Here is a 41,712-nt window from a genome sequence, read left to right on the forward strand (position 1 = left end):
GCTAGGTTGGGGAAGCTCTTCTTCGGAAGGGCTTCTTCATCTTCACGGCGATCGCCTAGAGTTGGGTATCCAGTTCGATTGATCGTCTGGCTCTGTAGCTCAGTTGGTAGAGCGTTCGACTGAAAATCGAAAGGTCACCGGATCGATGCCGGTCGGAGCCACGTAGCGGTCATTACGCCGCTGCTGAACCCCCATGAGGCTTCTACTCGTGGGGGTTCCTTATTTTTCTCCCACGCACGGTTGTTGTGCGGGCGACAACACAATTTCACATCTGGCCCTGTAGCGCAGTTGGTTAGCGCGCCGCCCTGTCACGGCGGAGGTCGCGGGTTCAAGTCCCGTCAGGGTCGCCACTTTTTGTTCCCATCTGCCCCGAAATCGGGGCCGTGTTCGGGTGCTTCGCGCGTGCTGAGGTCTCCCCGCAAGCTCGGCAGCCTCGCAGATCGGGGCCAAGCGAGCATCGGCGCGTTCAGCGGAAACTTCGCCTCGCTCCGCCTAATGCAAGAACGCGCAGCACATGAGACTAGTCACTGGCGAGGGCCGTTGCGAACAATATGAGCGCGCCAGTGCTTGAGACGGTGCGGGCGAGATTGCGGCTGTTCCACGGCCGCTCGAAGCGCTGTCGCGCGGCTCTCCGCTGAGCGTCGCTGCGTACCTCTGCTCGCGCCAGCGCAGAGTTGAGGGGCACATTGCCAGCTGCTGTGATGCCGAAGGTGAGCACGGAGCACACGGTGCCCGCTGCTACCGCGAGTGTGGCGGCTGAGCTGCCGCGCAACACGTGCAGTACGACGCTCGCGAGCGCAGCGATCGGGGCTGCGAAAAAGACGGCGAGGAATCTGCCGTTGAGGATCGCCGAGTTGATCGCCCTGAATGCCCGAATGTAGGTGCCATCATCCACTCGATGAAAACCGGGGCTGATGGCAGCGGTGAAGACGAAAAACAGCCCGGCGAGTAAACCGTTGGCTACCAGAGCGACGATCAGTACAGGGCTGAGGAGAATTGCGGGCATCGTGAGTGATCCTTCCGTTGGCGTAACTCGGTGTCGCACCGACGTTAGTCTGCTGTCGCGCACGGAGACATGCTCAGTTCACCGAGAATCTTGCTCATTTCTCCGGCGACGCAATCACGCTGTCTGGCCGCCGTGAGAGGCTCGACAGTATGCGGAGCTCAACTGAGAGCGTGCAGGGCCAGCGTCGCCTGTCGCGAGTGCTGCATACGCTTCGGATGCGGGGCACGTTCTACTGCCAAGCTGAGCTGAGGCGGCCGTGGGCTCTCAGCATGCCGGCGGTCGCGGAGTCCGTTAGCTTCCACGTCGTGATGGCAGGGTCTGGTTGCTTGCGCGTTGCTGCGTCGGAACCAGTCGAGCTGCGTGAGGGCGACCTCGCGTTGGTTCCACACGGACGTGGGCACGACCTGCTCAGTGCACCGGGTACCGGGACCGGGCCGCGAGTCGATCTATTGCCGCAGCACTACCTGAGCGAGCACTATTCCAGGCTCGAGTACGGCGGGGGCGGAACTCCGACGCAGCTGGTGTGCGGCGTCGTAGCGTGTGACAGCGCGGCGGCGCGGGAGCTGATGCCATCGCTTCCAGAGGTGATGGTGATCCGACGAAACGAGGGGTCATCGGTATCCGCGGTGAGAGATGCGCTGCGGCTCATGGCGAGCGAACTCTCCCACCCGCAACTCGGAGGAGAGGCCGTTGCTACGCGCCTGGCTGACATTCTCGTCGTCCTTGCCCTCCGGGACTGGCTCGCCGCGAACCCGAGCCTCGCCTCAGGGTGGCTGCGTGCGATCCAAGACGAACACATCGGTAGAGCGCTCGATGCGATCCACGACGACCCGGGACACTCATGGAGTGTTGACGATCTCGCCAAGCTCGCCACAATGTCTCGATCCTCCTTCAGCGCGCGATTTACTGAGCTGGTTGGAGTATCGCCGATTTCCTATCTCACCAGGTGGCGGATGAACATCGCACGCTCTCGCCTGGCCGAAGATGACGTTCAGGTCAGCGTGATTGCTGCCGAATTGGGGTATCGATCCGAGGCAGCCTTTCATCGCGCATTCGTTCGACTGACGGGCCTGACCCCTGGCGCGCTCCGCAGAGCCGGACGGGTGTAGCGTTCGCCATCGCAGTGCGGCCCTGGGCGAGGGCCGACGTCGAAACGGGCCGGGAACTCCAAATCGCGGGGACACCGCCGACCGCACCTGGCTCAGACTCCGTTGGGGGAAACCATGCAATAATTTCCGGGCCACGGGATTCGCGACGATAATGGCGCTGTGTCGGCCCGGCCCCGGGCAGGCGGAAATCTCAAGGAATGGCAGGGTTTGGGTTTTACTGATTCAGGGTTTACTGGTGCTTCCGCGGGTCCGTTCTCAGCTGCGTCCTTCTCCGAGCTTGAGGGCGCAGACGATGTAGCGCTTTGCGACCTCGTGCGTGCCGACGCTGAATCCCCCCTCGGACGCGCCGCGTTTTCCGCCCTCTACGACAAGCACCGTGAGGCTGTGACCGCACAGGCCTACACGATGACTCGTGACTGGTCACGGGCGGAGGATCTCGTATCGGAGACGTTCACGCGAGTGCTGCGTGCGCTGTCTGGTGGGAACGGGCCGCGGGAGTCGGTGCTCGGATACCTCCTCATCGCGCTGCGCAGCGAAGCTTGCCGGGTCGCGGAGATTGCGGCGGAGTCTGTGGCTGTGGCCCCTGAGACCATCGCCGACTTTTTCGACGCCGCCCCAGATTTCGTGGAAGGCCTCTCAGAGCGGGACCAAATCAGACGCGCCTTCGCCTCACTGCCAGCGGACACGAGGCAGCTCCTCTGGCTCGTCGACGTTGAAGGACTCACGGCGGAGCAAGCGGCGACGCACTTCGACACGACTGCCGGTGCGCTGCGGGTCGCGTTGCACCGGGCACGGAAACGGCTCGGGACCTCCTACCTGCAGCAGTACGTCGAGGTGTCAGACCTGGAATGTCTCCCGTTTGCGCAGCAGCTCGCGAGCCTCACACGTCAGGCGCTCGGCAAGCGCGATGCGGCCGAGGTCGAGGCACACCTGAGGACCTGCGCCGCGTGCGCTTCGCAGGCGGCACGCTTGCGGTCGCTGAGCGAGCAGCTGCGGGTGTGGGTAGGTCCGCTCGTCATCGGCGGGGTCGCGGGCACAGCCGCTTCAGCTGGCATCGTTGGGACCTCGGATGCGTGGGCGCACTCGGGGCCGGGGAACCCCGCTTCTGAAGGAGCGCGTGCTCAGGCGGTGCCTGCCGCCACGGTGAAGAAGGTAGCGGCCTGGGGGAGTTTGGTCGTGGGGGTCGTGCTGGTGATCTGGGGGGCTTCCCTGGTCGGTACACGACCCCCAGTCACGCACCCGACAGACCCCGTAACGCAGGGCCCGGCGCAGCCAGACGACGGGACCGAGGCCGTTCCGCCTGTTGACTCCGCCGAGCAGGATCCGGCCGGGCAGGGCTCGCCGAGCCCTGAACCGCAACAGCCGCTGTCTGGTGGGGCAGTGCTCGAGGGAGACGACGATACGCCGCACTGGTTCTTGCAGGAGTAGGGGCTCGCAGCGCACCTGGCTGCGCACCGTGCGGCGCGGGGGAGCGCACGACGAAGAGTTTGCGGAAGTGGTGTAACGCTCGGGGCCTCTGGCGGTCTTTATTTGTCATGCGGGTGCGACGGCGGGAGGCCGCCGGTTTTGACCTCGCACGAGTCGCGGACGATATCGCGGCTGTCACCGTTTGACCAAAGGGAAGTGCGCACAGCAATCATGGAAACACAACGAACACGGGGTTCGAGGGCGTGGCGCGGGCTCGCCGCCGCACTCGTCGCGCTCCTGACGCTCGGCAGCGCCACCGCAGCAATGGCAGCGCCGCCGCACGAGACCGAGGCCACACTCACTTCGGTTGAGTTCGAGAACGAGACCGTCACAAGCGGTTGGAACGCAGAGCTCAAGGGAAGCTGGTCGCTCCCGGACAACCCCACCTCGCCGGCGGGGTTTGTTGTGGATCTTCCTGCTGACCTGCGGGGCCTCACCGATTCGTTCCCGCTGCTTGATCCGAGTGGCGTGGCAATGGGGCAGTGCGAGGTGACGACCACGCAGATTGTCTGCGACTTCGACGCCGCCTACCTCGAGGCGCACCCATACAACCTGTCCGGTGATTTCAACTTCTGGGCGCAGGTGCGCACCACGGTCACCGAGGGCACCGAAACCACGTATGTCATCGATGGGAAAGAGGTCACGGTGGTCGTGACGCCCCCAGGCGGCACGTGCACTGCGAACTGTGATTTCAAGGGCCGCGAGAGCAACAAGAGCGGCGAATACGATCGGGCAACCGACACGATCATGTGGGTCGTGCGCATCGGAAGCGGGATCGATGGCGCAGTCGGCGGTGAATCGATGAAGGTCGAGGATACCCTCGGTGCGAACCAGGAGATGCTCACTGAGTTCAAGGGAAACACCTACCCGATGCTGCGCTACACCAACGAGCTCGTGGTGACGGAATCGGGGTATCAGCAGCCGGGCAACTGGAAGCCCGTTCCGCTTGATCAGTACACCGTGAACGGCACCACGGTCGAGTGGACCGCCGAAGCCGGGCACTACTACAGCATCCGCTACGTGGCCAAGGTCACGGACGCTGGCGCCGCTGGAACATACACGAACTCTGCGACCGTCACCATCGGTGGCACCGAACAGGTCGTCGGCAGCGAAGTGATTCGCCAGGGCGGCGGCGGCACCGGCAGCGGTGAACAGGTCGGGCGCTTCTCCATCACCAAAGCAGTGAACTGGGAGGGCCCGGCGATCGAGGGAATCGATTTCGGGGGAACCTTCACGGTGACCACGCCCGCCGGCGTGGAGAGCTCCGGAGAGTTTGCGGTGTCGGAGGGCAGCACCTGGACGAGCGGGGCCTACCCGACGGGTTCAACCGTGCACATCGACGAGATTCTGCCAGCGGATCCCGCCAACATCGACTGGGCGACGCCCGTCCTTACCGACAACGATTTCGCGATTGCGGGTGCCGCAACGACCGAAGTGGTGCTGACGAACGCGGCGACCGTGGCGCAGGGCAACTTCTCCGCGTCGAAGGTCATCGACGGTGACGGCGCCTCGGCCGTTGACCCTGAAGCGGAATTCCTGCTCGACTACGAGTATCCGGCAGGCCCGGGCTTTGCAGCAGGGTCGGGCACGTTGGCGCTTCCCGCTTCGGGGGATGCCGTGCAGTCCTCCAAGCTGCCGGTTGGGGCCGTATTGACGCTCAGCGAGCGCACTCCCGACCCGGTGAATGGGGCCACGTGGACGGGCGCAAAGCTCTCCGCCGACACGATCACGATCGGTCGGGATGACGCGGTGGAAGTGACCGTCACCAACACGCTCACTCCGGTCTCGGGTGGACTGATCATCAATAAGCAGCTGACAGGTGCGGGAGCTGGAGAGTTTGGCGCGAACGATGAGTTGACGTTCGCGGTGGTGTGTACGCTGGACCGACAGACCGTCTTCGAACAGGACGTAACCCTTCAGGTGAACGGTCAATCAGCAGTGACCTCAGACGTCCTTGGCCCGATCCCCGCAGGTGCTGCGTGCACGGTCACCGAGACCGCGGCGGGCAACTCGGACGACGACCAGCGGCCAACACCAGTGACCGTGACGATCCCCTGGGATCCGACGGAGCAGGCAAGCGGCACCGTGACCGCTTCGCTCACGAACTTCTACAGCGCCGGCTCGGTTGAGGTGGAGAAGACCCTCGGTGGCGACGACCTCGCAATCGCCGCAGCAAAGGATCGGGTGTTTGCGCTCCTGGTCACCTGCCAGATCGAAGAGGAGACGAGCGCAGGAGAAATTGTGCGTGCTGACGTTTACTCCGGGACCGTGCGTATCAAGGGCGGCCAAAGCAAGTTCCTCGGTGACGACGGAAAACCGCGGCTGCTGCCGCTGGGCACGAAGTGCTTCGCTCAGGAGACTGAGACGGGTGGCGCGGCGAAAGTCACGATCGATCATGACTCGTTTGAGAACGGTGCAGAGGTGAAGAAGGGCTCTCCCGAGAACCTACAGCGGCTGAGCATCAGCGCGTTGAACACCTTCGAGAACGCAGCACTGACGGTATCGAAGAAAGTTGTTGGGGCAGGCACTGGCGGGAAATACAACTTCGCTCTTTCCTGCACCATCCCAGACGCTGGCAGCGGCGAGGCGCTCTCCGACGCGGCCTACGCTCTGCCGCAGGGGGACGCGAGGTTCACCCTCGCCGATGGTGAATCGCGCACCATCACCGTCCCAGCGGGAGTCACCTGTCAGGTGGTGGAGACCGACGTGCCGCAGGGCGCGACCGTATCCATGGTCGATAGCGACGTATCGAACAACGGTAGCGATCAGGACGGAATAGTCGCCGCGATCACCGGAACCGCGAACACGGTGAAGGTGACGAACACGTTCTCGCCGACCTCCGGAGGCAAGCCGTCGCTGGCCGCGACGGGCGGACACGGCGCGGCGGGGCTCGGTGTGCTCGGCGCCGGTGTGCTGCTGATCGGTGCAGCTCTCGTGCTGCTGCGCAAGCGAACCTCAGATCAGGGGCAGGATCTACCCGTGACCGGAAAGTAGCCCTCCCCGAAAGACCGTCGGCCCTCGAACTCTCTCGCCCCCATCCCCCCCAGGGCGTTTGAGAGAGTTCGGGGGCGACGCACGCTGAGAACACACGATGCGATGCGCAGCGTCGTCGGTTGCGCGTGCCGACTACCTGGACTCGGAGCTGCCGCGAACTGCGGTGATCTTGAGCCCCCTGCGCTTGAGCAGTGCAGCGACGACGCCGTCGCCCTCGGCGAGTTCTCCGGTGTGGCTGCCGTCGTAGATCACGCCGCAGCCGCACGACGGGCTGCGGGCCTGGAGCACCGCACTCGATACGCCGTGTTCCGCGGCGAGGTCGGCAACGATCTGAGCTCCCTCCACGAACGGCGCGGTGACATCTTCGCCGTCGACGGTGAGGATCTTTGCGGTGCCGTCGAGCACGTCGTACCCGTCGCCTCCGACGATCTCGGCAGCAGCTCGTGGGGTCGACAGGCCACCGAGCTGTTCGGCGCAGGCCGGAATCGCTCGGCCGGCCGCGACGTCAGCCACGATGGCGGCGTCCGGGCGTGCACGGCCGTCGTAGCGGCAGGGGACCCCCGCGAGACAGGCGCTGACCAAGACGATATCCGTGTCCATGTCTCTAACTATACAAAGCTGGTTGGGCTCTGCGAGACGACACGTTGGCCGCCCGCTCGGAGCGATCCGTATGCCCAGATGTACGGAGCTAGCCGGCACCTCACCTCGCGCACGCGGCGACGAAGGCGGCCGGGTCCTCGACATACAGCGCGGCCTCGGCCGCGCGAAAGCCCGCCGGCAGGTGCCGCTGCGGAACCGGGGGATCGCTGGCGACGGGCTGCTCGAACACGATGCGCACGTTCGTGCTCTGAAACTGTGTGAGGATGAGCCGCGTTCCGTCGGCCGCCGGTTGCGTCGGCGCGTGGTCGACGAGCGGCTCCACTGACCGCACGTTCGTGAGGGGCGTTGAGAGCACCGACCGGTGCCCCCAGCGCAGCTCCAGGGCCTCGCCGGTGACAAGGTGCGGATGGGCGGCGCGCGATGCGAACGGCCCGAGCACGAAGACTATTCCCCAGACCGTGAGCACCAGCAGGAGGATCTGCAGCCAGGCCCACGGCACAAGCACGTGCACGACTCCGAGCTCAACGAGTGAGGCTACAACGATTGCGACGGGGAAGGCCATGGTCCCCTTCGTGTACCCGAACGGCGCCGCGCCGCGCGGGATGTGCTGCTTTCTGGCGAGCACGAGGAACAGGGTTCGGAGCCACCGCGGTTTAGGGGTCATGCCGCCAGTATCAGGTGTGCCGCTACGGCACAGTCAAGAGTGGATCCCGTGCGCTCCGGAGCGTATGCTCGGTGCATGGCCGCACGCTCGATTCTCCGAATTGCCCTTGGCAGCACGCTCGCGCTTGCTGGAATTGCTCACCTCACGGTGGCCCGCAAAGAGTTTCAGGCGCAGGTACCCGAGTGGGTGCCGCTCGACCCTGACACCACGGTGGTCGCATCGGGCGTCGCCGAGATCGGGCTGGGCGCCGCGCTGCTCGTTGCACGGAAGCGCCGCGGCCTCGTTGGCGTGATCGCCGCGCTTTTCTTTGTCGCTGTGTTCCCAGGCAACGTGTCGCAGTGGCTGCACGAACGCGACGGCTTTGGGCTGGATACGGACACGAAGCGGTTCGTGCGGCTGTTCTTCCAGCCGGTGCTCGTGTGGGCTGCGATCTGGTCGACGCGCCCCGGTTCCCGGCGCCGGTGCCGCGCGGAGGCCGCAGCCGCCGCGGCCGCAACGCAGACGACAGCGCCCTAGTCGCGGCAAGCCAGGCCGATCTCCTGCGCGCGGAGTGCCGGGCAGACCGCCTGACCAGCGTATGACGCTCAACCTTACTCGCCCGCCGGACGCCCGAAGCGGGCGATGCTGTGCTGGTAGAAGGCCCAGCCGAAGACGATCGTACCGACAAGCAGGATCGCGCGGGCGAGCGTGATCGCCGCTACGACGAGCGCGTTGGGCAGCCCGCCTGCGACGAGCAGGGCAATCATCACGACCTCGTACGCGCCAACCCCGTTTGGCGTCGTCACGACCATGCTCGTCACTGTTGCGAGCCCGTAGGCGATGAACACGAGCGCGGGGTCGGCGCGCAGGCCGATCGAGGCGAGCGCGATCCAGAACAGCCCAGCGTCGCAGATGTGCAGGGCGAACGACCACGCGAACGGTTGCAGGAGTGTGCGCGGCTGCTCGAGGATCGCGCGCAGCTCGACGTGCAGGCCGTCGAAGAACCGGAGGAGCGAGGCAGGCCGAACGATGCCCGGCCGCCCGACGATCTGCCCGGCGCGATTTGCGAGCCAGGCAACGCGCCAGGCGAAGCGGTGCAGCGCGCGTCGGCGCAGCAGCAGGAAGGCGCCTCCTCCGACGGCCCCAATCGCGAGCGCCCCGACGCCCGCGGCCGACCACAGCACGACCGGCGTGCCCTGGCCGCTCGCCATGAGCCAGACGGCGGCGGCGAGCAGCAGGATGCTGAACGACACAAAGGTGACCGCGAAGCGGGCAAGCTGGGCGAGCGTGCCCTTCGCGGGGGCGACGCCGAGCCCCGCGAGCTTCCAGCTCGTGTAGGTGATGCCTGCCGCCCCGCCAGAGGGCAGCATGTGGTTCGCGAAGTTGAACTCGAGCGACATGCGGATCGCGGTGAGCGGGCGCATGCCGCGCAGCTCGCCCCGCGCCCGCAGGAATGAGAACAGCGCCTCACCGGTGACAGCGAAGCTTGCGAGTTGCACGGGAACGAGGAGGGCGAGCACCCACGGGTTCACGAGTGGCAGGCTTCGAAACGCCTCGACAACCGTCGGCCAGGCAGCCGCGACGATTGCTGCGACGATGAGCGCGGTGAGCGCGCTGATCCACACCCGTGGCGAGCGGTGCCAGGGTCGCCTCACCGCGCCTGCTCCGCCGAAACCCACCGTCTGCGGTTGCCGAACCCGTGCCTCGTCAGCGTCTTGCTGTCTGTCTCGTAGTAGCGCGTGAGCTTCTCGCGATCCACCGATCGAAACAGTCTCGCCCGCACCCGCATGCGCGGTTCATACCGCAGCGTGTGCCCGGTGCGGAGCAGCGCGATCGTCACGTCGACGTCCTCGCTCACCTCCTCGTCACCGAGCATCACGAGCTCGCGCGCGATCAGCCATGCCTGGCGCCGCAGCGCGCTGTTGAACTCGTAGAGCATGGGCCGTACCCCGATGCTGCGCTCGTGCCAGAGCCGAAACCCGCGGTACCACCAGTTGAACCAGAACCGCTCGCCCGGAGACAGCTCGGCGATTGCTGCGCCCCCGCCCTGACCATCGAGTGCGGGGTCGGCGAAGTCGGCGCGGATCTGCGCGATCCAGTCGGCGCGCACCACCGTGTCGGCGTCGATGCGCGCGATCACATCGCACCTGGCCGCGTCGAACCCAGCGGTTCGCGCGTAGGTCACGCCCGGACGCGCCTCAGTGATTACGCGCACGAGCGGGAACTCGCTTGCGACGCGCGCGCTGTCGTCGGTGCAGTTGTTGTCGACGACGATGATCTCGTCGGGCAGGTCGGTTTGCGCGAGCAGGGCGCGCAGACAGCGGGGGAGGAGCCGCTCCTCGTTGTGCGCGGGAATCACGACAGAGATGGTGGGCAGTGGGCGCGCGGCGGAGGTCACTGTGGATCGCCGATGCGTATCGGGCGGCCGGTGCGAGTGCGGTGGAGTGTCACCCCTCTATTCACCCGCGCCGCGGCGCAGGGCGCGATGGGCCGGAGGCGAGCATTGGGGTAGCGCTGGCGCTACCCGGCACCCGTGCCTAGCCCTTGCGAGCCTGCGTACGCGTACGCGCCTCCCAGCCGCGCTACGCTTGGCGCATGCAAACCCCCCAGAACGCAACGCTTGCCGAGGTGCGCGACAACATCGACGCGCTCGACCGCGAGATCGTCCGGCTCATCGCCGAGCGGCAGCAGTGGGTCGTCGCCGCCGGCAAGCTGAAGGGTGACGAGCAGGCCGTACGCGCGCCGGATCGCGTGGAGCAGGTGATCCGCAAGGTCCGCGGCCTCGCCGAGGAACAGCACGCGTCACCCGAGGTCGTCGAGGCCGCCTACCGGGCGCTCATCGGCGCCTTCATCGACCTTGAGCTCACCGTGCAACGCGACGCAGCGACGCCGGTGCTGCGGCGGGCGCGCGGTGCCGAGGAGTATCCCGCCCTCGTCGAGATTTGGCGCAGCGCCGTGCTCGCCACCCACGACTTTCTCGCTGCGTCAGACTTCGAGCGGATCGAGAGCAATCTCGCCGCCAACTATTTCCCCGCCGTGACGCTCGTCGTCGCCGAGGTCGACGGTCAGCCAGTCGGCTTCGCCGGCGCGGTTGACGGCGGCCTTGAGATGCTCTTCGTCCACGACTCAGCCCGCGGCCGCGGCGTGGGGAGCGCCTTGCTCGCCGAGGCGGTCGCGCGCCTCGGCGTCACACGGGTGGACGTCAACGAGCAAAACCCAGCAGCGCACGGGTTCTACCTCAGCCGTGGCTTCCGCGAGGTGGGACGCAGCGAGCTTGACGGCGACGGCCGCCCCTACCCGCTGCTGCACCTGGAGCTCGCCGCGGCGTAGCCCCCGCCCCAGGCCCTGACCGTGGTGAACGCCCCGGCGCCGTTCTAGGAGTTGCGGAGACCCGGAATGAGCGCGGGAGTCTTCGCCCGGTACTCACGGTATTCGGGATCCTCACCCCAGGTGCGCTCCGCCTTCGCTTCAAGCAGCGGGATTCCCGACACCCTCGTCAGCAGCACGATCACGAAGAGCGGCGACAGCAACGCCACCCACTGCCAGCCCTGCAGCACGGGGGCTGCGACGATGAGCACGCCGATCCACAGCAGAATCTCGCCAAGGTAGTTCGGGTGTCGCACGACCGACCACAGCCCCGTGCTGATGAACTTGCCCGAGTTCGCTGGGTTCTTCTTGAAACGACTCTTCTGCAGGTCGGCGGTGACCTCGATCGCAAAACCGATGAGCCAGACGGCGACGCCGACCCACGCGCTCCAGCCCAGCGGGGCTGATTCGGCGGACGAGATCGCGATCCAGGCTGCTGCGGCGGTGAGGCTGACCCAGAGTCCCTGGATAGTCCACACCGAGAGGAAGCGGAGGGGTGCGACCCTGATCGCCGCGAAGCGGTCGTCGCCACCGGTGCGGAGGTTGCGCACGAGCAGGAAGCTGCCGAGCCTCGCCGCCCAGAAGATCACGAGCGCACCGAGGATGAGGCTGCGCGCGTCACGCTCGGGCGAGAGCGCGAGTAGCGCGACCGTCACGCTGATGTAGGTGATGGATCCGGTTGCGTCGAAGAACCTGTCGGTCTGCGCGATGGCGGCGGGAATGTACGCGACCCACTGCACGACGAACGCAATCGCAATGGCGAGCGCGAACGCTGGGATCCCGCCGACGCTCAGGCCGTGCTGGCTGCCGGCGAGCGCGAGCGCGGCACCGAGGAGCGCGGCGCCGGCGATGATGAGGATCGAGGTCGAACGTTTCTGGGTCATGTGGCTTCCTAATCGTGGCGGAGTGCGAGCAGCGCGATGAGCAACCGGCGCTCAGGCGTAGAGCTCGTCGATGACGGGTCGAAGCGCGTCGATGAGCGCCTGCCGCTTGAGCTTCATAGTCGGGGTGACGAAGTCGTCAGCGCGATCCGCCCCGATGCAGACCATGCGCCAGTACTGCACGTGCTCAGAAGGCGGCACAGCCGCGTTCGCGGCGGTGATCGCCGCGTCGAGCTCGGCCTCGAGTCCCGGGTCCGAAACCCGCGGGAGCCCGTGAGCTGTGAGCGCAGCGGGCGGCGTCTCACCGCGGCCGCGCAACCACCCAGCCGCCGCCTCGGCATCGAGCACGAGGATCGCCGTGAGGTATGGCCGGTCGGTGCCAACGAGCACGGCGTGCGCCACGAGGGGGTGCGCCTCAATCGCTGTTTCCCACGGTTCGGGGGAGACGGTCCGGCCCGTTGACGTCACAATAATGCTATTCAGGCGTCCCGTGAGGGTGAGCGCGCCGTCACTGTTCAGCGAACCGAGGTCGCCCGTGCGGAAGTAGCCGTCGACGAATGCGGCTGCGTTGAGGGCCTCGCTCGTGTAGCCAGCGAACACGCCGACGCCGCTCGCGAGCACTTCGCCGTTGTCTGAGATCCGCACCGAGTTGCCTGGGAGGGGTGCGCCGACGCTGCCTGCGGTCAGGGCGCCTGGGCGGCCGCCGGTGAGCGGTGCCGTGGTCTCTGTGAGGCCGTACCCCTCAATGATCGGCACCCCGATGCCCCTGAAGAAGCGGGCGAGGCCGGGCTGCAGGGTCGCGGCACCCGAGAGGAGATACGCGATCTTGCCGCCCATGACCGCGCGCAGTCGCCCGTAGAACAACCGGTCGAAAAGCGCGTGCTGCACCCGCAGTGCGAACTTCGGGCGAGCTGCATGGTCGCGGTCGCGGTCCTCAAGGAAGCTGCCCCAGTCTTCTGCGACGCGCACCGCGGCATTCCACACCGGGGTGAGCTTCTTCTCGGCGGCTGACGCGGCAGCTGCCCCCTGGATCCGCTCGAGCACTCGGGGCACGACCACGAGGAACGTGGGCTGCAGGACGGCGAGCGCCTGCACGACGTCTTTGGGGTTCGCGAGGTGTGCGACGCGCATGCCGTTCGCAATGCAGATGAGCTGCAGTGCGCGCCCGAGCACGTGCGTGAGCGGGAGGAAGAGGATCGTGTTGCCAGCCTCGGTGACGACCTCGCGGTATGCGGCGCCGATGTTGAGCACCTGGCCGACGAGGTTACGGTGGGTGATTCGCGCTCCCTTCGGGGTGCCGGTCGTGCCAGAGGTGTAGACGACGGTTGCAATGTCGTCGAGCGTTGCCTGGCTGCGGCGGGCCTCAAGGCGCTCCGCGCTCACCGTCTCGCCCGCTGCGGCGAGGTCTCGCATGGTGCCGCCGGTGGCGGCCGCGTCGTCGTCAGGCTCGAACACCCAGATACTTGGCGGTGCCTGCCCGGCCGCGGCCGCGGCGCTGACAATGCGATCCGCAATCTCCTGTGTGCCAGCGAACGCTGCGACGGGGCGGGCGTCGGCGATGATCCCCGCGAGCTGCGCCTCGGGTGCGGTGTCATACGCAGGGACGACGACGGCGCCTGCGTACAGCGCAGCGAGGTCGGCGACGGCCCAGCGATACTGCGTGCCGGCGATGATGAGTGCGGTATCGCCTGCCTCAACGCCGCTCGCGATGAGGCCCCTTGCCGTAGTCTCGACCTCGCCAGCGAACTCGCCGGTGCTGATCTGCTGCCAGGGGTCAGTGAGCTCCGCGCCGGGCTGACGCGTTTCGAAAGCGATGTGGTCGGGGGCCTTCGCGGCGCGCGCAGCGAGCAGGTCGGTGACGTTGCGGATCCCCGAGATATCGACAAGCGGCGGGGTCGAGGCTTCCACTCGCGACGTCTCGGCGGACGTTGGCGAGTGCGCTTGGGCTGGGTCCTTCACAGCGGTTCCTTCTCATCTCAATCGGGTGAGCTCGTGGACTCCGCGAAGCGTGTGCGTCATGCGCGCAGTCCGCACCGTGCTCTGGCCATCCTTTAGCCACTTATCTTGCCTGGCTAACTATATGCCATCGCAGGTAATGTGTGCGCATATATTTCTGATGGTGTCAGCGCCTCGCTGGCTGTGGCCCCTAGCTCACCGCGGTTCCCTCCGGCTCCACGTTTAGGGCTGGTGCCGGGAAGCGGTTAATCCCATACTCAAGCGCTGCGATTGTCGCCGTGGCGGGACAGGGCTACCGCCAGAGCATCAATGCGGCAAGTACCGCGAGTGGCGGTGCAAAGTTCAGCGCGACGAGCAGCCAGCTCCTGGCTACCCACCCCAGGATCATGCCAACGACCCCGAGCAGCGGCACCGCAACAATGCCGAGGATGGCTGAGCGGCTGCTCCACTCGGGCGAAACGTTCCGGAGCGCGAAGGCCGCCAAGACGCACGCCGCGCCGATCACGAAGACCACGAGCGCGGCCCGCGCGCACCCCCGCTGAGCCGCACGTTCTTGAGAATCGACCTTGGTCTCGATCGGGGGCATCTGTCGGCTCCTGTCGTTGTGCCTCCCACCCTAACGTTCCGAGTGGGGTCACGAGACTCGGCCCACGAAGTGTGGGAGAGGCACCTGTACACGTCTCCAGGGTTTCCGTAGTCCCGCACGCTCGGAGAATGGACTCCCGTGGGGCGATACCCGCTCTGGTTATGGGACTGGCTGTGTTCCACAGGTAGGCTGCTCTCACACGCAGAATTCTGGCCGGAGGACGCAGTGGTTACCAATGTTCACGAGCGCAAGATTCCGGCATCTGCTGCCGCGGATGCATCGCTGATTACAACGCTCGCAAGCAAGGAGGATCGTCTCTGGCCGCACGAAGCATGGCCGCGGATGAAGCTCAATGCCGGTCTCGCTGCGGGATCCGTGGGCGGGCACGGACCAGTGCGGTACGAGGCCGTGAGGGTGGACCCAGTGGGCAGAGTCGTGTTTCAGTTCACGGGGCCGGTCGGCTTCGTCGGGTGGCATGCCTTCGAAGTGGCTGACGCCCAAAAAGGGAAGTCCGTGCTGCGGCATGAGCTGCAGATGGAGGTCCGTGGGTTGAGCCGCCTGACTTGGCCTCTGTTTTTTCGCCCGATGCACGACGCGCTGATTGAGGAGGCATTCGACAAGGCAGAGCGGGAGTTGGGGCCACCGAAGGAGTGCCGTTTCGGCGTGGGATGTGGGTGAGGATCATCTACTGGCTCACCGCGTTGGCGGGACGAGCTCGCCGGCCGGCGCGCGAGTGAATGTATTGGTATCGCTGCGTTCGACCACCGCCTCCGAGCACCGGGAACACGGCCGTTCTCTTCGCGCGGGCCCCAAGCAGGCTTCGATTAAACTACGGAAATCACTGGTGTGCATCCAGCAAGATGCCGAGAGGGCAACATGGGGATTCTGAACTTCTTCTCACGCAAGCGAGACGCCGGGCCGGCCGGTGGAGACGGATCTACGCCGCCCACCGGCCCGCAGGCCGACGCACCTCCCGTTGACTACTCCGCACTCGTGCCCATGGGCGCGATCATCAGCAATAACGACCCGCAGGTCGCTGCCGACATGGAGTTGCTTGCCGCCGGAGTCGAGCGCTTCCGCGCCGCACACGCTGAGTGGGTCGGGGCCATGTTCCCCGCTGAAATGCCGGCAGGCTCGGAGTTCGCCGTCACCCGCGAGGTGTTCACGTTCTGGCTCGCAGGGTACGAAACCCCGTTCTCGTACGGGGCCTACGTCGATTGGAAGGAAGCGGCCGAAGAGGTTGTCGCGAGGCTGCAGGGTGTGCTCGGCAAGCTCGGGCTCCCGATCGATCTGGGAGAGGTCCTCTTCCAGGGGGATGAGGACACCTTCGACGCGCTCGTGCTCATCGCGCGCTTCCTTGACGAACGCGATCACGCGCTCGTTGTGATCGACACCGAGAGCGACAGCTACCACCTGTACATCGTGCCGGAGGCGGCGGTTGACCGTCTTGTCGGGCTCGGTGCATCGGTCGGGTTCTCGATCACCATTCCGGCTACATAGCCAGGGCCCCGGCCGGTCGGGGGCGACGAAGAGCACCCGCTTTAACTCACACCTGTTGCGTTTGTGCGGTCCATGTAGTTTGATATTCGTATCAACTCGTGGAGGCGTGCAATGAGGATCACGACACCGTACGACGGGTGGTTCACTCACCTGGCATGGAATATCGACCTCGCAACTCGGGGGCCGTTCGTGCGGGGGAGCGCGCTGCGGCGTGACTACCTGTACCGCTTGGCCAGCCTCGCGAAGAAGCTCCGCAGTGAGGGGGCGATCACGGCGCACGCGCTCGCCGTCGAGGTGATCGTGCCCGTCCCAGGCTGGCCAAAGTACGACCTTGCGCTGCTCGCGCACACCCGGGAGCGGTCGCGGGATGCCTTGGTGGATCGGGCGGCAGCGTTGGGCTTCCCCGCCCCCGAGCTCGCCGTCAGTGCACGAAACGCCGGCCGCTTTGGAGACACCGAAGGGGAGCGCGGGGCGGTCCTTCTCAACCATTTCGCTGGCGACGCGAGCGCGGAGAGCGCCGTCGCTGCCTGGAAGGTGCTCTCAGCGTGGTACGAGCGGGCGCTCAAAGTGAACAACTCGACGCTGCTGGAGTTCGAGCAGGGCGCACCGTTCCTCATCATGAACTACGCCGTCTTGCCCGGGCGGGTTATGCCCTTCCTCGCGCAGCAGCTCGCGCGCCCCTCCTTCCACACCCACGTTCGCCGCAGTCTCCGCGCCGCTAGCATCTCCCCGTTCCCACTGTTCGCGCGAAGGTTCGAGCGGTGAGCGCCCCGGCCGAGCCGTACGGCCAGCTGCTGGGTGCGCTGCGCCGCCTCCGTACCGCGATCGCAGTGCGCGATCGCGCGGTAGCGGGGGCACTCCATTTGAGGGAGAGCGACCTGAGCGTACTCGAACTGCTGCACCGCGAGGGGCAGCAGTCCCCGACAGTCCTGGCGGCACGGACGCGGACTCACGCTGCGACGATGACCGGCATACTGGCCCGGTTGGAACGCGGCGGGTGGATCGTGCGCGTGCCGACCGAGGGTGACCGGCGATCCGTTCGGATCATTGGCACGAGCGTCGAGCGGTTCATGATGCTCTACGCCGCCGACACGGAGCGGCTTGAAAGGGTGTTCCGTGGGTGGGCACCGAACCACGCGGAGGCATTCCTGCGGTCGGTAGAGGAGATCGCTGAGGCGCTCGAGACTGCGTAATCTGCACCGGCTCGCGTGACTGACAGGAGCCGGCGCCAGCGTTGGGGCGAGCCCCCGACCGAAACCGCGAAATAGTGTGCTCGGAAAGCGCAGTTCTTCGGGTGTGGAACCCCGGTTTTCGCGGGAAGGGGCGGCTTTCGCAAGCGAATCCGCGTGAGAGACGACTTTGCATGAAAAACATTCCGCGGGTGTGCAGAAGTGCGTTCAGTGCCATTTCATTCGCTGCGTAGCCTGTGTGGATCCGCAGAGAAGCGACGATAGGGCAGGTATGAAGGCGAATTACGATCGACCGGTGTCACCAGCAACTTCGGTGGCCCAGGTAATCCCTCCAGCGGGCACGGGCGGCTCAAAGAAGCTGGCGTCGCGCCACATCACGATGATCACGCTCGGCGGCATCATCGGCGCGAGCTTGTTCGTCGGGTCCGGCAACGTGATCCGCAACGTGGGCCCGGCCGCGCTCGTGTCCTACCTCATCGGCGGAATTCTTGTCTTCCTCGCGATGCGGATGCTCGGCGAGATGGCCGCAGCGCGGCCAACGACAGGCTCCTTCATGGAGTACGCTCGCGTCGGCCTCGGCGACTGGGCTGCGTACTTCGTCGGCTGGCTCTACTGGTACTTCTGGGTGGGCGTCATCGCGTTTGAAGCGGTTGTGAGCGGCTCGATTTTGCACGGCTGGGTGCCAGCCGTGCCCGAATGGGTGTTCTCGATCGCGATGATGCTCATCTTCACGATCACGAACCTCGTATCGGTGCGATCGTTCGGTGAGGTCGAGTTCTGGCTTGCGAGCATCAAGGTCGTCGCGATCGTCGTGTTCCTCGGCGTTGGCGTGCTGTTCGCGCTCGGCTTCTGGCCGGGCGGCTCGTTCTCGCTGCCGAACCTCTGGGAGCACGGGGGCTTCGCGCCCAACGGTGTGTGGCCAGTGATCGCCGGTGTCGCGATCGTGATCTTCTCCTACTTCGGAACGGAGATCGCGGTCATGGCGGCTGCGGAGGCCGAGGATCCCGCGAAGGGTGTGCGGCAGGCGACAACGACGGTGATCTGGCGCATCCTGCTGTTCTTCGTCGGCGCGGTGTTCCTCATTGTGGTGGTCGTTCCGTGGAACGAGCTGCCCGATCCACAGGTCGAAGGGCCATTCGTACACGTATTCACCCTGTACGGTATCCCCGCAGCGGGCGCGATCATGAGCGCCGTCACCCTTACCGCCGTGTGCTCAGTGCTGAACTCTGGCCTGTACTCGGCCGCGCGCATGTTCGCTGCGCTCGCCGACAAGGGGTACGCCCCCGCGATCGTCGCGAAGCGCTCGCGCAATGGGGTGCCGATCGCTGCCGTCATCGCGTCGACGCTCGGCGGCTACGCGGCGGTGATCGTGAACTTCGCGGCTCCCGAGTCTGGCATCTTCGACTTCATCATGAACTCCGCGGGCCTCGTCGCGCTCTTCGTCTACGCGTTCATCGCGCTCACGCAGATCCGCATGCGCCAGCGCATGACTAAGGAGGAAGTCGCGGGCCTCGAACTCAAGATGTGGTTGCACCCGTGGCTCGGCATCCTGGTCATTGCCGCGGTCGTCGCAATCGTGGTGATCATGGTCGTGAGCGGCGAGGGCACACGCACACAGGTGTGGACGAGCCTCGTCTCCGTCGCCGTGCTCGCTGTCTTCTGGCCCGCGGTGCGCAAGCGGCTCGCGCGAGTGCGAGCAGACCGCGCCACCGCAGAGCGGGCAGAATAGCGGCATGGGAAACATCTACACCTACTTTGTTGCTGAGAACGACGCGGCGGCTGCGGCTACCGCAGACGCCGGCCCGGTCGGGCTGCCCTCGCTTGACGCAGTCGACGCGACCGTGCAGGCTGGCTCGCTGATGGCGCTGCTCACCGGGAGGCAGTACGACGAGATCACCGCTGCGAAGTCGTGGGCGCGACTCGTCAGTGACCCTGCGCACGAGCTCGCCTGGGTTGTCTCCATGCCTGACTCTTTTACTGACGCGCTCGCGAACGCAGCAAACGCGAAGCTCGCCGAGGTCGTAGGCCCCTGGTCACAGACCGAAGAATTCTGGGGTGCAGGCGACCCTGAGCAACTGCTTCCCTTGCTCTCGTCGTGGCGTGCGCTCGCGCAGACCGCGAAAGACAGCGGTCAGCACATGTTCTGCTGGATGGCGCTGTAGCAGGCTGCGAAAAAGTCGAGGGTTTCCCAGTTGGCCAGGTAGCCTTGCACGCATGGACGAAGCAACGCAGCTCAATGTGGGGGATGATGTTGTCGCGGTCGCTGGCGCTCGCGGCACAATCGTAGACGTCAACGAAATGTCGAACGGGGACACCGTGTACGGTGTCGTCGATGTCAACGGCACCGTGCGCTACTACACCGAGACCGGGATCAAACACTTCCAGCAGTAGCCGAAGCGTGCAAGGCGTTCCGCACCGTCTCGCTGAGGCGTGTGCGGGTCGCTTCCGCGTGGTGCCCGCACTGCTGCCGCGGAGAATTTCTCAGCCGCGTGCGCGAAATCGGGTCTACACTCGAAGCTATGAGTTATCGAGAGCTGTATTCGCAGCGTCAGGAGGTCGTCGGCGAAGCACTTGCCGACGGTGAGTAGCCTCCCCGCGTGAGCCGATCCACGGACGAATCCGGGTCGGCCATGCAGACGAACCCACCTCTCAACTCTACGCGGGTGTTTCGCGACGCCTCGGCGCGTTTGCGCACCCCGGAAAGCACGCTCATGCTACCCCTCACTGACCCATTTATTCGCTCATCCTTCATCAACGCCTCCCGCAGAGAGGTGAAGGAGATGAAGCTGCCAGCCGGGTTCGAAGACCTCGCCGACACCGACTGGGACGACCTCGATTTCCTCGGCTGGCGCGACCCAAAGTTCGCTCGGCGCGCCTACGTCGTGCTGCCGCAGCTGTTCGGTGACCCGGTAGGTGTCACACTCGTTCAGGCAGAAGCCAGCCCCAGGGCACGCGCAATGTGCAACTGGTGCCAGGACGTGCGACTGCCGAACGAGGTTGTGTTCTGGAGTGCGAAGCGCGCGGGCGACGCAGGGCGACGCGGTAACACCGTCGGCGTGCTCGTCTGCCGCGAGTTTCAGTGCTCGGAGAATGTCCGCAAGGATCCGCCACCGGCATACGAAGGGTATGACGTTGCTGGCGCGAGAGAGCGGCGCATTGACAGCCTGCGGCTCAAAGTTGCTGGCTTCGCCGACATGCTCGTGACCGGGCGGTAGAACCAAGGCGCGGGGCCCGGATCACACCGGGCCCCGCGCCTTTGCACACCCCGTTCTGCGGCAGCCGGCACCGGTGCTGCCCGCGTCTCGTTCGTGTCTCGTGCAGTACCCGCACGCCCGCAACGAAGCGCGCGCGCAGAATGGGTGGCGCAATGAGCGAAATGCACCGCCGAAGCGTCGAAGTGACATGAGCAGACAGACCGCACAGCCCCAGAAAATGTTGAAGTATCGCATTCTAGGAGGAACTGTGCAGACTTACAATATTGCGCTCATCGGCTTCGGCGGCGTGAACCGGGCGCTCGCTGAACTCATCCAGGAGCGCTTCAGCGAACCAACCGAAGCACTCGGGTTCGGCCTCCGAATCGTCGCGATCACTGACCTACAACTGGGCACATGGCAGAACGACGACGGTATCGATCCTGCCGTGGCGCTCGCGGTGGAGCGCGGCGGAAACTTCGCTGCCTTCCCCGGGGGATCGGCCGACGTCGACAACGAACGGGTCATCAAGGAGAGCTCCGCCGACATTGTTGTTGAGGCGACCTTCACGAACCCGACGACCGGAGAGCCTGCTGCGAGCCACGTGCGCTGGGCGCTTGAGGCTGGCAAACACGTCTCCACCACAAACAAGGGGCCCGTCGCACTGTTCGGCCCCGAGTTCCGCCAGCTCGCCGACGACCACGGGGTCCGTTTCGAATACGAGGGAAGTGTGCTCAGTGGCACCCCATCGTTGAAGCTCGTCACCCAGTCGCTCCGCGGCCTGAACATTACCGGGTTTGAAGGGATCCTCAACGGCACGAGCAACTTCGTGCTCGGGCAGATGGCCGCAGGGCTGAGCATGGCGGATGCCGTCCGCGAGGCACAGGAGCTGGGCTACGCGGAGGCGGATCCCACCGCTGACCTCGGCGGCTCGGATGTGGCGCTCAAGGTGCAGATCCTCGCAAACGACGTGCTCGGCGGTTCCCTCACCCCAGCTGACGTGAGCGTGCAGGGCATCCAGGATCTCGACGCCGCTGCCGTGAGTGAGGCAGTCGCCGCTGGGGGTGCGATCAAATTGATCGGAGCTGCCACGCGCAACGCCGACGGCTCCATCGATGCCTCGGTACGGCCCGTTGCGCTCGCGGGTGATCACGCTCTTGCGAGCATCCAGGGTGCCACCAACGCGATTGCGTTCCACACCGACCTGCTCGGCACGGTAACAATCTCAGGGCCGGGCGCTGGCCGCATTGAAACCGCGTACGCGCTGCTCGCCGACATCATCGCGATCGACGATGCGCGTCGTCTTGCCGGCGGCACCTCATGAGCATCGCGACCGAGATCGATCCGCTCCCGATGCTCGCAGACACCGAGCTCACGGTGCGAAGCCCCTTCGAGAACACGACCGTCGGCACCGTTGCGCAGCACACCGTCGCGGACTGCGCTCCCATCCTTGAGCGCGCGGTGCGCGCCGCGCGAGCAGCCGCCACTACGACACGGTTTGAACGTGCGAAAGTGCTCGACGATACCGCTGAACTGTTGCTCGCGCGAGCGGAGTACGCAGCAGAACTCATCGTTGCCGAGGCAGGCAAGACGATTCGGCAGGCCCGCAAGGAAGTATCACGCGCCGTGAACACCCTCCGGCTGTCTGCAGCTGAGGCGCGCCGCAACGCAGGCGAGGTCATCCCGTTCGACGCCTTTGAGGGTGCGGAGAACCGTCGCGGCTGGTTCACTCGGGAACCGCTCGGCGTGATCCTCGCGATCACCCCGTACAACGACCCGCTCAACCTCGTTGCGCACAAGATCGGCCCGGCCGTCGCCGGGGGCAACGCAGTGATTCTCAAGCCGTCGCAGCTCACACCGCTGTCCGCACGCTTCCTCGTTGGCCTCATGACGGAGGCTGGCCTGGCAGCTGACACGGTCACCGTCGTCCACGGAAACCGCGAAATGACGTCGTGGTTTGTGCGCGCACGCGAGGTGCGGATGGTGTCGTTTACCGGCGGCTTCCAGACCGGTGAGGCTATTTCGCGCGACGCAGGGCTCAAGCGCATCGCGATGGAGCTCGGCGGCAACGCGCCAGTGCTCGTCTTTGCAGACGCCGATATCTCCGCCGCGGTGGAGTCGTGCGTATCGGGCGCGTTCTGGGCTGCTGGCCAAAACTGCATCGGTGCGCAGCGGATCTTTGTTGCGCGTGAGCGCTTCGACGAGTTTGCCGCGGCCTTCGCGGAACGCACGAAGGCTCTCGTCGCGGGGGATCCAAGCCTCGAATCCACCGATGTCGGGCCCATGATCACCGCGCAGGCGGCACGTGACACGTTGGAACGGGTGCGCCAGACCGTTCGGGAGGGCGCACGCGTGCTCACTGGCGGCACCGTCGACGGGGCAGTGTTCAGGCCGACCGTGCTCGTTGACGTGCCCCACTCGTCATCGTGCTGGCGGGAAGAAGCATTTGCTCCCATCGTGACACTCGAACCGTTCGACGACGTTGACCACGCGATTAGCATGGCAAACGCGATCGACTACTCGCTTCAGGCTGGCATCTTCACCTCGGACCTCAACACTGCGTTGCGCGTCAGCGAGGCGATCGAGGCTGGGGGCGTCATGGTGAACGACACCTCCGATTTCCGTATCGACGCGATGCCGTTTGGTGGCGCAAAGTACGGTGGCATCGGTCGTGAGGGCGTGCATTTTGCGTTCGAAGAGATGACGCAGCCGAAGGTGGTCGTGTTGACCACAGCGTGAACGACGCACGTGGCGAATGGCGCAACTTTCTGCCGCCGCCACGCGCGAACTTCAGGACTGACGAAATGCACGCAGCGCGAGCGTTTTGCGCCCTCACACAGTGCGTTTCGTCAGCCTCCCGCGGGTGTTCCTGACTGCGATACTCATCGAGAGCATCTTGACGGAGTTCCCGCAAAGCCCCTACATGAGCTCGCGCGCGGCATACACCTCGTCGTGTATGCGTCCGAAGACTCACACCATCACCGTCACTGACGGTGGCGCAAGAACCATTGTTCGTGCGCCGTTTTCAAGGAGGAAACACATGAAGAAACGCATCATTGCTGCTGCGATTGCGGGAGTGGTCGCACTCGGCCTCGGTGCTTGCAGCTCCACCCCAGACACTGCCGAAGAGGGCAGTGGCTTTGGGAACTGCGAGGTCACTGGCGAAAAGGGCCAGTACACCCTCGACGTCATCACCCCAGGCGTGCTCACCACCAAGGCTGACGTCCCGTCGGTCGGTGGCTGGTACAACGGCGACACCATTGCCGAAACGAAGGACGGCGCAGACTACTGCCTCCTGGCGAACATCGCGCACCGTGCAGGCCTCGAGAGCATGTCGCTCGACAAGATCACCTTCGCGGCAATCGCAGCCGGCCGCGCAGGCAGCTACGACATGATCGCCGAGAACTTCACGATCACACCCGAGCGCGCAGAGGTGCTCGACCTGTCAGATCCCTACTACCAGTCCACCATCGGTGTGCTCGTAAAGCAGGGCTCCGATGTCACCGCTGAGAACCTCGTGTCGAAGAAGATCGGTGTCGAGCAGGGCACGACGTACCTCGACTACGCGAATGCGTGGGGTGTTACACAGGAAGTATCGGTGTTCCCGAGCCTTGCCGCACTGCAGTCCGCTGTCGCCTCTGGCACGGTTGACGCAGCACTGCACGACTTCGCGATTGCCGCGAGCGCGGCGAACGCATCGAACGGCCAGCTTGAGGTTGTTGGTCAGATCCTCTCCGACCAGGAATTCGGTGTGGTCATGCCGAAGGGGTCGAAGAACGTCGAGGTCGTCAACCAGATCCTTGCAGACCTGAAGGCTGACGGAACGCTCGACGCGCTCCACCAGAAGTACCTCACCGAGGCACTCGGCCTCGACCCAGCCTCGGTCGCGCTCTGGGACGTGCGATGACCCTGACTACTCCAGTGAGCAACTCGGAGAACAGGGGGGCCGCAAGCGCGCTTGCGGCCCCCCGCTCGCTCATGCTGATCGCGGCAGTGTTCGTACTATTCGCTATTGCGATGGTGTGGATCTCCGCCTACCAGATCATGGCCGCAGCTGAGCCCGGCTGGGCTGTGACGATGAACGCTGTCGCGGCGTTGCTCGCGCTCGCCGCGCTCACCCTACTGATCCCCGTTGCGCGGGCAGCGATGCACTCGAAGTCCGCATCGGCGAGCATCGCCAGTGGCGATGCCGTCGCCGCCCGCGCCTCGATCTCGCGCGCTCGCGTGCAGTCGTGGACGGCGATCAGCGTCGCCATTCCGTTCCTCGTTGTTGCCGCGTTCGTCGGAGTGCTCACCGCAAACGATCACGCAGTGCAGCGCGTCTTCTTCGACCCAGAGTTCATGTGGAAGACGCTCGGCGATATCGGAATCGCCTTCGGTCGAAACATTGGTATCGCGCTCGCTGCTGAGGCGATCGTGCTCGTGCTTGGCTTGCTGCTCGCGATCGGGCGACTTCTCCCGGGGCCCGCAGCGCGTCCCGTCCGGTTCCTCTCCATCGCATACGTCGACGGCTTCCGCGCGATCCCAGCGATCATCATCATCTACCTCATCGGCTTCGGCCTGCCGCTGTCGGAGATCCCGGTGCTCAGCGAAATCGGCCCGTTCTGGAGCGCGGTACTCGCCCTCGGCCTCACCCACGCTGCCTACGCCGCCGAGGTGTACCGCTCAGGTATCGAGAGTATCCACCACTCGCAAACATCGGCCGCCCGCTCCCTGGGGCTCTCGTACCCGAAGACGCTCCGCTTCGTGATTGTCCCGCAGGCCGTGCGTCGCGTGCTGCCTCCGATGCTCAACTCCTTCATCGGTCTGCAGAAGGACACGGCGCTCGTCATGGTTATCGGCGTTGTTGAAGCGTTCACGCAGGCTACGACCTACGCGAGCCGCTACTTCAACCTGTCGTCCGTAACGGTTGTCGCGATCCTCTTCATCCTCATCACGATCCCGCAGACCCGTCTCGTGGATCAACTCATCAGCCGCGACCGTCGTCGCTCGTCCGCGAAGGGATAAGGCAATGGCGTTCCTAGAAATCACGGATGTCCAGAAGTCGTACGGCGATAACGCCGTGCTCCGTGGCATCAACCTCGAGATTGAACAGCACGAGGTCATCTGCCTCATCGGCGCCTCTGGGTGTGGCAAGAGCACCCTCCTGCGATGCATTAACGCGCTTGAAGAGATCAACGGTGGGAGCATTGCGCTTGACGGCGACGTGGTCTCCGGCGAGGGCGTCGACATTGATCGCCTGCGACGCACCGTCGGCATCGTGTTTCAGAGCTTCAACCTGTTCCCTCACCTGTCGGTGCGCGATAACATCACGCTCGCGCCGATGCGCGTGCTCGGCGTTCCGCGTAAGGAGGCCGAGGCCGAGGCGATGCAGCTCCTCGAGCGGGTAGGCCTCGCCGCGAAGGCTGGCGCCTTCCCCGACCAGCTCTCGGGCGGGCAGCAGCAGCGAGTCGCGATCGTTCGCGCCCTCGCAATGCACCCGCAGGTGCTGCTGCTCGACGAGATCACCTCTGCCCTCGACCCCGAGCTGGTAGCCGAGGTGCTGAACATCGTGCGCGACCTTGCGACATCTGGGATGACGATCGTCATGGCCACCCACGAGATGTCGTTCGCGCGTGAGGTGTCGAACCGCATCGCCTTCCTCCACCAGGGAGTCGTGCTTGAGTGTGGCACCCCAGAGCAGGTGTTTGAGCACCCGCGTGAGGAACGCACACGCGAGTTCCTGCGACAGATCGTCGCCTCGGGTCGCATGTAGCTCGAGGCCCGAATTGCGAGCGCCCGCCCGCCCCTCCTTGAGAGGGGCTGGCGGGCGCTCGCGTCTGCGCGGCCGTTGCCGTTGGCAGTGCGCGCCGGCAAGTGCGTTGGGCGAGTGCTGGATCCTAGGTGCGGTCGATCACGGTCGACAGCGTCACGGTCGTGGTGATGTCGCGCACGCCGGTCATCATGGAGATCTGCTGCCACACGGCGCGCACTCGGTCGACGCTCGGTGCTTCGAGCCTTACAAAGAGGTCGAACTCACCGCTCATCACATCGCAGATCACCACCTCTGGAACTGATTTGAGGGCGGCAATCACCTCGCCGCCTCGCATCCGGTCGGTGCGGTACACGAAGAGGTTCGCGGTGACGTTGGCCCGTGCCTCCGCGGTGTGCTCCACGATGGTGTAGCCCTGGATGTATTCATCGCGTTCGAGGCGTTCGATGCGTTGCCGAACCGCGTTGCGCGACAGGTTTACGCGGTCGCCGAGAGCGGCGACCGGGATTCTTGCGTTGTGCCGGAGTTCGGCGAGGATCAGTTGATCGATGCGGTCGAGATGCCGTCTCATGATGTCTTTCCTGTCACCAGTTTCGCCGCGAGGCCCTGCAGATGGTGTGCGACGAGTGCAACAGCGGTGCGGTGCTGCTGCTCTGGTCGAAGCAGAAGGTCGATGTGTCGTGTTGTGCGGAGGCCAGAGAGGGGACGGAGGACCACGCCGCTGTCGGCAGCGGGCGCCGCGGTATGTCGGGGGAGCAAAGCGAGGTAGTTTCCTTCCGCCACCATCGCCGCAGCAGTAACGAAATCGTTGATGCGATGTCGAATCCGTGGCGGGGTACCCGAGACGGCTGAGACAGCATCGAGAAGCGCTGCTGGGGAGTAGCCGTCGTGGGTAGCAACCCAATTATGACCCATGACGTCCGTTGGCGTAAGCGATGCGTGCTTGGCGAGTGGATGATCGGCACGAATCGCGACGTCGATGGGCTCCTGAAGCAGCGGGATGACGGTGAGCAGTGGGGACTCCCACGAGCGGCGATGGCCCATACGGTGGGCGATCACGATGTCGTAGTTCGCGGTGAGTGCTGGGAACTCTTCGATGGCGACGTCCTCGTCGACACACTCAACGAGCGGGCGATCCTCGCCGTTGCCCCACGCGACAAGCGACGGGAAGAACTCCACGGCCGCACTGTGGAACGCGCTCACGCGCACCTTCGCCACGGGATCGTCGAAATAGCGTCCGACGACGTTTTCAGCGCGGGATACCGCTTCCGACACCGCCGCTGCTTCGACGAGCAGCGCCCTGCCAACGTCGGTGAGTTCCACTTTGCGCCCGCGTCGCTGAGTGAGCGGCGCGCTGAATTGCCGCTGCAGGGAGGCGATGACCTGGGAGGTCGCGGAAGAAGTGACACCGAGGGCGCGCGCAGCGCCCGCGATGCTGCCCTGTTCTGCCACTTCGCGGAGCGCGCGAAGCTGGTACAGATCCATTAGTTCTCCCTAAAGTATGAACATCCAAATCGGTAGGCGATCTGACTGTATTGGAACAATAGTATTAGCTCGTGCCTGGAACTCATTCACGTGGCCAGGGCGCAGCATAATTCGATGGGGAGTGTTCCGTGTCGGCAGGGGTGAGCGATCACTCCGCGCGGATGCAGCATGCTCTCATTCCAGTAGAAGGATCCAGCAGATGACTCGGAACCGTCCCTCAAAGCACGATCCGCAATCGCTGAGCTTTGATACGCAGGCAGTACACCTCGGCAATTCGATCGACGCAGGCAGCCAGGCAATTCGAACGCCGCTCGTGATGGCGAATTCCTACGCGCTGCCCTCGGACGGCACAGCAAACGGCTGGTCCGGTTTCGATGGCATGATCTATGCGCGCGACGCGAATACCAACGGTCAGTGCCTTGAAGCAAAACTGCGCGGCATGGAGGGCGCCGAAGACGCTGTGGTCTTCGCAACGGGCGTCGCCGCACTCCACGCACTCTTCTTCAGCTACCTGAAGTCCGGCGACCACATCGTCGTGTCCGAGGTGACGTACGAAGCCGTCTGGAAGCTGTTCACGCAGCTGCTGCCCGAGCGCTACAACATCACCGCGACATTCGTCGACATCACCGATCTCGATGCTGTCCGTGCGGCCATTACCCCGACGACCCGGCTGATCCACACCGAGACGATCGCGAACCCAACGACGCTCGTCGCCGATGTCGCCGGGCTCGCAGCCGTCGCGCACGAGCACGGCATCTACCTCTCCGTCGACTCGACGTTCACCCCTCCGCCCATCTACCGGCCGATCGCCGATGGTGCCGACTTCGTGATCCACTCGCTCACCAAATACATCAATGGTCACGGTGACGCGATGGGCGGCGTGGTTCTCGGCAAGAAGGAACTGCTCGACACGATCCGCTACGACGCGTTGCTTGACGCCGGTGCGGCGATCTCGCCATTCAACGCATGGATGATCAACCGTGGCGCCGTGACGCTGCCGCTCAGGCTGCAGCGGCACGTCACCTCGGCCCAGCAAGTTGCCGAGTATCTTGAGGCGCACCCCGCCGTTGCGTATGTGGCGTACCCCGGGCTCGAATCGCATTCCGGCCACGAGCTCGCGAAGCGGCAGTTCGGCGACCGCGGCTTCGGCGGCGTGCTCTCCTTCGCGCTCGAGGGAGACATCCCGTTGCAGCGCCGCGTCGTTGAGAACCTTGAGGTCATCACGCACGCGGTATCACTCGGTCACGACGAATCACTTATCGTGTTCGTCGGGCCGGAGGGACGTGGCGGCTGGGAACAGTATCCCGAGGGGTTCCGTACCTACGGTCACTTCCGGCTCAGCGTCGGGCTCGAGGACCCTGCCGACCTCATCGCCGACCTCGACGCGGCAATCGCCGCTGCGGTCGCAGGCTAACCGTCGGCCGCGGCGGTTCACCCCGCCGCGGCCCAGCTTCGATCCGCAGCCCTAAGCGAGGGCGAGCACGATAGCCTCGAGCGCCCTGAGCGTCTCGAGGCTTCGTGCATCGTCGTCAGCGTCGTTCCACGCGCTCGTCTTCACAATGACGGTCTCGCTGTCGGGGTCGACGAAGAGGAACTGGCCGTGGACGCCGAGTCCAGTGAATGCGCGGCGTTCGCCCCCGAGCGTCCACCACTGATTCGAGTACCCGTACTGTGGGGAGCCGCCGCCGTTCACCAGCTCGCCGACCTGGAGGTGGGGGAGATCCGATCCGCGACTGCGGGCCACCCACTCCTCGGGGACGAGTTGCCTCTCGCCAACGCGGCCACCAGCTGCCATGAGGATGCCCACCCGGGCGAGGTCGCGGACCGTCGCGTTGAGCGAGCCGCCGCCGAGCGCGGTGCGCGGCCGCCCACGCGTGAGGAAATAGAAAGCGTCTGACTCGGCCCCCATCGGGTGCCACAGCTGCTCGGTAGCGTACTCGGCGAGCGAGCGCCCCGTCGCGGCTTCGAGGAGCCACCCAATGACGTGGGTATCGAGCGTGGAATAGTTGAATGCAGTGCCAGGCTGACGCAGCCGCGGAGTGGACCGAATCACCTCAAGCACCGACCCGCCCGTGCTCACGGCCGTCTCGAAACGACGAATCGGGGCGTCAGGGACGGTCCAGTCTTCGACAGCACCGACGCCGCTCGACATGTTCAACAGGTCAGCAAGCGTGACCCCGTCGTACCCCGAGCCAATGAGCTGCGGGAGGTAGCCGGTAACGGGATCAGTCAGCCCCCCGATCTCGCCCCGCTCGAGCGCGATGCCGATGAGCATCGACGTCACGGACTTCGTCAGTGAGAAGAGCTGGAAGCGAGCGCTCGGAGATGCGAAGCGCCCGGGATAGCTTTCATGCACGATCTCGCCGCGATGCGCGACGAGGAACGCGGTCGTGTGGGTGCGACGGTGCATCTCGTCGAGCGAAGAGGGTCGCCCATCGAACTCGTAGCGGATCCCCGAGACACCGAGCGGCTCCGCAGCGGTCGGCAGCGGGCGTGCGACCGCCGGCCGAGGCACCTCAGCCACCGGCATGATCCGGTTCATGTGGGTGAATGTCCACTCATTCACGGGGCGGCTGAAGGCGATGTCGCCCTGGTGCCGCCACAGCCATGCTCCGCCTGCGGCAGCGGCCCCTGCCGCCGCAGCAATTCCCACTGCTTTTCCAATGCGCACGTAATCGCTCCTTGTTCGTTTCGGCTGCGGGTGAGCTTCGCACTCATTCCTAGCACTCATCACCCCCGGTGTCACCAGTGCTCGGCAAAGGGGGCCGCTTTGCGGTGATCCTAAAGAGTGTGCCCGCCGGCGGGGGAGTACTATGCATTGGTGACCCGTATCCTCTTCTTCGAGCCCCGCATCGCGGGCAACACCGGAAACACGATCCGCCTCGCCGCTGGCACCGGAGCTGAGCTGCACATCGTGAACCCGCTCTTCGATTTCGAAGACGCCAAGCTGCGGCGAGCAGGACTCGACTACCACGACCTCGCGGTCGTGCACCTGCACGACTCCTTCGACGCAGCGCTCGCCGCGCTGCTGCCGGCGAGGGTGTTCGCGTTCACCGCACACGCGACGCGGACGTACACCGACGTCGCCTATGAGCCGAGCGACGTGCTGCTGTTCGGCCCAGAACCCACCGGCCTGCCACGTGAGGTACTCGAACACGACGCAGTTACCGACAGCCTGCGGATTCCGATGCTCCCTGGGCCGCGGTCAATGAACCTTGCAAACTGCGCGGCAATCGCGAGCTACGAAGCGTGGCGGCAGCAGGGGTTCGCAGGCGCGCAGTAACGAAACTGCTGGGCACTCGCGGCCTGAGAACGTGGCGCGGGATTCGAAGTCACGATCCTACCGCGTTTGAGGCCGCGTGCCCAGGGGTGTGCGCTTCGGCGGGTTCCGGCGTGGCTTCGCGAGCGGAGTACCCTGATCGCCACTGCCACACCCCGATGCCGATGAGCCCCGTGACGTATGCCACCAACCACCACGGGAAGCCAGGCACATCCGGTCGCGCGTTGGTGGCATCCACGTCTTCCTGCGGAGTCGGGGTGATCCGCTCGCCGGTGACGAGGATACGGTGAGTGTTGACCCCCAACGGGGTACACGTGATGAGCGTCATGAGGTCTTTGCCAGGCACCGCCCGGATCTCCTCCGTGTCCTCCGGATCCACGACCTTCGTCTCGAAGACGCGGTAGGAGACCACCTCGCCGAGCACCTCAACGTTGAAGGTGTCCCCGACCTCCACCCGATTCAGCCGGGTGAACATTTCGGCGTTCGCGAGACCGCGGTGTCCGGTGACAACCGCCCGTGTCCCCTCGCCGCCGACAGGAAGCGAGGTCCCTTCGAGGTGTCCGAGGCCCTTGAGTAGCGTCGCGTCGCTCGTGCCGTGATACACCGGAAGATCCAACCGGATCGACGGGATTCTCAGGCGCGCAAGCAGGCCGCTCGGTTGTGTGTTGAGCGTCTCCCAGTACTGCCCGGGATCAACGGTGTCCGTGAGAGATCGGCCCGTGCCTTCGGCAAGGTTTGAGCCGCCGGCAAGTAGCGCCCCAGAGACGAGCGCCTCATTGTAGGCGTGCGCCTCAGCGAGCATCCGGTCGACTCGCTCTTGCGCGAGCTGTTCATTCGCCGATGTTTGATCGGAGACGATGTTCGACTGGTTTTGCTGTGACACCCACGCCGCAGCGGTGGGGTAGATCAGGAGGGTGAGGCCGGCGAGGAGCAGCAGCGAGATCGATGTGTTGAACCACGAGTGCCGCCACCTGCGCCGTGCTGGGGGAAGCGCATGCCTGCCATGCGCGTCGTCAGACGTGTCGGCCTGCGGCGCCACCTCAGGTGGGCGCGACGCTGCGGAGTGTTCCACTGACGGACCCCCTTTCAATGACAGTAGGTGCGCGGTCGCGTGTGCTCCCGGCCAAGTGCGGTGCGTGTGTGGCTGCCGACATTCGGCGGCCACACACGCGCCGCGAGGGCGACGCCCTCGGTGTGCCTAGAGCTTCGCCTTCCGTCGCCGGACGATGATGAGGCCTGTCGCGACCGCGATGAGCGCAACACCGCCGAGCACGAGGAGTACCGTGCCCATCGCGCCGGTGATCGGCAGGTTGGGAAGGTCGCCGTCATCCGCACCGATCTGCGTGTTCACCACGGTGATCGACGCATCCTCGCCGGACACCTCAAGGAGCGCGCCTTCGGCCATCGGCTTGTAGCCGCTAGGAACCTTGGTCTCGTAGACGCAGTAGCTGCCAGCCCCGAGCACCTCGTTCGGTGTGTTGCCGTCTTCGCCTGAGACTGTCCCCTCGACGACCTTAACCGCTGCGGGGTCTGGCTCTGCCGGGCAACTCGTCGCGCTCTCGTCTGCACTGTAGATATCGAACGCTGCACCGGCGAGGGGAACCTCTGTGTCGCTTCCCTTGTTCTTCGCATGCTTGAGAATGTGTGCTCCGGCGAAGAACTCCTCCGGGTCGACAACCTCGGGCCCGGTGACCGTCTTGCCGTTGACGGTGATGTCAGCGACGTTCGCTGTGCTGCCGGTTCCGATGGCGGCTGCCTCAATCGTGAGGACAATGCGGCCACCAATGTTGTCGTCGACCTTCTCGAGGCCTGGGGCCTCGAGGTTGAGCACGACCTCGACGCCGCCGGACCCGGTTGGGCTGGTGAGGGTGTAGTCAGTGCCAGCGGTGAGGGAAACGGGAAGGCCAGCCTTGTTGAACAGCACGACGCTGCCCTTGGTGTACTCAAGGAAATCGGCGAGCGTATCGTTGATGCGGAACTCGGAGTACTTGGTCCCGGCTTCGAGCGCCGCGATCGGCACGCTGATATCGAACGTTACGTCGCTACCGATGATGGCGCCGTCCTTCGTCGCGCCGCCGCCGACGATGGCGTTCTTCGGGTAGATATGGGGGTTGTAGTTCCAGACAGGGCTGCCCTCAGCACCACTGCCCGGGTACGGGATCGTGATGAGCGTCGGCGAGGCGCTGGGAATGGCGTTCGGCGCTGGTTTGCTCTCGTAGACAGCGTCTGCGGCCAGCGTGAATTCGGTGGTTCCGTCGGTAGCCGAGGTTGACTGCTCATCTCCGCAGGTGAGGGTGAGGTCGGTTCCTCCCTCCTGCGCGATTGGCTTCCCTGAGGTGTCAAGGGAAAGCTCAATGTCTTTGATGCGCTCCCAGTCGGATGGGACGGCGAGGTCGAAGCCTTCGACGGTGCATGCCCTAAACCCGGCGACGAGCGGCTTTGCCCCACCGATCTCAATTTCAGAGCCGTCGTTGGGTCCGAGGCTGCCGCCGGAGGGCTGCTCGAGCTTGTGCACGGTGAGCGTGCCTTCGCCGCCAGTGCCTGGCGCCGTGCCAGGAGCTGCGAATGCCGGCGTGGCCATGAAGGCCGCCGATGTGGCCGCGAGTAGTGCGGCCCCCAGGAGAGAAACCGCCCGAATCCGGCGATTGTGTGTGGTGTTCACGGGATATCCTTTCGCGAAAAATTGCTGCTAATACGGTGGTGCGTTGTGAAACGTTGGTGGCCGGGCCGCACGGCTTCGGCGCCTGCGGGCCAGGTGAGAGCTACGGTGACGATGACCCCCGATCTGGCGCGGTCAAGCGCCGTCGGGTGAGGCTGCGGCCGAGGTACGCCAGGCCTGCGAGGCCGATGGCTCCCGCCCCCGCGATCCAATACGTCAATGAGCCGATGCCGCCGGTCAGCGGCAGCTGAGGCAGGTCAACGGGTGCGGCCCCTATGATGCGGAGCGCACTGTGTTTACCCTGCTCGATGCGGACGCCCTGCTGCGAAGTCGCCTCAACGTCTCGCCAGCACTGCCTTGGTGCAGCTTCTGGCTGCGCCGCGAGTTCGGCGCAGGCGGGCGTTCCGAGGTCAAGCGTTTGGATGCCGGCAAAGGAGATATCCGTTGGCAGACGCGCGCTGACGGTTGCGTCGCCCGGGAGGAACGCAACACTCGGGCCTGTCGAGTCCAGCGTCGCTGTCACGTCGCCGCCGGCGGTCGACAGGGTGACGTCCCAGCCAGCCTGGGGCGGCGTGGACTGGCCGCCAAGTCGCAGCGTCGTGAGGCTCACGTGTGCGGTCTGGTTCGTCAGCGTGCACGAGACGGGCTCCGCAACCGCATCGTCGCTGGACATGCGCAGAACGCCCGTTGCCGCATCGAATATGGGCGCCTGGAGTTCCGAGCCGGCCCCGTCGACGCAGCTGGGAGATCCGGTGCCGCGGTAGTGGAGTGCAGCAGGGTCTGGGGCTGGGTCGGTGCGCAGTCGCTCGCCGATGAGGTAGTCCGTGTCTCGCTCGATGCGCACTTCGTCTCCGCCGCTGAGCACGTGGTCAGTGTCGCCTGTGGTCGCCGTCACTTCCCAGTTGGCGCCGTCAATGTCTTCGAGCCCGACCGCTGGGATGCTCACGGGGGTGACAAGCTTTGCGCCAGTCACTACGACGGGCTTCGCGACGCGCAGTTGGCACGTCGGATAGCTCGCTGCTGACTCGTTTCCTGCCCTGTCGGTCTGTACCGCGGTGAGCGCGTGATCGCCCTTGTCGAGGGGCGGATCGAAAGTGAACGTCCAGGTGCCGTCAGACACCTCGGCCTCTCCGACCCGCTCCCCGTTGACGAGTACGTGGACGGTCGCGCCCGGTTCGACGTCGCCGCCGTGCACCGTCGAGTTTCCCTCTGCGCTGGGTGACGCCGGGCAAACCATTGCGGGTGCTGGCGGCGGCACGGTGTCAATCATTCCCGTGACGCCCCATTGCTGTGGCGCCGTTTCTGCTTGCGGGTTCGAGACCGGGCTCGTTGCATGCCATCCGAATGCGCTCTGATCCGTTTGCGTCGCCGCAAAGGTGTAGGAGCCGTCGTTGAGCGGTTCTTCCGGGGTGAAGGTGTGGCTGCAAAGCCCTGCAGCATCGACCACGATGTCGCCAGGTTGCACCCCGGCGTGCTCCCCGTCAGCGAGCGTCGTGAGCGCCGGATCGGAGAAGTCTGTGATTCCGGTACCCCCGGTGAACTTCAGCGTGATCGTGTTGCCGGGTGTCCCCGTCCCCGAGATCGTGAGCGTCGCCGGGTCTGGCAGCCAGGAGTTGTGTTCTGGCACCGTGATCACCGGTGGCTCGGGCAGCGCGAGCTGGTACCCGTTGAAGGCAGTCGCCGGAGTGAACTTCATCAGGTCAGCTTGCTCGGTCATCATGCCGTTCGCGTCAAACAGGTCGGCCGCTTCGTAGAGCACCCGTTGCGCGCCGTAGTCGGCAGAGGGCTCGTGTGGATCGCGCGCCTCAGGCCAGACGAGGAGTCAGTAGAACCCCGTGCCGCCTGCGTCGCGAAGGTCGATCGAGCCGTCGGCGCCGACCCTGGACGTGAGGCCCTGAGCGCCCTGCTCTGCGGTCCACCCGAACTGGGGTGCGATGGGAATCTGGCCTATGTTCTTTCAAACCAGTCGCACGTTACTGGTCCCGCCAGCGCGCGGGGGAACCCCGGTGACCCGGATCGGCGCGGTGTTGACAGCGGTGACGAGCGAACCGTCTTCGTGTACCCAGGCGTACCAGTAGCTATCGCTCACCCCGCCCGTTGGGCCCTTCTCGATGCTCGCGTTGCGGGTGGCATTGTTTACCAGGTCGGCCGACAGGGAATTCGGTGGGATGATTCCCGGCGGCCAGCCGTTCGCGCCGTGGTCGAGGGCGAGCCCCCAACTGGTTTGGCCGTTGCCCCAGAGGCTCGCGGTTGTGTCGTACTGAATGTTGAGCTGCGGGCCAGAGATCGAGCGTGCTACGTTCCTGCCGAAGTATGCGTAGAAGTCGAGTTAGTGTGATGTGCGCGCTGAGGTCGTCCACGCGGCGCTTGTGCTCGTCGGCAGTCCGGGCTCGTAGCTGACGTAGAGATGCATCGGAGTCTTCAGCCCGCCGGGAATGTTGTTCGCATCGACGTTGTCCAGAATGTTTCTGTCGCCCTCAGCCGAGATGACTAAGAAATCGTGTTTGCCCGACGGGAAGACTTTTGCACGGTGTAGTACTCGCCGACGTTCTGCGCCCACATGTTGACACCGGCCTGGCCCTGTCCGAGCGTCTTTTTGTAGCGCAGATGGTTCTGCGATTTCGCGCTGAAGTCGTATCCGATGCGGAGGTAGAGACCGTTGACGGGCTGCAGGTCTCCTGTCTCGGGATGCACGAAGCCGCGGGGCACTTTGAGAATGAAGTCGGCACGGAACTCATCGACGACATCGTCCTGCCTATCGTTGAAGGAGAGCAGCTTAACTACCTCTGGTGCTTCAAGCTCGGTGACCGCCACGGCGCGGTGCGGCGCTGCCGCTAGGTTCAGGGCCGCCGTCGTTGTGGCGATGAGCAGTGCGATGAGGGAAATGGACAGCATCCTCGCGACTGTGCGAGTGCGCCGTCTCCGGTGCTTCCCATGAGGGTGGGTCCCCAAACCAATCAGCGTTATCACCCCCAGGACAAGCTTTAAAGCAGTCAAACATCAAACGCCTAACAAACAAATAGGGAGTGCACAAGTCTTAGCCGAAGCGTGACCTTCGCGGCCTAGCCTGGGCATGCCAGCTCCGACGCGCAACGCTCAAGCGAGGCCGAAGCAACGCGCTCCATGGTTCATCGGGAGAACGCGGGGACAAGATCTGCGAGCTCTTTCCGGCTTGCGGCGCCGACCTTGGCCCGGGCCTGTGCGATGTGCGATTCGACAGTCCGGATGCTGCAGTGCAACATCGCGGCTATCTCTTTGTTTGAACGCCCAGCGGCAGCGAGCACCGCGGCCTCCCGCTCCCGCTCGGTGAGGCGCATGTGGTGACTGTTCGCGGGAAGGGAGCCTCGTCGGTACCAGGGAAACTCCACCTCGAGCCTCAACTCGATGTCGTCGAGCCGCTCTGAAGTGGTCTGGATCCCGCTCACGGTGCGCCTGCTGAGATAGATGCTCTGCGCGGTCGAGATTGCGTCAGCCGCTGGTGCCCAGAGCCCGTAGTCTGTGAGCTCGTCGGCTATTCGGCTGAGCTCGACTGGGTTTCGGGCTTCGGCTGCAGAAAGATGTGCCTCGCGGAGCCGGAGGATTGGGAGTGATCTCGAGCTCAGTCGTGAAGCAGCTCCTTCTGGATGTCCGTGCGGGCGGCGTCCAGTGAGGTAACGAACGACCGCCAACGCAAGGTTGTCTTCCGTACCTGGATGCGGCCCTGAGCCCTCCTCTGAGACCGTCTTTAACGCAGCGTATGACTCTTCGACATACTGCCGTAGCCGGACAGGAATGAACCTGGGGAAGTCGTGAAGGAGGTGCTTCCACTCGAGCTTGGCTCGACTGAGGTTGCCACACATGAGTGCCGCTCTGGCTGCGGAGAAGTGCGCCAGCCACCTGAAGTGGTACTCCCTGAGCGGGCTGCGTGAGGCGATCTCCTCGATTTCGTGTTGCCGTGAGTTGAATTGGCCAGACATGGCGGCGGACAGCGATTGGGCGAGGAGTACAGCACCGGCGACGTGCCGCAGCGGCCGCGACGTCTGCATTGGCGTGCGGGGGATGGGGGCGTTGTCTGACAGCCAAGAGCCGGCGGGTACGCAACCACGCCAGACTTCGTCAAGCTCAACGAGCGTCGAAGCGAGCACACCAAGATCCTCGCCTGCGTAGTTCTGCGCGATGGCCCTGAGCCTCGGCAGCGAGGTCTCGATCGCCTCCGTTGAATTCCAGAGCCTGAGTACCACGGCGCTGTCTTGCGCTCGGCTGTCATTGGGTGTCGCCCCTGCGACGAGGGGTAGGCCGTCAGTATCCGAGGTGAGTTCTCGCAGCAGCGTCTGCAAGTAGAGCCATTCGAGTTGACCGGCAGAGTCTTCGGGTGGCTGCATCTGCTCGAGCACCTTCAGCCCGGATTCCGGCGTGACAAGCACGCTGAGCGCCATGGCGTGCGACGGGGTGTCGATGACGAACTTCCCGGTATCGGTGCGAAGTATGAGCGCCCGCGCCTGGCCCTCATCGCCAAACGCTGCGAGCGATACCACGCTGTCTTGCACGAGGAATTCGCGCAGGTCCCGGTAGCGGTGACTTCCCTCGGGCACTACCGCTGTTTGGGCCGCGCGGGTGAAGAACCGCAGTTCGCTCTCGGCCAGCTGCATACCGAGGGCAGCTTTGCCCAGCAACCGCTGCTGCACGACGCGCTCGAATTTCTCAACGTGTGGTGGCGACGCCTTCCCCGCGAGGGCAGCAGCAAGAAACGGCGGGACGTAGAGCAAGGCGGGGTCTGCGGCGGGGAATAGTGTCCCGTGATGGCGGAGCGAGTGTGCGGCCAGTGTGCCAACAAGATCTTCTACGCCGGCAAAGTCCAGGGGTTCGAGCTGCGCGAGTACGACAGCTGCCGCCGCCCCTTCTGGCGAAATGTCGCCGATTTGCCGCGCAGTGCTGCGGAGCCCCTGCGGATCCCGCCTGTTGAAGTGGCCGCTGGTGATTCCAGGTTTGGGGAACGTCGTGAGCCGCCCCGCGAGGGAAAGCTCGCAGAGGTCTATGGCCCAGCGTGGCCGACCCTCGGCAAGCTCAACGATGGCCTTGGCGGTCGCTGCAGTGACAGGCGTCGGGGCGTACTCGTGCAACAGCCATTCAATTTCCTTCGGGCTGAGGGGAGCGAGCTCGATCGTGTGGAAGGTGTCGAGAATGCTCGAAAGGTAGTCGAAGGCGCCAGTGAACTCCGCGAGTGAAGCGTTGAGTAGGCTTGCGCCATTGCTGGAATCCAGCGCCACGATGGCCATTCCGCCCTCGGCAATGTGGGTGGCGAGAGCGGAGACGAGACCGAGTCCCGCGTGCTCGAAGGAGTCGACGAGCAGGGTCGTCTCGACCGCGGCGCTCTGGACGATGGCTGCCGACGACGGGTGGAGTACGTCGACCAACTCGGCATGTTTCTCAGTGGCGCTCAGATGCCGCATGACCTCATGGAGGAGGTGCGAACGGCCACTGCCAGTTGGCGCAGCGACGAGGATGTTTTTTCCCGAGCTCAGCGTTTCAATCGTCTGGGCAAGCGAAGCCCGACGGAAAACGGTTTCAATTTGCATCGTCATGGGATTTCCTCGGATAGGTCATTCATTGGCCGTTCCGGAAGCTGTGCGCTCCTCATTCTGAGCATAGCTATTTGCCAGGTTCGGTCAAGATTTGAGCGCGCGAAACGCCGTCTACCGCGCTGAAGTGTGCGCTCTGCGCGCGCCCACTCAGTAGTCGTGCCATAGCGTCTCAGTAATACCTGCTTCCGTAGGAAATGAGTGCTCCCGGTGCATATGCTCGCCGCAGCTGGGCTTACTGGTTTTCCTTCCGCGCACGAGGTGCTGTGTGCGAGAAAACTCAGTGGCACGGCCCAAAGACGAGGACTACGAGGGGGCGGTTCAATGAGAGACCATCACAAGCTGGTAAGGCGAACGTTGCCTGCCAGAACGTTGGCGGTAGCAACAGCTACCGCCGTTGTCATCACGCCGGTGCTGCTATCCAGCAGCGCCGCTTTCGCGGACACGCGTACGGTTGACGCGGATTCTGCAGCGCACGCACACTGGCTTTCAGTCGCTGGGCTCGGTCTCGACGTGGCTGGAGCTGCCTACACGTTGAGCGATAACGACGAAAACCCCGGCCCGATCACCGACCCGCTCAACCTGAGCGTGCTGAACGGTCTCGCGAGCGTCGACATCGGAACAATCTCACTGCCACTCATCAAGCCGGGGGCGGCCGATCCCGGCTTGTTGCAGCTCGGAAACCTTGGCGTGATCTCTAGCTACAGTTCGTCACTTGACGCGACGAACTCGACTGCTTCTACCGGACTGATCAATTCAGACGGGGCGATCAATGTGGACGCTGTGAACAACGGCGGATACGGTTTCGCCACCCTCGACGCGAACGCATTGCTTGGCCAGATCATCGGCCAGCCGGCAGTCGATGCTCTTCTCGATCAGGCCTCGATTCAGATCGGGGCACTGGGCTCGCGGGCGAGTAAATCTGGCGTTGAGCTCAGCAGCGAGTACATGCTGAGCGATCTGATCCTCAGCGTACGCAGCCCTGCCGTCGGCGGGCTCGTCGGCACCATTGACGATGCCGTCGGCGCGGCGCTGAATCCGCTGGTACAGGTTGTCGGCCCGGGCGGCGATGTTGAGACCCTGCTTCAGGGCATCGTAACTACAATCGATCGACTCCCACTCGTTCAGGCTTCGGCCAACGCGGTCTCGCTGGACACCTCGTCCGTAGTTGAGACGCTCAAAGAAGAACTACTCAGAGAGCCGCTCTCGAATTCAGACGGCAGCGTCACCATCGACCTCGCAAGTGGTGCTATCACCGTTGACCTCGGCGCACTAGTTGTCGATCGCAGCGGCAGCGATAGCCTGAGCAGCCTGCCTGCCAACACCGAGGTGCTTCACGGGGACACCGTCAACGCGATCCTCGACGGCGTGACCGACGCGCTGACGGGAAATGGACCGAATTCGCTCATCAGCAAAACCATCAACCTCGTAACCGAGGGGATCTACAATGTTGAGCTGGACCTGAGCGTCAATGTAGCTGTCAGACTCGCAGAATTTTTACCCCCAGTGGTGTCCGCCCCGGTCAAAATCAGCGGCACACTCGGCGGATTCATCGGAGTGCCTGACCACGAGGCGCCCAAGATCGACACGAGCGCCCTCAACGTCGTGGGAGTGCCGATCGGCACCGTAGTAGACCCGATCTTGAACGCACTCTTGGGTGTTGTCGCTCCGATTGGCAGTGCGCTCGATAGCGTAATCACGGGAATACTCGGAAATATCCAGCCGATCGTCACCGGAATCGCTAGCCCGGTTGTGGAAGGGCTCCTCTCAGACGGGCTTGGGCCTGTGCTCCGCGGCCTTGTCAACATCACCATCAACCAACAGCCGACATTGCCGCCCTACAATGCAGCGGGTGGCGACCTCGGAGACGGGTCGTTCACTGTGCGCGCGTTGAGCGTGAACGTCCTTCCAGGCCTTGGCGCGAACGGTGCCGCCGCGCTCGAGATCGGTTCCTCCACGGTGAAGGCGCTGGACGAAGACCCCGGCTCTGAACCGGGTACGGAGCCGGGTGCCGATCCGGGTGCCGATCCGGGCACGGATCCTGGTGCTGACCCGGGTGCTGAGCCTGGTGCTGACCCGGGCACGGATCCTGGTACCGATCCTGGTGCTGAGCCTGGCGTAGATCCGGGCGCTGAGCCCGGTGCTGATCCGGGTACCGATCCCGGCGCCGAGCCTGGCGCTGACCCGGGCACGGATCCTGGTGTTGACCCGGGCACGGACCCTGGTACCGATCCTGGTGCTGACCCGGGCGCGGATCCGGGTGCTGAGCCTGGCGTAGATCCGGGTGCTGATCCTGGTACCGATCCTGGTGCTGAGCCTGGCGTAGATCCGGGCGCTGAGCCCGGTGCTGATCCGGGTACCGATCCCGGCGCCGAGCCTGGCGCTGACCCGGGCACGGATCCTGGTGTTGACCCGGGCACGGATCCTGGTGTTCGACCCGGGCACGGACCCTGGTGCTGACGTCCGGGCACGGATCCGGGTGCTGAGCC

Annotated in this window: 37 protein-coding genes and 2 tRNA genes; 23 read left to right on the forward strand and 16 right to left on the reverse strand. The window is 64.9% G+C overall.

Annotated features, from left to right (window positions below):
- The first annotated feature begins 88 nt into the window (after positions 1 to 88).
- Positions 89 to 161 (forward strand) — tRNA-Phe (locus SD72_RS13890).
- Between the two features lie 112 nt (positions 162 to 273).
- Positions 274 to 350 (forward strand) — tRNA-Asp (locus SD72_RS13895).
- 170 nt (positions 351 to 520) lie between these two features.
- Here SD72_RS13895 and SD72_RS13900 read toward each other — a convergent pair.
- A complete protein-coding gene (locus SD72_RS13900; RefSeq protein WP_042545069.1) occupies positions 521 to 1,006 on the reverse strand; it encodes an anthrone oxygenase family protein in 486 nt (161 codons plus the stop codon).
- 149 nt (positions 1,007 to 1,155) lie between these two features.
- On the opposite strand from SD72_RS13900, the gene SD72_RS13905 reads away from it, so the two are divergent.
- The 3 genes from SD72_RS13905 to SD72_RS13915 all read left to right on the forward strand — a co-directional run bounded on the left by SD72_RS13905 (position 1,156) and on the right by SD72_RS13915 (position 6,576).
- A complete protein-coding gene (locus tag SD72_RS13905; protein WP_042545070.1) occupies positions 1,156 to 2,115 on the forward strand; it encodes an AraC family transcriptional regulator in 960 nt (319 codons plus the stop codon).
- A gap of 207 nt (positions 2,116 to 2,322) precedes the next feature.
- The gene (locus tag SD72_RS13910) at positions 2,323 to 3,543 is read left to right on the forward strand and encodes an RNA polymerase sigma factor (protein WP_042545071.1); all 1,221 of its coding nucleotides are present in this window, start codon (positions 2,323 to 2,325) and stop codon (positions 3,541 to 3,543) included.
- Between the two features lie 210 nt (positions 3,544 to 3,753).
- On the forward strand, positions 3,754 to 6,576 hold the full coding sequence (locus tag SD72_RS13915) for a DUF5979 domain-containing protein (protein ID WP_042545072.1): 2,823 nt from the start codon (positions 3,754 to 3,756) through the stop codon (positions 6,574 to 6,576).
- Between the two features lie 132 nt (positions 6,577 to 6,708).
- On the opposite strand, the gene SD72_RS13920 is transcribed toward SD72_RS13915, so the two are convergent.
- Positions 6,709 to 7,176 carry a DUF523 domain-containing protein gene (locus tag SD72_RS13920; RefSeq protein ID WP_042545073.1) on the reverse strand — a complete coding sequence of 156 codons (468 nt, stop codon included), beginning with the start codon at positions 7,174 to 7,176 and terminating at the stop codon, positions 6,709 to 6,711.
- A gap of 100 nt (positions 7,177 to 7,276) precedes the next feature.
- The gene (locus SD72_RS17100; protein WP_052492713.1) at positions 7,277 to 7,840 is read right to left on the reverse strand and encodes a hypothetical protein; all 564 of its coding nucleotides are present in this window, start codon (positions 7,838 to 7,840) and stop codon (positions 7,277 to 7,279) included.
- A 75-nt stretch (positions 7,841 to 7,915) separates the two neighbouring features.
- On the opposite strand from SD72_RS17100, the gene SD72_RS13930 reads away from it, so the two are divergent.
- Positions 7,916 to 8,356, forward strand: coding sequence for a DoxX family protein (locus SD72_RS13930; protein WP_042545074.1), 441 nt, complete (start codon positions 7,916 to 7,918; stop codon positions 8,354 to 8,356).
- A gap of 74 nt (positions 8,357 to 8,430) precedes the next feature.
- On the opposite strand, the gene SD72_RS13935 is transcribed toward SD72_RS13930, so the two are convergent.
- Both SD72_RS13935 and SD72_RS13940 read right to left on the reverse strand, forming a co-directional pair.
- Entirely contained in the window at positions 8,431 to 9,474 is a 1,044-nt protein-coding gene (locus SD72_RS13935; protein ID WP_198141979.1) for a lysylphosphatidylglycerol synthase transmembrane domain-containing protein, read from the reverse strand.
- Positions 9,471 to 10,217 carry a glycosyltransferase gene (locus SD72_RS13940; RefSeq protein WP_052492714.1) on the reverse strand — a complete coding sequence of 249 codons (747 nt, stop codon included), beginning with the start codon at positions 10,215 to 10,217 and terminating at the stop codon, positions 9,471 to 9,473. The genes SD72_RS13935 and SD72_RS13940 overlap by 4 nt, the downstream gene beginning before the upstream one ends.
- A gap of 197 nt (positions 10,218 to 10,414) precedes the next feature.
- On the opposite strand from SD72_RS13940, the gene SD72_RS17520 reads away from it, so the two are divergent.
- A complete protein-coding gene (locus SD72_RS17520) occupies positions 10,415 to 11,149 on the forward strand; it encodes a GNAT family N-acetyltransferase (RefSeq protein ID WP_084767238.1) in 735 nt (244 codons plus the stop codon).
- 44 nt (positions 11,150 to 11,193) lie between these two features.
- On the opposite strand, the gene SD72_RS13950 is transcribed toward SD72_RS17520, so the two are convergent.
- The 3 genes from SD72_RS13950 to SD72_RS13960 form a co-directional block, all read right to left on the reverse strand.
- Positions 11,194 to 12,069 carry a DUF1295 domain-containing protein gene (locus tag SD72_RS13950; protein WP_042545076.1) on the reverse strand — a complete coding sequence of 292 codons (876 nt, stop codon included), beginning with the start codon at positions 12,067 to 12,069 and terminating at the stop codon, positions 11,194 to 11,196.
- Positions 12,070 to 12,120: 51 nt separating this feature from the next.
- Positions 12,121 to 14,025 (reverse strand): AMP-dependent synthetase/ligase, encoded by a 1,905-nt coding sequence (locus SD72_RS13955; protein ID WP_232299794.1) that lies wholly within the window; start codon positions 14,023 to 14,025, stop codon positions 12,121 to 12,123.
- 289 nt (positions 14,026 to 14,314) lie between these two features.
- The gene (locus SD72_RS13960) at positions 14,315 to 14,608 is read right to left on the reverse strand and encodes a hypothetical protein (protein ID WP_042545077.1); all 294 of its coding nucleotides are present in this window, start codon (positions 14,606 to 14,608) and stop codon (positions 14,315 to 14,317) included.
- A 225-nt stretch (positions 14,609 to 14,833) separates the two neighbouring features.
- Here SD72_RS13960 and SD72_RS13965 point away from each other — a divergent pair, with 225 nt between their 5' ends.
- The 13 genes from SD72_RS13965 (at position 14,834) to SD72_RS14020 (ending at position 26,244) form a co-directional block, all read left to right on the forward strand.
- Positions 14,834 to 15,286, forward strand: a complete 453-nt coding sequence (locus tag SD72_RS13965) for a hypothetical protein (RefSeq protein ID WP_042545078.1) — start codon at positions 14,834 to 14,836, stop codon at positions 15,284 to 15,286.
- 198 nt (positions 15,287 to 15,484) lie between these two features.
- Positions 15,485 to 16,108 (forward strand): DUF6630 family protein, encoded by a 624-nt coding sequence (locus tag SD72_RS17105; protein ID WP_052492716.1) that lies wholly within the window; start codon positions 15,485 to 15,487, stop codon positions 16,106 to 16,108.
- A 111-nt stretch (positions 16,109 to 16,219) separates the two neighbouring features.
- Entirely contained in the window at positions 16,220 to 16,873 is a 654-nt protein-coding gene (locus tag SD72_RS17110; RefSeq protein WP_052492717.1) for a hypothetical protein, read from the forward strand.
- Complete coding sequence (locus SD72_RS13980) at positions 16,870 to 17,301, forward strand: MarR family winged helix-turn-helix transcriptional regulator (RefSeq protein ID WP_052492718.1); 432 nt, start codon at positions 16,870 to 16,872, stop codon at positions 17,299 to 17,301. Before SD72_RS17110 ends, SD72_RS13980 begins: the two co-directional genes overlap by 4 nt.
- 292 nt (positions 17,302 to 17,593) lie before the next feature.
- Positions 17,594 to 19,027 (forward strand): amino acid permease, encoded by a 1,434-nt coding sequence (locus tag SD72_RS13985; protein WP_042545096.1) that lies wholly within the window; start codon positions 17,594 to 17,596, stop codon positions 19,025 to 19,027.
- A 4-nt stretch (positions 19,028 to 19,031) separates the two neighbouring features.
- Positions 19,032 to 19,460 carry a hypothetical protein gene (locus SD72_RS17115; protein WP_052492719.1) on the forward strand — a complete coding sequence of 143 codons (429 nt, stop codon included), beginning with the start codon at positions 19,032 to 19,034 and terminating at the stop codon, positions 19,458 to 19,460.
- Between the two features lie 52 nt (positions 19,461 to 19,512).
- Entirely contained in the window at positions 19,513 to 19,689 is a 177-nt protein-coding gene (locus SD72_RS17805) for a hypothetical protein (protein WP_157000602.1), read from the forward strand.
- 320 nt (positions 19,690 to 20,009) lie between these two features.
- Positions 20,010 to 20,513: an FBP domain-containing protein gene (locus SD72_RS13995; protein WP_042545098.1), complete on the forward strand. Its 504-nt coding sequence runs from the start codon at positions 20,010 to 20,012 to the stop codon at positions 20,511 to 20,513.
- Positions 20,514 to 20,760: 247 nt separating this feature from the next.
- Positions 20,761 to 21,813, forward strand: coding sequence for a homoserine dehydrogenase (locus tag SD72_RS14000; RefSeq protein ID WP_042545079.1), 1,053 nt, complete (start codon positions 20,761 to 20,763; stop codon positions 21,811 to 21,813).
- Positions 21,810 to 23,228 carry an aldehyde dehydrogenase family protein gene (locus SD72_RS14005; protein ID WP_042545080.1) on the forward strand — a complete coding sequence of 473 codons (1,419 nt, stop codon included), beginning with the start codon at positions 21,810 to 21,812 and terminating at the stop codon, positions 23,226 to 23,228. The genes SD72_RS14000 and SD72_RS14005 overlap by 4 nt, the downstream gene beginning before the upstream one ends.
- A gap of 301 nt (positions 23,229 to 23,529) precedes the next feature.
- Positions 23,530 to 24,396 carry an ABC transporter substrate-binding protein gene (locus SD72_RS14010; protein WP_052492720.1) on the forward strand — a complete coding sequence of 289 codons (867 nt, stop codon included), beginning with the start codon at positions 23,530 to 23,532 and terminating at the stop codon, positions 24,394 to 24,396.
- The gene (locus SD72_RS14015) at positions 24,393 to 25,496 is read left to right on the forward strand and encodes an amino acid ABC transporter permease (protein WP_157000604.1); all 1,104 of its coding nucleotides are present in this window, start codon (positions 24,393 to 24,395) and stop codon (positions 25,494 to 25,496) included. The genes SD72_RS14010 and SD72_RS14015 overlap by 4 nt, the downstream gene beginning before the upstream one ends.
- Positions 25,497 to 25,500: 4 nt before the next feature.
- Positions 25,501 to 26,244, forward strand: coding sequence for an amino acid ABC transporter ATP-binding protein (locus SD72_RS14020; RefSeq protein ID WP_042545081.1), 744 nt, complete (start codon positions 25,501 to 25,503; stop codon positions 26,242 to 26,244).
- Positions 26,245 to 26,368: 124 nt separating this feature from the next.
- Here SD72_RS14020 and SD72_RS14025 read toward each other — a convergent pair whose 3' ends face one another.
- Both SD72_RS14025 and SD72_RS14030 read right to left on the reverse strand, forming a co-directional pair.
- Complete coding sequence (locus SD72_RS14025) at positions 26,369 to 26,812, reverse strand: Lrp/AsnC family transcriptional regulator (RefSeq protein WP_042545082.1); 444 nt, start codon at positions 26,810 to 26,812, stop codon at positions 26,369 to 26,371.
- On the reverse strand, positions 26,809 to 27,726 hold the full coding sequence (locus SD72_RS14030) for a LysR family transcriptional regulator (RefSeq protein WP_042545083.1): 918 nt from the start codon (positions 27,724 to 27,726) through the stop codon (positions 26,809 to 26,811). The genes SD72_RS14025 and SD72_RS14030 overlap by 4 nt, the downstream gene beginning before the upstream one ends.
- A gap of 199 nt (positions 27,727 to 27,925) precedes the next feature.
- On the opposite strand from SD72_RS14030, the gene SD72_RS14035 reads away from it, so the two are divergent.
- Positions 27,926 to 29,140 (forward strand): trans-sulfuration enzyme family protein, encoded by a 1,215-nt coding sequence (locus SD72_RS14035; RefSeq protein WP_042545084.1) that lies wholly within the window; start codon positions 27,926 to 27,928, stop codon positions 29,138 to 29,140.
- 51 nt (positions 29,141 to 29,191) lie between these two features.
- Here the strand turns inward: SD72_RS14035 and SD72_RS14040 are convergent, their stop codons facing one another.
- A complete protein-coding gene (locus SD72_RS14040; RefSeq protein ID WP_198141981.1) occupies positions 29,192 to 30,397 on the reverse strand; it encodes a serine hydrolase domain-containing protein in 1,206 nt (401 codons plus the stop codon).
- 150 nt (positions 30,398 to 30,547) lie between these two features.
- Here SD72_RS14040 and SD72_RS14045 point away from each other — a divergent pair, with 150 nt between their 5' ends.
- The gene (locus SD72_RS14045) at positions 30,548 to 31,009 is read left to right on the forward strand and encodes a tRNA (cytidine(34)-2'-O)-methyltransferase (protein WP_042545085.1); all 462 of its coding nucleotides are present in this window, start codon (positions 30,548 to 30,550) and stop codon (positions 31,007 to 31,009) included.
- 49 nt (positions 31,010 to 31,058) lie between these two features.
- Here the strand turns inward: SD72_RS14045 and SD72_RS14050 are convergent, their stop codons facing one another.
- From SD72_RS14050 to SD72_RS14070, 5 genes are all read right to left on the reverse strand, one after another.
- On the reverse strand, positions 31,059 to 32,078 hold the full coding sequence (locus tag SD72_RS14050; RefSeq protein ID WP_198141982.1) for a class C sortase: 1,020 nt from the start codon (positions 32,076 to 32,078) through the stop codon (positions 31,059 to 31,061).
- A gap of 126 nt (positions 32,079 to 32,204) precedes the next feature.
- Complete coding sequence (locus tag SD72_RS14055) at positions 32,205 to 33,668, reverse strand: SpaH/EbpB family LPXTG-anchored major pilin (RefSeq protein WP_157000605.1); 1,464 nt, start codon at positions 33,666 to 33,668, stop codon at positions 32,205 to 32,207.
- A gap of 100 nt (positions 33,669 to 33,768) precedes the next feature.
- Positions 33,769 to 35,424: an Ig-like domain-containing protein gene (locus tag SD72_RS14060; RefSeq protein WP_042545087.1), complete on the reverse strand. Its 1,656-nt coding sequence runs from the start codon at positions 35,422 to 35,424 to the stop codon at positions 33,769 to 33,771.
- Between the two features lie 731 nt (positions 35,425 to 36,155).
- Positions 36,156 to 36,560: a hypothetical protein gene (locus tag SD72_RS14065; protein ID WP_042545088.1), complete on the reverse strand. Its 405-nt coding sequence runs from the start codon at positions 36,558 to 36,560 to the stop codon at positions 36,156 to 36,158.
- A 233-nt stretch (positions 36,561 to 36,793) separates the two neighbouring features.
- Entirely contained in the window at positions 36,794 to 39,226 is a 2,433-nt protein-coding gene (locus SD72_RS14070) for a helix-turn-helix transcriptional regulator (RefSeq protein ID WP_042545089.1), read from the reverse strand.
- A gap of 369 nt (positions 39,227 to 39,595) precedes the next feature.
- Between SD72_RS14070 and SD72_RS18525 the strand changes: the two genes are divergently transcribed.
- Positions 39,596 to 41,683: a choice-of-anchor G family protein gene (locus SD72_RS18525; protein WP_052492721.1), complete on the forward strand. Its 2,088-nt coding sequence runs from the start codon at positions 39,596 to 39,598 to the stop codon at positions 41,681 to 41,683.
- The last annotated feature ends 29 nt before the right edge of the window (positions 41,684 to 41,712 follow it).

The sequence above is a fragment of the Leucobacter komagatae genome, from assembly GCF_000834055.1.
Classification (GTDB): Bacteria; Actinomycetota; Actinomycetes; order Actinomycetales; family Microbacteriaceae; genus Leucobacter; species Leucobacter komagatae_A.

Excerpts from the sequence above, each read along its gene's own strand:
- SD72_RS13900 (WP_042545069.1), bottom strand. The coding sequence starts at position 1,006 with ATGCCCGCAATTCTCCTCAGCCCTGTACTGATCGTCGCTCTGGTAGCC.
- SD72_RS14070 (WP_042545089.1), bottom strand. The coding sequence starts at position 39,226 with ATGACGATGCAAATTGAAACCGTTTTCCGTCGGGCTTCGCTTGCCCAG.
- SD72_RS17100 (WP_052492713.1), bottom strand. The coding sequence starts at position 7,840 with ATGACCCCTAAACCGCGGTGGCTCCGAACCCTGTTCCTCGTGCTCGCC.
- SD72_RS17520 (WP_084767238.1), top strand. The coding sequence starts at position 10,415 with ATGCAAACCCCCCAGAACGCAACGCTTGCCGAGGTGCGCGACAACATC.
- SD72_RS14020 (WP_042545081.1), top strand. The coding sequence starts at position 25,501 with ATGGCGTTCCTAGAAATCACGGATGTCCAGAAGTCGTACGGCGATAAC.
- SD72_RS17105 (WP_052492716.1), top strand. The coding sequence starts at position 15,485 with ATGGGGATTCTGAACTTCTTCTCACGCAAGCGAGACGCCGGGCCGGCC.
- SD72_RS14035 (WP_042545084.1), top strand. The coding sequence starts at position 27,926 with ATGACTCGGAACCGTCCCTCAAAGCACGATCCGCAATCGCTGAGCTTT.
- SD72_RS13915 (WP_042545072.1), top strand. The coding sequence starts at position 3,754 with ATGGAAACACAACGAACACGGGGTTCGAGGGCGTGGCGCGGGCTCGCC.
- SD72_RS17110 (WP_052492717.1), top strand. The coding sequence starts at position 16,220 with ATGAGGATCACGACACCGTACGACGGGTGGTTCACTCACCTGGCATGG.
- SD72_RS17115 (WP_052492719.1), top strand. The coding sequence starts at position 19,032 with ATGGGAAACATCTACACCTACTTTGTTGCTGAGAACGACGCGGCGGCT.
- SD72_RS13920 (WP_042545073.1), bottom strand. The coding sequence starts at position 7,176 with ATGGACACGGATATCGTCTTGGTCAGCGCCTGTCTCGCGGGGGTCCCC.
- SD72_RS13960 (WP_042545077.1), bottom strand. The coding sequence starts at position 14,608 with ATGCCCCCGATCGAGACCAAGGTCGATTCTCAAGAACGTGCGGCTCAG.
- SD72_RS14010 (WP_052492720.1), top strand. The coding sequence starts at position 23,530 with ATGAAGAAACGCATCATTGCTGCTGCGATTGCGGGAGTGGTCGCACTC.
- SD72_RS13905 (WP_042545070.1), top strand. The coding sequence starts at position 1,156 with ATGCGGAGCTCAACTGAGAGCGTGCAGGGCCAGCGTCGCCTGTCGCGA.
- SD72_RS14025 (WP_042545082.1), bottom strand. The coding sequence starts at position 26,812 with ATGAGACGGCATCTCGACCGCATCGATCAACTGATCCTCGCCGAACTC.
- SD72_RS14005 (WP_042545080.1), top strand. The coding sequence starts at position 21,810 with ATGAGCATCGCGACCGAGATCGATCCGCTCCCGATGCTCGCAGACACC.
- SD72_RS13930 (WP_042545074.1), top strand. The coding sequence starts at position 7,916 with ATGGCCGCACGCTCGATTCTCCGAATTGCCCTTGGCAGCACGCTCGCG.
- SD72_RS13950 (WP_042545076.1), bottom strand. The coding sequence starts at position 12,069 with ATGACCCAGAAACGTTCGACCTCGATCCTCATCATCGCCGGCGCCGCG.
- SD72_RS14030 (WP_042545083.1), bottom strand. The coding sequence starts at position 27,726 with ATGGATCTGTACCAGCTTCGCGCGCTCCGCGAAGTGGCAGAACAGGGC.
- SD72_RS13995 (WP_042545098.1), top strand. The coding sequence starts at position 20,010 with ATGCTACCCCTCACTGACCCATTTATTCGCTCATCCTTCATCAACGCC.
- SD72_RS17805 (WP_157000602.1), top strand. The coding sequence starts at position 19,513 with ATGGACGAAGCAACGCAGCTCAATGTGGGGGATGATGTTGTCGCGGTC.
- SD72_RS14065 (WP_042545088.1), bottom strand. The coding sequence starts at position 36,560 with ATGCTGTCCATTTCCCTCATCGCACTGCTCATCGCCACAACGACGGCG.
- SD72_RS14015 (WP_157000604.1), top strand. The coding sequence starts at position 24,393 with ATGACCCTGACTACTCCAGTGAGCAACTCGGAGAACAGGGGGGCCGCA.